The 57,671-nt window shown below is 39.1% G+C and carries 52 protein-coding genes, 2 tRNA genes and 2 pseudogenes; 38 read left to right on the top strand and 18 right to left on the bottom strand.

Annotated elements, in window-relative coordinates:
* Positions 1–7: 7 nt before the first annotated feature.
* Together ABD930_RS07515 and ABD930_RS07510 are read left to right on the top strand one after the other, a co-directional pair.
* Positions 8–1,186, top strand: coding sequence for a prolipoprotein diacylglyceryl transferase (locus tag ABD930_RS07515; RefSeq protein ID WP_345231104.1), 1,179 nt, complete (start codon positions 8–10; stop codon positions 1,184–1,186).
* Positions 1,179–1,979 (top strand): inositol monophosphatase family protein, encoded by an 801-nt coding sequence (locus tag ABD930_RS07510; protein ID WP_345231103.1) that lies wholly within the window; start codon positions 1,179–1,181, stop codon positions 1,977–1,979. The genes ABD930_RS07515 and ABD930_RS07510 overlap by 8 nt, the downstream gene beginning before the upstream one ends.
* 70 nt (positions 1,980–2,049) lie before the next feature.
* On the opposite strand, the gene ABD930_RS07505 is transcribed toward ABD930_RS07510, so the two are convergent.
* The 3 genes from ABD930_RS07505 to ABD930_RS07495 form a co-directional block, all read right to left on the bottom strand.
* Positions 2,050–2,604, bottom strand: coding sequence for a NifU family protein (locus ABD930_RS07505; RefSeq protein WP_345231102.1), 555 nt, complete (start codon positions 2,602–2,604; stop codon positions 2,050–2,052).
* A 110-nt stretch (positions 2,605–2,714) separates the two neighbouring features.
* Positions 2,715–4,049 carry an adenylosuccinate lyase gene (purB, locus tag ABD930_RS07500; protein WP_345231101.1) on the bottom strand — a complete coding sequence of 445 codons (1,335 nt, stop codon included), beginning with the start codon at positions 4,047–4,049 and terminating at the stop codon, positions 2,715–2,717.
* A 136-nt stretch (positions 4,050–4,185) separates the two neighbouring features.
* Positions 4,186–4,383: a hypothetical protein gene (locus ABD930_RS07495; protein WP_345231100.1), complete on the bottom strand. Its 198-nt coding sequence runs from the start codon at positions 4,381–4,383 to the stop codon at positions 4,186–4,188.
* A 348-nt stretch (positions 4,384–4,731) separates the two neighbouring features.
* On the opposite strand from ABD930_RS07495, the gene ABD930_RS07490 reads away from it, so the two are divergent.
* The 5 genes from ABD930_RS07490 (at position 4,732) to ABD930_RS07470 (ending at position 12,621) form a co-directional block, all read left to right on the top strand.
* A complete protein-coding gene (locus ABD930_RS07490; RefSeq protein WP_345231099.1) occupies positions 4,732–5,292 on the top strand; it encodes an RNA polymerase sigma factor in 561 nt (186 codons plus the stop codon).
* Between the two features lie 59 nt (positions 5,293–5,351).
* Positions 5,352–6,449, top strand: coding sequence for a trypsin-like peptidase domain-containing protein (locus ABD930_RS07485; protein ID WP_345231098.1), 1,098 nt, complete (start codon positions 5,352–5,354; stop codon positions 6,447–6,449).
* Positions 6,450–6,586: 137 nt separating this feature from the next.
* Positions 6,587–9,853, top strand: a complete 3,267-nt coding sequence (locus ABD930_RS07480) for a S41 family peptidase (RefSeq protein WP_345231097.1) — start codon at positions 6,587–6,589, stop codon at positions 9,851–9,853.
* A gap of 86 nt (positions 9,854–9,939) precedes the next feature.
* A complete protein-coding gene (locus tag ABD930_RS07475) occupies positions 9,940–11,580 on the top strand; it encodes an amidohydrolase (RefSeq protein ID WP_345231096.1) in 1,641 nt (546 codons plus the stop codon).
* 246 nt (positions 11,581–11,826) lie between these two features.
* The gene (locus ABD930_RS07470; protein ID WP_345231095.1) at positions 11,827–12,621 is read left to right on the top strand and encodes an SDR family NAD(P)-dependent oxidoreductase; all 795 of its coding nucleotides are present in this window, start codon (positions 11,827–11,829) and stop codon (positions 12,619–12,621) included.
* Between the two features lie 101 nt (positions 12,622–12,722).
* Here ABD930_RS07470 and ABD930_RS07465 read toward each other — a convergent pair.
* Positions 12,723–12,795, bottom strand: a tRNA-Lys gene (locus ABD930_RS07465).
* A 226-nt stretch (positions 12,796–13,021) separates the two neighbouring features.
* On the opposite strand from ABD930_RS07465, the gene ABD930_RS07460 reads away from it, so the two are divergent.
* The gene (locus tag ABD930_RS07460; RefSeq protein ID WP_345231094.1) at positions 13,022–13,990 is read left to right on the top strand and encodes an NAD(P)H-quinone oxidoreductase; all 969 of its coding nucleotides are present in this window, start codon (positions 13,022–13,024) and stop codon (positions 13,988–13,990) included.
* Positions 13,991–14,001: 11 nt separating this feature from the next.
* On the opposite strand, the gene ABD930_RS07455 is transcribed toward ABD930_RS07460, so the two are convergent.
* Positions 14,002–15,156 carry a serine hydrolase domain-containing protein gene (locus ABD930_RS07455; RefSeq protein ID WP_345231093.1) on the bottom strand — a complete coding sequence of 385 codons (1,155 nt, stop codon included), beginning with the start codon at positions 15,154–15,156 and terminating at the stop codon, positions 14,002–14,004.
* Positions 15,157–15,520: 364 nt separating this feature from the next.
* On the opposite strand from ABD930_RS07455, the gene ABD930_RS07450 reads away from it, so the two are divergent.
* Positions 15,521–15,593: transfer RNA gene (locus ABD930_RS07450), tRNA-Lys, on the top strand.
* A gap of 739 nt (positions 15,594–16,332) precedes the next feature.
* Here the strand turns inward: ABD930_RS07450 and ABD930_RS07445 are convergent.
* Positions 16,333–17,130, bottom strand: a pseudogene (locus tag ABD930_RS07445) (recombinase family protein); the annotation flags it as partial.
* A gap of 26 nt (positions 17,131–17,156) precedes the next feature.
* A complete protein-coding gene (locus ABD930_RS07440) occupies positions 17,157–17,318 on the bottom strand; it encodes a hypothetical protein (protein WP_162835070.1) in 162 nt (53 codons plus the stop codon).
* 559 nt (positions 17,319–17,877) lie between these two features.
* On the opposite strand from ABD930_RS07440, the gene ABD930_RS07435 reads away from it, so the two are divergent.
* Positions 17,878–18,510 (top strand): antirestriction protein ArdA, encoded by a 633-nt coding sequence (locus tag ABD930_RS07435; RefSeq protein WP_345231092.1) that lies wholly within the window; start codon positions 17,878–17,880, stop codon positions 18,508–18,510.
* 310 nt (positions 18,511–18,820) lie between these two features.
* Here ABD930_RS07435 and ABD930_RS07430 read toward each other — a convergent pair whose 3' ends face one another.
* The 6 genes from ABD930_RS07430 to traM form a co-directional block, all read right to left on the bottom strand.
* Entirely contained in the window at positions 18,821–19,258 is a 438-nt protein-coding gene (locus tag ABD930_RS07430; RefSeq protein WP_345231091.1) for a response regulator, read from the bottom strand.
* Between the two features lie 355 nt (positions 19,259–19,613).
* A complete protein-coding gene (locus tag ABD930_RS07425) occupies positions 19,614–19,892 on the bottom strand; it encodes a molybdenum ABC transporter permease (RefSeq protein ID WP_345231090.1) in 279 nt (92 codons plus the stop codon).
* A 103-nt stretch (positions 19,893–19,995) separates the two neighbouring features.
* A complete protein-coding gene (locus tag ABD930_RS07420; protein ID WP_425571116.1) occupies positions 19,996–20,400 on the bottom strand; it encodes a DUF3872 domain-containing protein in 405 nt (134 codons plus the stop codon).
* 54 nt (positions 20,401–20,454) lie between these two features.
* Entirely contained in the window at positions 20,455–21,012 is a 558-nt protein-coding gene (locus tag ABD930_RS07415; protein WP_345231088.1) for a conjugal transfer protein TraO, read from the bottom strand.
* A 17-nt stretch (positions 21,013–21,029) separates the two neighbouring features.
* A complete protein-coding gene (traN, locus tag ABD930_RS07410; protein ID WP_345231087.1) occupies positions 21,030–21,932 on the bottom strand; it encodes a conjugative transposon protein TraN in 903 nt (300 codons plus the stop codon).
* A gap of 103 nt (positions 21,933–22,035) precedes the next feature.
* Complete coding sequence (gene traM / locus ABD930_RS07405) at positions 22,036–22,878, bottom strand: conjugative transposon protein TraM (protein ID WP_425571112.1); 843 nt, start codon at positions 22,876–22,878, stop codon at positions 22,036–22,038.
* A 117-nt stretch (positions 22,879–22,995) separates the two neighbouring features.
* Here traM and mobA point away from each other — a divergent pair, with 117 nt between their 5' ends.
* The 9 genes from mobA to ABD930_RS07360 all read left to right on the top strand — a co-directional run bounded on the left by mobA (position 22,996) and on the right by ABD930_RS07360 (position 29,682).
* Positions 22,996–23,433, top strand: a complete 438-nt coding sequence (gene mobA, locus ABD930_RS07400; protein WP_345231324.1) for a conjugal transfer protein MobA — start codon at positions 22,996–22,998, stop codon at positions 23,431–23,433.
* Between the two features lies 1 nt (position 23,434).
* On the top strand, positions 23,435–24,736 hold the full coding sequence (gene mobB, locus ABD930_RS07395; protein ID WP_345231086.1) for a conjugal transfer protein MobB: 1,302 nt from the start codon (positions 23,435–23,437) through the stop codon (positions 24,734–24,736).
* A 255-nt stretch (positions 24,737–24,991) separates the two neighbouring features.
* Positions 24,992–25,582, top strand: a complete 591-nt coding sequence (locus ABD930_RS07390) for a TetR/AcrR family transcriptional regulator (RefSeq protein ID WP_112373094.1) — start codon at positions 24,992–24,994, stop codon at positions 25,580–25,582.
* 76 nt (positions 25,583–25,658) lie between these two features.
* The gene (gene map, locus ABD930_RS07385) at positions 25,659–26,423 is read left to right on the top strand and encodes a type I methionyl aminopeptidase (protein ID WP_344981129.1); all 765 of its coding nucleotides are present in this window, start codon (positions 25,659–25,661) and stop codon (positions 26,421–26,423) included.
* A 126-nt stretch (positions 26,424–26,549) separates the two neighbouring features.
* Positions 26,550–27,380, top strand: a complete 831-nt coding sequence (locus tag ABD930_RS07380) for a sialate O-acetylesterase (protein ID WP_345231085.1) — start codon at positions 26,550–26,552, stop codon at positions 27,378–27,380.
* Positions 27,381–27,655: 275 nt separating this feature from the next.
* Positions 27,656–28,195, top strand: coding sequence for a Crp/Fnr family transcriptional regulator (locus ABD930_RS07375; protein ID WP_345231084.1), 540 nt, complete (start codon positions 27,656–27,658; stop codon positions 28,193–28,195).
* Positions 28,196–28,272: 77 nt separating this feature from the next.
* Positions 28,273–28,863, top strand: coding sequence for an NAD(P)H-dependent oxidoreductase (locus tag ABD930_RS07370; protein ID WP_112373091.1), 591 nt, complete (start codon positions 28,273–28,275; stop codon positions 28,861–28,863).
* A gap of 14 nt (positions 28,864–28,877) precedes the next feature.
* A complete protein-coding gene (locus tag ABD930_RS07365; protein WP_112373090.1) occupies positions 28,878–29,354 on the top strand; it encodes a DUF4405 domain-containing protein in 477 nt (158 codons plus the stop codon).
* A gap of 166 nt (positions 29,355–29,520) precedes the next feature.
* On the top strand, positions 29,521–29,682 hold the full coding sequence (locus tag ABD930_RS07360; RefSeq protein WP_345231083.1) for a hypothetical protein: 162 nt from the start codon (positions 29,521–29,523) through the stop codon (positions 29,680–29,682).
* Positions 29,683–30,130: 448 nt separating this feature from the next.
* On the opposite strand, the gene ABD930_RS07355 is transcribed toward ABD930_RS07360, so the two are convergent.
* Positions 30,131–30,910 carry a phytanoyl-CoA dioxygenase family protein gene (locus ABD930_RS07355; RefSeq protein WP_112373088.1) on the bottom strand — a complete coding sequence of 260 codons (780 nt, stop codon included), beginning with the start codon at positions 30,908–30,910 and terminating at the stop codon, positions 30,131–30,133.
* Between the two features lie 477 nt (positions 30,911–31,387).
* Between ABD930_RS07355 and ABD930_RS07350 the strand changes: the two genes are divergently transcribed.
* From ABD930_RS07350 to ABD930_RS07290, 13 genes and pseudogenes are all read left to right on the top strand, one after another.
* The gene (locus ABD930_RS07350) at positions 31,388–31,819 is read left to right on the top strand and encodes a DUF6010 family protein (RefSeq protein WP_112373087.1); all 432 of its coding nucleotides are present in this window, start codon (positions 31,388–31,390) and stop codon (positions 31,817–31,819) included.
* Between the two features lie 2 nt (positions 31,820–31,821).
* Positions 31,822–32,286, top strand: coding sequence for a hypothetical protein (locus ABD930_RS07345; protein ID WP_345231082.1), 465 nt, complete (start codon positions 31,822–31,824; stop codon positions 32,284–32,286).
* On the top strand, positions 32,286–32,606 hold the full coding sequence (locus ABD930_RS07340; RefSeq protein WP_345231081.1) for a DUF3817 domain-containing protein: 321 nt from the start codon (positions 32,286–32,288) through the stop codon (positions 32,604–32,606). The genes ABD930_RS07345 and ABD930_RS07340 overlap by 1 nt, the downstream gene beginning before the upstream one ends.
* 261 nt (positions 32,607–32,867) lie before the next feature.
* Positions 32,868–33,254 (top strand): annotated as a pseudogene (locus ABD930_RS07335) (GrpB family protein).
* A 458-nt stretch (positions 33,255–33,712) separates the two neighbouring features.
* A complete protein-coding gene (gene mobC / locus ABD930_RS07330) occupies positions 33,713–35,710 on the top strand; it encodes a conjugal transfer protein MobC (RefSeq protein ID WP_345231080.1) in 1,998 nt (665 codons plus the stop codon).
* Positions 35,711–35,871: 161 nt separating this feature from the next.
* The gene (locus ABD930_RS07325; RefSeq protein WP_345231079.1) at positions 35,872–36,759 is read left to right on the top strand and encodes a DMT family transporter; all 888 of its coding nucleotides are present in this window, start codon (positions 35,872–35,874) and stop codon (positions 36,757–36,759) included.
* Positions 36,760–36,766: 7 nt separating this feature from the next.
* Entirely contained in the window at positions 36,767–37,333 is a 567-nt protein-coding gene (locus ABD930_RS07320; RefSeq protein WP_345231078.1) for a TetR/AcrR family transcriptional regulator, read from the top strand.
* A 1-nt stretch (position 37,334) separates the two neighbouring features.
* A complete protein-coding gene (locus tag ABD930_RS07315; RefSeq protein WP_345231077.1) occupies positions 37,335–37,853 on the top strand; it encodes a GNAT family N-acetyltransferase in 519 nt (172 codons plus the stop codon).
* Positions 37,840–38,775, top strand: coding sequence for an alpha/beta fold hydrolase (locus tag ABD930_RS07310; RefSeq protein ID WP_345231076.1), 936 nt, complete (start codon positions 37,840–37,842; stop codon positions 38,773–38,775). The genes ABD930_RS07315 and ABD930_RS07310 overlap by 14 nt, the downstream gene beginning before the upstream one ends.
* Before the next feature lie 42 nt (positions 38,776–38,817).
* Positions 38,818–40,221 (top strand): MFS transporter, encoded by a 1,404-nt coding sequence (locus ABD930_RS07305; protein ID WP_345231075.1) that lies wholly within the window; start codon positions 38,818–38,820, stop codon positions 40,219–40,221.
* 146 nt (positions 40,222–40,367) lie between these two features.
* Positions 40,368–41,153: a PhzF family phenazine biosynthesis protein gene (locus ABD930_RS07300; RefSeq protein WP_345231074.1), complete on the top strand. Its 786-nt coding sequence runs from the start codon at positions 40,368–40,370 to the stop codon at positions 41,151–41,153.
* Positions 41,154–41,182: 29 nt separating this feature from the next.
* The gene (locus ABD930_RS07295; protein WP_345231073.1) at positions 41,183–41,569 is read left to right on the top strand and encodes a RidA family protein; all 387 of its coding nucleotides are present in this window, start codon (positions 41,183–41,185) and stop codon (positions 41,567–41,569) included.
* A 531-nt stretch (positions 41,570–42,100) separates the two neighbouring features.
* Entirely contained in the window at positions 42,101–42,928 is an 828-nt protein-coding gene (locus ABD930_RS07290) for an RteC domain-containing protein (RefSeq protein WP_345231072.1), read from the top strand.
* A gap of 160 nt (positions 42,929–43,088) precedes the next feature.
* Here ABD930_RS07290 and ABD930_RS07285 read toward each other — a convergent pair whose 3' ends face one another.
* The 4 genes from ABD930_RS07285 to ABD930_RS07270 form a co-directional block, all read right to left on the bottom strand.
* A complete protein-coding gene (locus tag ABD930_RS07285; protein ID WP_345231071.1) occupies positions 43,089–45,173 on the bottom strand; it encodes a type IA DNA topoisomerase in 2,085 nt (694 codons plus the stop codon).
* A 103-nt stretch (positions 45,174–45,276) separates the two neighbouring features.
* Complete coding sequence (locus tag ABD930_RS07280) at positions 45,277–46,716, bottom strand: DUF4099 domain-containing protein (protein WP_098195171.1); 1,440 nt, start codon at positions 46,714–46,716, stop codon at positions 45,277–45,279.
* 87 nt (positions 46,717–46,803) lie between these two features.
* A complete protein-coding gene (locus ABD930_RS07275) occupies positions 46,804–47,112 on the bottom strand; it encodes a helix-turn-helix domain-containing protein (protein ID WP_013632691.1) in 309 nt (102 codons plus the stop codon).
* Between the two features lie 263 nt (positions 47,113–47,375).
* Entirely contained in the window at positions 47,376–48,224 is an 849-nt protein-coding gene (locus ABD930_RS07270; protein WP_345231070.1) for an RteC domain-containing protein, read from the bottom strand.
* Positions 48,225–48,640: 416 nt separating this feature from the next.
* On the opposite strand from ABD930_RS07270, the gene ABD930_RS07265 reads away from it, so the two are divergent.
* From ABD930_RS07265 to ABD930_RS07240, 6 genes are read left to right on the top strand one after another with little or no spacing between them, the layout of a single operon-like run.
* Complete coding sequence (locus ABD930_RS07265) at positions 48,641–50,449, top strand: type I restriction-modification system subunit M (protein ID WP_345231069.1); 1,809 nt, start codon at positions 48,641–48,643, stop codon at positions 50,447–50,449.
* Position 50,450: 1 nt separating this feature from the next.
* On the top strand, positions 50,451–51,872 hold the full coding sequence (locus tag ABD930_RS07260; RefSeq protein WP_345231068.1) for a restriction endonuclease subunit S: 1,422 nt from the start codon (positions 50,451–50,453) through the stop codon (positions 51,870–51,872).
* A complete protein-coding gene (locus tag ABD930_RS07255) occupies positions 51,869–52,222 on the top strand; it encodes a hypothetical protein (protein WP_345231067.1) in 354 nt (117 codons plus the stop codon). The genes ABD930_RS07260 and ABD930_RS07255 overlap by 4 nt, the downstream gene beginning before the upstream one ends.
* Complete coding sequence (locus ABD930_RS07250) at positions 52,223–55,222, top strand: type I restriction endonuclease subunit R (protein WP_345231066.1); 3,000 nt, start codon at positions 52,223–52,225, stop codon at positions 55,220–55,222. It abuts the gene before it with no gap.
* Positions 55,223–55,256: 34 nt separating this feature from the next.
* Positions 55,257–56,438, top strand: a complete 1,182-nt coding sequence (locus ABD930_RS07245) for a hypothetical protein (protein WP_345231065.1) — start codon at positions 55,257–55,259, stop codon at positions 56,436–56,438.
* Positions 56,438–57,574, top strand: a complete 1,137-nt coding sequence (locus ABD930_RS07240; RefSeq protein WP_345231064.1) for a hypothetical protein — start codon at positions 56,438–56,440, stop codon at positions 57,572–57,574. Before ABD930_RS07245 ends, ABD930_RS07240 begins: the two co-directional genes overlap by 1 nt.
* Positions 57,575–57,671: the final 97 nt, after the last annotated feature.

Raw genomic sequence — 57,671 nt, 5'->3', positions numbered from 1 at the left:
TTAAACCATGTTTCCAACATTATCCCATCTTATTGAGTATTTAACGGGTATCTTTATTCCTCTTCCCGTACAAACATTTGGATTATTTGTAGCTTTTGCTTTTTTAGCAGCTTATTGGGCATTTAAAAGAGAATTGATCCGAAAAGAAAATAACGGACAATTAAGACCAATAAAGGAACAAGTCGTCATAGGTGAAGCCCCACATCCCTTAGAGATTCTAATGAATGCGATTATAGGATTCATGATTGGCTTCAAGCTTCTCTATGCACTTTTTCATTATCAATTATTTACTGATGACCCACAGGGATTTTTACTATCAGACAAAGGAACGATAATTGGTGGATTAGGTTTAGGTGTGCTATTTGGGTATTGGCTTTACCGTGATAAGAAAAAAAATCAACTTCCGCAGCCTAAAACAGTAGAGAAGACGGTCCATCCATACGAGTTGATGGGAAAAATTTTGATCTGGGCTGCAATCTGGGGATTAATTGGTGCTAAAATTTTCCATAACCTCGAATATTGGGATGCCTTTGTAAAAGATCCTATCAGCAGCCTATTGTCTTTAAGTGGATTAACGTTTTATGGGGGAATAATTTTGGGCGGTATTGCTGTGATCGTTTACACCAAAAAAAGAGGTATTCACCCTTTATATATGCTCGATATTGGTGCTCCAGGAATGATGCTGGGCTATGCTGTTGGACGATTAGGTTGTCAATTATCAGGAGATGGCGATTGGGGAATTGAAAATTTGCAAAAGAAACCTACCTTTTTACAATGGATTCCAGATTGGGCCTGGGCCTTTAGGTTCCCTCATAATGTAATCAATGAAGGTATTCCAATAGCAAATTGCCAAGGCAAGTTTTGCCACGTGCTTCCCACACCAGTTTACCCAACCTCGTTCTATGAATTTTTGATGGGTCTGATCCTTTTTCTAATTTTATGGATTTTACGCAAGAAAATTCGTATTGCAGGCATGCTTTTTTCTATTTATTTATTATTAAATGGTTTAGAGCGTTTTTTTATTGAACGTATTCGGGTCAATTCCACTTATCATTTTATCGGACTCACTTTTACACAGGCAGAATTCATCGCATCGCTTATGATGACTGCAGGATTGGCTGGTCTGTTTTACACTAGTTTCTATGCAAAAAAACATCCGGAAACCATAGCTCCATTATATGTTTAATTTATCACAACTTACTAATCAAGTATGTACTATCGCCAAAGAGGCTGGTAGTTTTATCCGTGAAGAACGTTTGAATTTCGACAGTAGTAAAATTGAACAGAAGGGGTTGCATGATCTCGTATCTTATGTCGATAAATCGTCTGAAAAGCTAATTGTACAACAATTGCAACAAGTATTACCTGAAGCAGGATTTATTACTGAAGAAAAAACGGTTCAACAGCAAAAGGGAGCGATTTACGAGTGGGTAATAGATCCCTTAGATGGGACAACCAATTTCATTCACGATATTCCCGCCTATTGCGTAAGCATTGCCTTAACGAGGCAACGTATGCCCATCATTGGAGTGGTTTATGAAGTAAATCGTGATGAGTGCTATTATGCGTATGAACAGGGTGGAGCCTTCTTAAATGATGAGGCCATACACGTAACGGAAACAAGTACATTAGCAAATTCCTTATTAGCCACTGGTTTTCCATTTTACAAATTTGAATACCAGGACGAGTATATTAACTTGCTAAAATACCTCATGCAACAGTGTAGGGGAATTAGGCGAATTGGATCAGCTGCATTAGACTTAGCCTACGCAGCTTCAGGTAGATTTGATTGTTTTTTCGAATATAATTTAAATGATTATGACATGGCAGCAGGTCTATTACTAGTAAAAGAAGCCGGTGGAGAACTCTTTGATTTTGAATGCGGAAAGGAAATGTTGGATAAACGTTCTGTAATTGCAGGAAATAAAGTAATTACAAACCTTGTAAAAGAGGCTGTACAACAATATTTCATCAAGTAGCTCTTTCGATATAAAGACTGTTTAGGTACCTAAACAGTCTTTATATCGAAGATAATCCTATCATGCTTACTTACATTGCTTCTGCAATGACCTCTTGTACTTCAGGAACCATTCGTTTAAGCAGGCCCTCTATACCAGCTTTTAGCGTAAAAGTTGATGAAGGGCATCCACTACATGATCCTCTTAGCTCAACGGTTACAATGCCTTCATCAAAAGATTTATAAGCAATCGCTCCGCCATCTTGTTCCACTGCTGGCCGAACATAATCGTAAAGCACTTGCTGAATTTTCTTTTCCGTTTCACTGCCTTCAAAAACAATTTCTTCATCTCTAACCGTTTCCTGAATGAGCAATTCAGATTCAACTGCTCCTTTAACAAAATCCTTAAGAATAGGAAGGATATCTTCCCAATCGCTATCCTCAGATTTTGTTATCGTCACAAAATTACTAGCGAAAAAAACCCCATTTACAAAATTGAATTTAAAAAGTTCCCGAGCGAAAGGAGAACTCTGTGCTTTTTCTTTATCTGGAAAATCTAAACTTCCGTTATATAATAACTTATTAACCAGAAACTTCATGGTTGCTGGATTAGGAGTACTTTCTGTATATACGTTAATGGTAGCCATCTTATTGCTATTTATAATAAAACAAAACTAGTAAAAATAAAACGGGAGCGAAGTCAGTAATTCGTCATACTTAATTTAATAATAACAGCATTTGCTTATTTTACTTGTTTTCAAACACCAGTGTAGGACCAAGGGGTGATCTTTTTCAATTCAGCTTTAATGTCATCCGTTACATCCAACTGATCTATAAAATTTGTAATGGCGATTTGGTTTATTGTCCGGTTGGTTCTTGTTAAATCTTTTAATGCTTCATAGGGTTTAGGATATCCTTCTCTCCTTAGAATAGTCTGAATAGCTTCAGCCACTACAGCCCAATTTTTTTCCAAATCAGCTTTTAGTGCTTCTTCGTTCAAAATTAGCTTTTTAAGTCCGCGCATAATAGACGTAAAAGCAATGAGTGTGTGTGCAAACGGAACACCTATATTTCTAAGCACTGTTGAATCTGTTAAATCACGTTGTAATCGAGATATGGGTAGTTTAGCTGCCAAGTACTCAAATAATGCATTTGCCAATCCCAAATTGCCTTCTGCATTTTCAAAGTCTATAGGATTAACTTTATGAGGCATCGCTGAAGAACCTATTTGGCCAGCAATAATTTGTTGTTTAAAATAATCCATCGAGATATAGGCCCAAATATCCCTACATAAATCGATCAAAATGGTATTCACTCGTTTTAGTCCATCACAATGTGCAGCAAAATTGTCGTAATGTTCAATTTGAGTTGTAGTCTGCGATCGCGAAAGCTGCAATTGTTTATTTACGAAATCATTTCCGAAACTAATCCAATCATGTTCAGGATAGGCTACATGGTGCGCATTAAAATTACCGGTCGCTCCGCCAAATTTAGCCGAAAACGGAATTTGCTGAATTTGTTGTAGCTGTACTTTCAAACGTTCAACAAATACACCGAATTCTTTGCCTAAACGGGTGGGAGATGCGGGTTGTCCATGAGTTTTAGCCAGCATAGGAATAGTTTGCCACTGACTTACCAAACTTTCAAGTTCATTCAGTAATTCTTCAACATGTGGATAATAGACCTTATGCATAGCCTCTTTCCATGAATACGGAATAGCTGTGTTATTGATATCCTGCGAGGTAAGGCCGAAGTGTATAAACTCCTTAAAACCCTGTAGACCGAGCGCGTCAAATTTTTCTTTAATAAAATATTCAACCGCTTTGACGTCATGATTCGTTGTCTTCTCCAATTCTTTAATGCGTTGAGTATCAACTTCAGAAAAGTCTCGATAAATATTTCGCAAATCTTCTGGAGATGTAAAGCCCTCGAGTTGGGGGATCTCGGTAGCTAAGGCTATGAAGTATTCAATTTCTACAAATACCCTATAGCGAATCAAAGCCGCTTCGGAAAAAAAAGATGAAAGTTCTTTTGTCGCATGATGATAGCGACCATCTACAGGTGAAATTGCTGTTAGGGGAGAAAATACCATGATAATCTAAATATCGTATTAAAAGCGCAAAGTTAAAAAAAATATGCTTACGAAATAACGCTGAGCACAACCGCTGAACAGCATAAAAAAAGGCCACCTTATAACAAGGTGGCCTTTTTTTATTTCAATTTTTGAATTACTGAGCTTCTTTAACTGTAGTGTCAGCATTCACAGTAGTATCAGTAGTGATTACTGTAGTATCGGGCTCGTTAGGAGTAACAATAGTAGTTGTATCAGTTGTTTCTTCAGAGCTTTCACCTGAGTTTGAATTACAAGCCGCAACAGTTAAAGCTAAAGCTAAACCTAAAAAACCGAATTTGAATAAATTTTTCATCGTTAATTTTCTTTTCTGATTAAATAAAAATTGTTTATTTATCCCTTTATACCGTGTAAAAGGAAAGGTAACCCAACAATTTAAAAAAAAAATATTTTTCTCTTGTATATGCACTCCGTGACAGTCCATATACAGCACATAAACAGATAAAATAATATTGTATTTTTGGCCAATTTATGGATGATCGCTCAGTAAAGAAACGATGACCACATACTAATCATACTATGAATACAGTTATAGTATTTGGTTTAGGTTAGCCTTGTTAAGACCAACATGAGCGTCCTATGAAATATAGACAAAAAAGGGACAATCGAGTGGGTTACTATTTGCGTTTTAATGTATTAACTAGTGAGTAAAGAAAAAAAGTATACGCTATCTGAAGATGAGGAGTTAATCTTTGGCATCCAAAACGGGGATGCCAAAATAATGGAAAGTTTATATAGAATACACTTTCCAGTGATTATGCGACTGATAGTAAATAATGGGGGAGATGTTGATGATGCAAAAGACATTTTTCAAGAAGCTGTTATCATTTTGTACGACAAGATTAAGGAAGGATCTTTTGAGCTCAACAGCAAGTTAAAAACATATCTCTACTCGGTAAGTAGAAATCTTTGGTTAAAGCGATTGACAAAAAAGGGTATTTATACCAACATTGAAGATTTTGAAGATAGGCTGCCAGTAGAAGAAGATATTGAATCACATAAAGAACGTGATAGACAGTTTATGTTGATGGAAGATGCGTTAATGAGGTTGGGAGAACCCTGTCAAACCATCATTAAGGATTTTTATCTCCGTAATTTATCTATGCATGATATCTGTGAAAAATTTGGGTATACCAATACAGATAACGCGAAGAACCAAAAATATAAATGTTTGCAACGATTAAAAAAGTTGTTTTTTGGTTAGCTTAAGTGGTTCAGAAACATTTGTGTTTCGTATGTTAATGCTTAAAAATACGTATAGAGATGAAAAGTGAACGAGATTTTTTAGATCAAGCAGAGGCCTATATAAAGGGTGAACTGAATGAGCAGGAGGCAAGTCTATTTAAGGATTATCTTGCTAGTGATCGTCATGCGCGAGAAGATTTTATAGCGCATCAGCAATTTATCGAGAATATTAAACGCTACGGGGAAAGGGTGGCGTTAAAAGAAGAATTAAATAACATTCACGCTAATCTCGATGTAGAAGAAGTACTGGCATATGCTATGCCTAAAAAGCCACTCATTATGCGTCTATGGGATAAATATAAAATCAATTCTTTAGTTGCTGCATCTGTTGCTTTACTTGCGGTCTTCTCTACGTTATGGTTAACCGGCTTTTATTCAAAAGATGATACTTCTCGCTATATCGCTCTTCGACGAGATATGAACAATATTCGTCAGAATGTTAAAGCACAAAATGCTTTAATTAAAGATATTAACAAAAATAAAGCGGGCATAACAACCCCAAGCCATTATGGTGCTACTGGCTTTGCACTCTCATCTAATGGTTATATCATGACTACTTATCATGTCATAAAAGATGCAGATTCTGTTTACCTTCAAAATAATGCTGGCATCTCTTATAAAGGAAAAGTGATTTATACTGACCCAACGTATGATATTGCTGTTTTAAGCATAGTAGATGAGAATTTTAAGGATTTTGGAAACTTACCATACACCTTTAAGCAAAATGCAGCTGATATTGGAGAAGACGTTTATACCATTGGCTTTCCTCGTGAAGAAGCGGTATATGGTCGAGGCTATTTAAGTAGCAATACGGGTTATAGTGGCGATACAGTAGCTTACCAAGTATCCATTCCAGTAAATCCTGGAAACAGCGGAGGACCTGTATTAGATAATAGGGGCAACATTATTGGGGTAATCAATAGTAAACAAACGGAGACTGATGGTGCAGCTTTTGCAATTAAATCAAATTATGTGTTGAAAGCACTAGCTGATATTCCGGAAGACAGCTTAGATAAGAAAATAGTCATTAATAAGAAAAATACATTAGCTAACTTAAGTCGTACTGAGCAAATCAAACGGGTTCAGGATTATATTTATATGGTTAAGGTATATTAAATTCCCTCTATATAAAATTTACTTAGGGTCTCTGTTAAAAAACAGAGGCCCTATTGTTTTTTAGGAACAATTTTACCTAAGTTTGCGAAATTCACGAAGTAAAAACCTCGATTTATCATTTCTAAAAATTATCACACATGAAACAACTATTAACTAACCTAAAAACATCCATTTTAATCTTCTTGTTTATGCCATGTACATGGATATATGCACAATCAGAAGCTTTGTGGCTAAGATATCCCGCAATATCACCAGACGGAACCACCATTGTTTTTGGCTATCAGGGAAATCTTTATAAAGTTGACGCTAATGGAGGTGCAGCAACCGCGCTCACTGTGGGCAGCTCGCATAGTATGATGCCTGTATGGAGTAGGGATGGAAAATCTATAGCCTATGCCAATAATCGAAATGGGAACTTTGATGTTTATGTCATTCCTGCAGAAGGGGGATCGGCCACACGACTTACTTACAATAGTGCCAACGATTATCCATATGATTTTACGATAGATAATAATGAAGTTATTTTCGGAAGTTCAAGGGAAGCACCAGCAGAAAGCGTTCGCTTTCCGAGCATACGTTTATTTCAAAATCTTTATCGCGTAAAAAAAGATGGAGGACGACCATTATTAATTAGCGCTGCAGGAGTAGAAAATGCACATTTCAGTCCAGATGGTACCTATATTGTCTTTCAAGACAGAAAAGGTTATGAAGATCCTTGGCGTAAGCATCATACCTCAGCAGTTGTACGTGATATCTGGCTGTATAATTTGAAAAACAAGACTTATGAAGCGCTAACCAATGAAGAAATTGAACATCGTGAACCTGTTTTCAGTCATGATGGGCAATTTGTCTATTACCTTAATGAAAAAGATGGTACATTAAATATTTATAAAAAGGGCGTCCGACTGCGGATTGCGGATCAACAATTAACGCATTTTACAAAGAATCCGGTTCGTCATTTAAGTGTTTCGAATGACAATACCTTGGCATTTACGCAAGATGGAGCTATCTATACCTTAAAAGAAGGGACCCAAGCGAAACGATTAACCATTACCATTAATGTTGATGCTGGCCAGGCTCAGGCATCAAATCTACCGTTAAATGGACAGGTCAGTGGATTTGAGCTTAGTCCGGATGGTAAACAAATTGCCTATGTAAGCAGAGGGGAAATATTTGTAACAAGTGTAGAAGGTGATTTTACCAAGCGCATTACTAATACCGCTGGACAGGAACGTATGGTGAAGTGGTCGCCAGACGGAAAAAAACTGATTTACGCGGCTGAAAGGGGAAAGAACGGGTGGGGTATTTACCAAAGCAGTTTAGTAGATACCGATGAACCTTATTTCTTCAATAGCACTTTATTAAAGGAAGAACCATTACTTGTAGGACAAACGGATAATTTTTTACCAAAATTTTCTCCCGATGGTAAGGCCATCGCTTATGTAGAAGAAAGGAATATGCTTAAGGTTTATACGTTAGCGAATAAAAAAACGATAACTATTTTACCAAAAGGCCACAATCATTCTTATGCAGATGGCGATTGGGGCTTTGAATGGAGTCCAGATAGTAAATGGCTATTAGTTGATGATGAATGCGGTTATTTTGGGACTTCCCATACGGCTTTAATAAAAGCTGACGGAACGGGTGAAATTAAATACCCTATCATTAGCGGTTTTGGTGAGAATGGAGCCCGTTGGCAGATGGAAGGTAAAATGATTACTTGGCTTAGCAGTCGTTATGGCAGGAAATCCTTAGCCTTTCAAGGCAGTCGCGAGCTGGATGTATTTGGCGTGTTTTTGGATCAAAAAACCTATGATAAATACCAATTAAATAAAGATGAGTTTAATTTATTAAAAGAGAAGGAAGAAAAGCAAGAGAAAAAAGAAAAAGAGAATAAGGATGCCGATAAGGGAAAGAAAAAAAAGGATGATAAAGAGGAGGACATGGCTCCAAAGGCATTACAATTTAATCTCGAAAATTTAAAAGATAGAGAGGTACGGTTAACCATTAATAGTTCTTCCATAAGCGATTATGTGTTAACAAAAGCGGGAGACAAGTTATTTTATTTAGCTGCCTTTGAAAAGGGATATGATCTGTGGGTAACCGAACCTCGAACAAAGGAAACAAAAATTTTAGCTAAGCTGAGCGGCTCACCTAGTGGTATTGAAATGAGCAAAGATGAAAAAAGTCTTTTTGTCGTCAACAGAGGGAATTTAGTTAAAGTAGAAGCTTCCAGTGGAAAGATTACACCAATTAGCAGTAAAGGAGAACTATCCTTAGATGCTGCGGCTGAACGGGAATACATTTTTAATCATGCTTGGTTACAAGTAAAGAAGAAATTTTATGACCCCACTATTCATGGTATAGATTGGGATGGTTATGAGCAGACCTATGCACGTTTCTTGCCTCATATCAACAATAATTTTGATTTTCAAGAATTATTGAGTGAAATGTTAGGCGAATTGAATGCTTCACACACCGGAGGTCGTTTTTCACCATCCTACAGCAATCCAGATATTACAGCAGCCTTAGGCCTGCTTTATGATGAAACGTATACAGGAAAAGGGCTTAAGATTAGTGATATTATTCAAGGAGGACCAGTAGCCAATGCTGATTCAAAAATAGATAAGGGGAGTATCATTTATACTATCGACGGTAATGTTATAGATGATACCGTAGATTGGGCAAAATTCCTAAACCGAAAAGTAGGCCAATATGTCAGTCTGAGTGGAAAAAATGCTAAGGGTGTTGATTTTACTGAAACCATCAAGCCTATAAGCATGGGAGAAGAAGCATCCTTAATGTATAAACGGTGGGTGAATAGTCGTAAAGCCTACGTGGATAAAATCAGTAATGGTAAAATTGGATATGTCCACATTGAAGGGATGAGTGATGCCAGTTTTAGAGAAGTATACGATCAGGTCATGGGTGAAAATATGGAAAAAGAGGCCCTTATTGTGGATACACGTTTTAACGGAGGCGGATGGTTGCATGACGACTTAAATACTTTCTTAAGCGGTAAAGAATACCTGAAATTTGCACCTCAAGGGGATATTGTAAAGGGAGGGGAACCGATGTCGAGGTGGAACAAACCTAGTGCGGTTGTCATGAGTGAAAGTAATTACAGTGATGCTTTTATTTTTCCCTACATATACAAGCAAAATGGATTAGGTAAGCTCATCGGAATGCCTGTTGCTGGTACTGGAACTGCTGTTTGGTGGGAAACCCAAATTGATCCTACACTCGTATTTGGAATACCCATGGTAGCTACCATTGGAAAGGAACAACGTCCTACAGAGAATTTGCAAGTAGAACCAGACATTAGGATACCACTGCCTTATGAAGATTTTTTAACGGGTAAAGATCCACAGCTTGACGCAGCTGTCAAAGAATTACTTCAATAAAGAAACTACTGTAATTATTAATAAATGTAAATAGGCTCCTTAGTTAACCCTAAGGAGCCTTATCTTTATAACAAAATATAATGTTTATGAATAGGTTTTCTTTTTTGCTGTTCGGTATGTCATGCTTAATGGTTTTCCAAGGATGTAATAAAAAAGAGCGTGTTGATCTTGTCGTTCATCACGCGCGGATTTATACGGTTGATTCCCTTTTTCGTATTCAAGAAGCTGTGGCAATAAAAGACGGTAAATTTATTGCTGTCGGAAAAAACGATGAAATTACCAATATGTATGAAGGGAAAGAAGCGCTTGATGCCCATGGAAAACCAATATATCCAGGTTTCTATGATGCACATTGTCATTTTTTTGCTTATGCTCAGGGAAAACATGAGGTAGATCTTACGCAGGTATCATCCGAAACCATGTTGGTAGAACGTGTAAAAGCCTTTCGTCAAAAATATCCCAACGATGCCTGGATTATCGGGCATGGATGGGATCAAAATCTTTGGAAGAATAAACAGTTTCCAACGAATGATGCGCTTAATAAAGCATTTCCAGACGTACCTGTTTATCTAAGTAGGGTAGACGGACACGCCGCTCTAGTTAACCAAAAAGCGTTGGAATTGGCTAAAATATCGGCAGATGTAAAATTACAAGGTGGATTAGCCGTGCGTCAGCAAGGTAAATTTACGGGTATCTTAATAGACAATGCTATGGATATGGTACAAGCAATAATACCAGATCCCAGCGAAGAAAGTCTGTCAAACATGCTCTTAACAGCTGAAAAGGATTGTCTCGCCGTGGGGCTTACTACGCTAGCTGATGCAGGCTTGCCGATGAAAAGTATTGAACTGTTAAAAAAATTATATCAAGAAAATAAACTTAAAATCAATACGTATGCCATGGTTATGTTAAATCCAGATCAACTTGACGAGGTATTGAAAAAAGGAGTTTATACAAGTAAGAAACTGGATGTTCGTTCATTCAAAATTGTGGCTGATGGAGCCTTAGGATCCCGTGGCGCATGTTTATTAGCCCCTTATGCTGATGCACCAACATCTGGTTTTCTGCTGCAATCGCCACAGCTTTTTGATGCGATGGTTGCCAAAGTAGCTAAAAGCAACTTTCAATTAAATGTTCATGCGATTGGAGATTCAACTAATCGTTTTGTACTGCATACCTTTAGAAAATATCTTCCAAAAGAGAGCGATAGAAGATGGCGTATTGAGCACGCGCAAATCATTGCCCCACCAGATTTTGATTTATTTGTCGATGCTGGTATTATTCCTTCTATTCAACCGTCGCATGCTACCTCTGATATGTATTGGGCAGTTGACCGTTTAGGCAAAGAAAGAATGGCTGGAGCTTATGCTTATAAGCAGCTGCTTCAAAAAGCTGGCTTAGTGGCATTTGGAAGTGATTTTCCGGTTGAAGCAATTAACCCTCTATACCAATTTCATGCTGCTGTAGCGCGTAGGGATCAACATAACCTTCCTGAAGAAGGTTTTCAAATGCAAGGAGCACTTAGTAGGGAAGAAGCCCTTAAAGGATTAACAATTTGGGCCGCATACGCTTGTTTTAAAGAAAGGGAAAGCGGTAGTATTGAAACAGGCAAAACTGCTGATTTTGTTTTATTAGATCAGGATATCATACAAATTCCATTGAACAAGATACGACAAACTAAAGTGATGTCTACGTGGATAGATGGTAAAGTGGCATGGTACAGATAGTTTGTTATACCATTAGTCTGCTGGTCGAATGTATTGTTCCATTCAGCCGTACCCTCTTTCTGAAAGATCCAAACAATTAAAAACAAACAAAGGTACGTTTATAACGTATAAGGTATATTATCATAATGAGAATGGTAAAAACGTGAATTTATTGTGAATTCATTGTTTTCACACAGTATTTGCCAATTTCTCTTACTTACTTTGGTACGCATTATCGTTATTATTCACGATTAAAATTAATATGCTATGAATTTAAAGTTAGAAGAAAAAACTGCTTTGATAAGCGGTTCCACTGCAGGAATCGGATATGCTATCGCGAAAAAGCTTGCAGCGGAAGGAGCGCACGTTATTATCAATGGAAGGAAAGCCGAAGAAGTGACGAATCGTGTAAACGATCTCAAAAAAGAAACCGGAAACAAATCGATTACAGGAGTAGTAGCAGATTTTTCGAAAAAAGAAGATATTGACAAGTTAATAAAAGAAATTGGGGATGTAGACATTCTGATCAATAATGTTGGCATCTTTAATCAGGTAGATTTTGAAGATATTTCAGACGAAGAGTGGTTTGAAATGTTCGAAGTAAATGTGATGAGTGGCGTACGGCTTTCCAGGCATTACTTTCCCAAAATGTTGAAGAAAAATGAAGGTAGAATCATTTTTATTTCAAGTGAATCTGCCTTAAATATTCCAACGGAAATGATACATTATGGATTTAGTAAAACAGCACAATTAGCTATTTCCAGAGGATTAGCTAGATTGACAAAAGGTACCCATGTCACTGTGAATTGCGTGTTGCCGGGTCCTACGATGAGTCGCGCCAATGAACAGGATTTGAAAGCTCAAGCGGAAAAGGAAAATACGACAGTAGAAGCAGTTCAAAAAGAATTCTTTGAGAAAAGAAGACCTACGTCTTTAATACAACGCTTTGCCGATACAGAAGAAGTGGCCAATATGGTTGCTTATATTGCTAGTCCTGTATCGTCTGCCACCAATGGTGCTGCCCTTAGAGTGGATGGTGGTGTTGCAAATTATATCATTTAGTCTTAATGTTTAATCCATTGTGAAAAGAACCGTTATGCTTCTAATGGTGTTTAAAACGAAAAAAAGTTGTTTTTCTATATGAAAAACAACTTTTTTGAAAGTGACCCCGGAGAGGCTCGAACTCTCGACCCACTGATTAAGAGTCAGTTGCTCTACCAACTGAGCTACGAAGTCATGCGCCCTTTTACGGAAGAGCACAAATTTAGCTTTTTTTTAGAAAAAACGAATAATTATTTTCCTCTAACGGGTATTTCTCATTTTTTGTAACCTTATTCAATCGAATTCCTTTTCGATTTTATGGAGAAATCCTATCTTAGGGAAAGGAAACAATACCAACACAATTGACAGGATCTCGTATGTTGATGCGTTGAAGAAACAGCTATAAAGAATAAGCAAAAGAATGAAAGCAATCGTAATTAGTGAATATGGAGCACCCGATGTTCTGACTTTTCAAGATAGACCTATACCAGAAATAGCTGTTGATGAAGTATTAATTGAAGTTAAGGCCGCTGGAGTAAATCGACCTGATATCCTTCAACGAAAGGGAAACTACCCCGCTCCAAAAGATGCTCCAACCGACATACCAGGTTTGGAAGTCGCAGGTCTTGTTAAGGAAGTTGGAAAACAGGTGCACAACTGGCAAGTTGGCGATTCAGTATGTGCCTTAGTCGCAGGCGGTGGATATGCAACACACGTTGTAGCAAAGGCGGATCATTGTTTACCAATACCCGAAAAATTCACTTTTATTCAGGCTGCTAGTTTACCAGAAACTATTTTTACAGTGTGGAGCAATGTATTCAGGCGGGGGAATTTGCAAGCAAATGAAAAATTACTTATTCATGGCGGTAGTAGCGGCATAGGCATAACGGCCATACAGCTAGCAAAAAAAATGGGAGCAACAGTATATGCAACAGCAGGTTCAGATGAAAAATGTGAAGCTTGTATGAAACTAGGTGCCGATATATGTATTAATTACAAACGTTTTGACTTCGAAAAGGTTTTTGCAAAAGAAGGCTTAGACGTTATTTTAGATATGGTTGGCGGCATCTATTTTGAAAAAAATATACAAATACTAAAAGAAGAAGGACGTTTAATATATATTAACGCTATGCAAGGCGCTTTGGTACAGTTAAATCTCCTAAAAATGATGCGTAAAAGGATCACTATAACTGGGAGTACGTTACGTGATCGAGATAAAAACTTTAAAGCAGCGCTAACGCGTAACATTCTTCAACATGTTTGGCCGATATTGGAATCTGGAGAATTTAAACCTATAATCTATAAAACTTTTCCGTTAAGGAAAGCTGCTTTAGCGCATGAGTTGATGGAAAGTAACCAACACGTCGGAAAAATAATCCTAAAGGTATAATGGTGTTAAGACTAGTTTGCGATAAGGTTGTCATATAAACTACGAATACTTTCCTTTAAAAAGTCATTAAAATCGTTAGTGTATGACGTTTTGCAACCGTTGGTAATAACAACTATACCAAATTTTTCCTTCGGCTGGAAAAACATAGAGCTATATAGCCCATAAGCATCTCCATTGTGGCCTATGAGCGTTTTGCCCGGAATTAAGTCGGTTATTTGACGAAGGGCGAGACCATAACCTTCATCATCTGATAACTTCGTTTGCATGGTTTGAGCACTTTTTTTAGAGATGATTTTTATTCTATTGGATGTCCCATAATTCATATGCATCATCATGTATTTGGCAAGATCAGTAGCAGAAATTTTCATACCGCCAGTTGGAGAAAAGACTGGTGTGCTATAGCCCATGATATAGTGACTGATTTGCTCGCTTTTGGGTGCATATGCTTCAGGTGACGGCTCAAATATATTTTTTTCATTATTGTACGTATACAAGGTAACAAAACGCTTATTATCCAGAGAATCTACACAGTAACCACCATACAAGCCCAAAGGATCTAACAAATGATGTTTTACATATTGATCAAAACGTTCTCCCGATGCTTTTTCCAATAATGTGCCAGCCAAATTAAAATTAAGATTGCAATATTCGTAACCCTTACCTGGCTCATAATCATTGTAGCTTGCCGCCCAATTGGGATTTTTATTAGGATTGATAACATCCAAATCAAAGTATCCATTTTTATCACTGAGACTAGACGTATGTGATAAAATCATGCGTAATGTGATTTTTGTATTAGGAAATTTGGGGTTATTTATTTTGAAGCCGATCAGCTCACTGAATTCGTCGTCTAATGAAAATTTACCCGCCTCTATTAATTGCATAAGCGATGTGGCAGTGAAAGACTTGGAAATAGATGCGATTCTGAATATATCCTCATTAGCTAAAGGTGTATGTTCTGCTATATCTTTTAAGCCCAAAGATTTAGTATAAATGATTTTATTATTTTTAACAACAGCCACCGACATACCTACGGTTTGGTATTTAGCCATAATAGCTAAGAGATCTTGTTCCGTTTTTTGGGATTGACCGAAAGCAATTGTACTTATGGATAAGTAGCAAAAAAAACTTAAAAAACATTTGGGAAAGTTAATATAAGCAAACATAATGTATTTAATTTAATGAATATGGTAGACGAATAGATGATGCTTTCAGTATTAAAAGACTTAACTGGCCAAATTTTAACAATGGGTTTAAAAAAGATAGATAGGGCAATCGATCTAAATGGATCGAAGATGGTTTTCTGTCTATTCTTGATATAAATGGGTAATGTAGCTATAATCGCCATTTAAGAATTTATAAAGATCTCCTGATGCTATAAAAATACAATTTTTCTTCTTGTTACCGAATTAGTTAACTCAAACGATAAAATAAATTTATGCTTGTGTTTGGAAGATACCTGTTAGAATTCTATCTTTGCAGCTCTTTAAAAGAAACAACAATAGTTGATTTTCTTTAAAAAGGCAAGATGATTCCGTAGCTCAGCTGGTAGAGCAATACACTTTTAATGTATGGGTCCTGGGTTCGAATCCCAGCGGGATCACCTCTTGGGACAAGTCTAAAAAAGAAAGACTTGTCCCATTTTTTTTGCCTTGTAACTTGTTGTTATTCTGATAGATAAGAGCAATCGCAGAATTTAGCCTCGGAGTTCGATGTTGTGTTCCGTCAAATTCCAAAAAATCGGGGAACATCGAACTCACTATAAGCCTTTTTTCCTCAATATCGCCGTTTTCATACCGTCTATCAATGTTTGCGACCTTTTTTAAGGTGGATGCTACTAAGTCTTTTATCTCCGTTCCCACTACTGCCAAGTCGTTTAATCTACGTTCCAAAACCTCAATCTTTCCTTTGGTCAATTTCTTTACTTCTTGGAAGTCGTCATCTGCCATTTCTCCATCGGCATTTTTTAAAAGCGCATTTTGATAGCGTTTGTTCAACGCATCAATCTCACCTATGATATTTGCCCGTTCGGTATTTTGGGCTTTGGTTTTGTTATTGAAGTCTTTTATAAAGGCTTCGATAAATACATCAACCATGCCCTCTTTTGGCGACATATACCGTAATTGCTTTAGGAAAGCCTCATTGGCGGTTTCGGCTTTGAACCGTACTCCGCAGGAGGAAGTGCAATGATAGTAGTAATAGTAATTGCCCATCTTGCCCTTTGAGGCACTCCCTGTGAGCATCCTATTACAATTAGGGTTAGGGCATTTGATAAACCCTCTAAGCGGTAGATTGTCCATAGCCACGATTTTAGGCTTTACAACCCTCTTTCTCCCATCGAGTATATCCTGTACATCCGCAAAGGTCTTTTCGCTGATTAATGGCTCATGCTGTCCTTTGACAAAATATCCCTTTTCCTCTTTGTACGGAGGAATGAATATTTTGCCACAGTACAAGGGGTTTCGGACGGCTACCCAAAAGTTATTTTTGCTGAACCGACCTTTTCCATCAGCTTTCTCTCGAACCATCTTCCATATCTGTTCCGTATTGAAGTTATTGGAAACGATTTGCTCAAACGCCCATTTTAATATGGGTGCTTCAAAATCATGGGGTGCAATGAACTTCTTTTTGCCCTCTGTTATCTTATTGACATATCCCAAAGGAGCAGTACCCATATACCGCCCCTCTTTTTTCGCCCTGCGCATTCCGTGAAAGACATTTAATGCACGCCTGTCGTTCTCAACTTCCGGTGAAGCGAGATAGAACGCAAGCATGATTTTATTTTCGGGAATGGTAAGGTCTAAGGGCTGTTCTATCGCAACAGGCTCAACGCCATGTGTCCGTAACTGGTTAATCATTTGGTATGCATCCCCTGCGTTCCTACTGAACCTATCCCATTTGGTAAATAATATTATTGACCCCGCTTTATTGTTCTTTGTTTTACGCAGGTTGGATAAATATTTCTGCCACTCTGGACGTTTGAAAGATTTTGCCGAATGGTCTTCTATGTAAACATCCCTTACCGGAATGCCTTTTATTTCACAATACTTTCTTAATCGGTCTTCTTGGTCACGTTGCGAATATCCCTTGTCCGCTTGCTCGTCTGTCGATACACGTATGTATAAATCTGCCTTTCTCATCACAACAGTTTTCCTTGTTCATTGGGTTAAAGTTTTCCTCTTAGATACTGGTTAACTGCAATGTGAGCTATCTTTTTGACGAACTCCAAGATGGTTTTTGCTTCCTCTATATCGACCTCTGTTCCTTTCTTTTTCAAGATTTGTACCACTCTTTCGGGTGTTAAATCGTTCGCTTTTTCTTTCTCCATCTTCAATTGATTTTTGCCTGTTAACCACACGGATTAATCCGTACAGACAAACTTATTACACTGATGGAGTGGATATTGAATTGTGTCTTTGGGTTGAATTACTTGGCTTAGATTGGCTCAAAGTGTTACAATAACCTAAGCACATTTACGGCGTTCGCTCCGCTACTGACCGTAAAAGAGCTTATGTCTATGATTGTTAACAGGAGATTGAAGATGTCGTTCCACAGGTTGGGCTGTTCCACTCCAGACTTCAATCACCTGTTACTGTACGGGCGAACATTAAATTCTTGATAAACCATTTCGGCAATGCTATCCTCATTACTTCCACGTTTGGTTACGCCTAAAAGCGAGTATGCCTGTTGTTCACGTTTCATGGAGCAAAGGTATGTCCGTGTTCTTAACGTAGGCAAAAGGTCATGCAAGTTTGGAAAAAAATCTCCAGCCCGTTGGGTGTATTTTTTGTCCAAAACCTTGTGCCTACTAAACACTAACCTTTCATGCTCCCGAAACGAAACACAGCATACTCCGACTCTTTACACGAATAAAAAAAATGTCAGGCATGAGGAAGACAAGCATTGAAAATGGTATTGAAACAAAACAACAGCACCACCTCTCATTGCCGAATAAATCAAAAAATTTAATCCAAAACAGTAAAGAAATGACACATCAAATAAACACATCGGAAGCAAGGGTATATGTCGGCACATACGCAAAATATAATGACGGTTCAATCTTCGGAGAATGGCTAAAGCTATCCGATTATGCGAACAAGGAAGAGTTTTACACCGCTTGCAGGGAGCTACACGATGACGAGGAAGACCCCGAATTTATGTTCCAAGACTACGAAAATATCCCAAATGGATTAATCGGCGAATGTTGGATAAGCGATAGCATATTTGAGATTTTGGAGGCTTTGGAAGATATGGACGACGCCCGAAAAGAGGCATTCCTAATATGGTGCGACAACGGACACCGTAAGCTGTCCGAGGAGGATATAAACGACCTAATAAGCAACTTTGACGATGACTATATCGGCGAATACAAGGACGAGGAAGATTTTGCCTATGGACAGGTAGAGCAAATGAACTTGCCCGAATTTGCAAAAACGTACTTTGATTATGAGGCTTTTGCCCGTGACCTGTTTTGCGGTGATTATTGGAGCAATAGCGGTCACGTATTTTATAATTGCTAACCCACAGGCGACCGCCTGCAAAGGTGGTCGCCTATCAAAAATCAAAACCACGATAATAGAAACTTATCGAGCGAACCTAAAACATGATACGGGCATGATACGTAAAAACACCCTACACTAAAAATCCGGTCGGGCAAAAAGACAGATCCTCCCCAGGTCGGAACAGTCTTTTTGCAGAAAGTGGGACAACCACTTTGTAAATGCGGTCGCTCCGCAACTCCCTATACCCGCATTTCCCAAAAAGGCTGTGAGTTTGTTCTACTTTCTTTCATGAGTGAGACGGAAAAGAAAGTAGCAAAGAAACCTAAGTTTATGACTGATTTTTAAAATATTCCGTTGCTATCCCACTAATCCCAACACTGAAATATTTTTTGTTTTCGCTCAACACCTTAACGGCTGTTAGCATTTCATTGGGGTCAGCGTATTTCAATATATAGCCCGAAACACCAGTTTTCAGCATATCTGTTACGCTTTTCCTGTCATCCGCTGTACTGGAAATTAGGACTTTCAAATCGGGATGCTTTTCGAGTAAAAGTTTAGCCGTGGCAAAATCTTCCTCAATGAGACAGACATCGGGTAATCTGTTATTCTCTTTTAGTTTTTGTAGGGCATCCTGCCCGTTACCTGTTTGGAACAATACCGTATAGCCCGAATTTTCAAGTTGCTTTACGGGCATCTCCCGAAGCTGTGCATGGCTATCTATGACCGCTACACAGACTTTTTTTTTATTTTCTTTTCCAGTAACCATAATATCTGTTTTTAAAAGTAGCGACCTGCAATAAAAAAGCGTAGGCAACTACACTTATCGACATTAAGGCACTGGTACGCCTCTCTCCGAATAAGCGAGCGCCCACGCCATAGCATGAGCGTTCTTACTTATTTGTCTCGGAGAATTGTTTAAAATTACCAGTTTTAAATGTCGAGATTTAAAGCAAAAACACTTTAAGATTTTTATATTTTCTAATAGCAAAGATAACAATGTGGATTTTCTTATACAACAGCCATCCGCCTTTTCAATTTGGGTTTAACATGGGAAGATTGTAAAACAAAAACGGTACAGACCGTAAAGACCTGTACCGTTCCCTAAAACTAAATATCGTTACTTATCGTGGATTCTGTATCTCCGTGTTTTGGGATGCTTTTTCTTTTGCCTTTTTCTGTCTCGAATAACTCCACAAGAACAGCACACCGAATATAATCAAAGCATAAGCTATCCATTTGCCCAAACGTTCAGAAGTTTTAATAATAACCGACTTTTCATAGGATGAAAAGCCTTCCGCTCCGGTCGGGCTACGCCTGTAAAACTTCCTGCGGTTAATCCAGTAACGGAAACCTAATCCCAAAACCAGTGCTATTATGCCTAAAACCAGTGATGCACCCATAACGATAGCTATTATAATTCGACACTTTGAATTTACGAAAAAGCACCGAATGGCAGGCTTAAAAATGAAAAAAACCTGCCCAACGTGCAGGTTTTTTCTGTCTTTAATCACGGCTGTTAAACTGGAAACTTATTTGCTTTTCGTTCCCGAAGTTGTCCGAAATCCAAATATCAAACGCCTGTGATACGGTGGATTGCGAGGTGTAATACAGCCTAAATTGTGTCTGTGGCAATAGGTACAGGTCATTGGGCATATACGGCGGTTCGCTGTAATACCGCAATGCTCCCTGTCCGTCAAGCTGGAAATAGCGGATGTAGTAATTTGCATCACTGAAATTTCCGCTTCGCTGTATCGTTACCCTTATTTCTACGGTCTGCCCGTTTGACACATCCTTTGGAACAGGCATTACCTGTACCTCAAACGGGTAATTCTGCCTGATGTCGAGGTCGTCTTTTTCGCAGGAGGTCAGTACCAACGAACAGACTAACATCGCCATGAGCATGAACATTGCCTGCAAATGTAGCCCGTACTTTCTGATTAATATTTTCATCGTAAATCAATTTTAAAAGTTAAACCTTAGTCCAATCCCTGCCGATGGACGGAACTGTTTCAAATCCGTACCCCATAATACTTTTGTCCGCCCTTGCAGGAGCAGGACAAAGCGGTCGGACAGGTACGTTTCGAGCGTGAGCCGTCCGCCTGTGCCGTAAACGAAATTGTCTTTGTCGAGGATGGTCGAGCCATCCGGTAGCATGGCTTCGCTCCGGTTGATGGTTTCATAACCTGCCACGGCTGTAAGCCCTGCATTCAGCGTGACGGTCTTTCTTGCATCGCCCAATAGCTGAAGACTGTAACCCACCTCGCCCGTATAGGTTTCGAGCGGTATCTGTACATCCCTGTAACCGGAAAACTGATGGGTGTACTCCGCACCCCATATCCAGTAATTGCCGTTCTTTCCGTTCACGGTCAATGTCAAATTCAGATAGTAATTGTCGCTTATTTCTTTGGACAGCATACCTGCGTTTATTTCCAATCCCTTTTGCTTGGGGAGCATCCGTTGTGCCTGTACCGCCGTCATGCTTAGCATGGCAAGCACCACGGCAAAAATGTATCTTATCATTGTTCGTTCTTTTTAGGTTAATTAATCTTTAGGTGCATATCGCTTATCAGCTTGGCGTGTACGAGGTCTAAATTTTCCACCTGCAATACCTGTTGTCTGCCCCCGTTCTTTTCAAAGATTTCGATAATCAAAACCTTGTCATCCGTGATGGTAAACTGGTCGAGCAGGAACACGTTTTGGTCGGTCGTATTGCCCGTGATTTCTCCGAGCGTTTTGTACATCCTTAGTGGGTGCATTGCCTTTTCCTGCACCACGGTACGCTTGGCGACTTTCTTGTCCACCACCTTGAAATTCACAAAGTCAATATTGAACGGCACATTGCTTTTGTTGCGCAGTTCCGTATGGAAATAGAATTTTCCGTTATGGACGTAGATACCTTTCAGCAGGAATTGTATGCCGTAGCTTTTCGCCCCGATATGCTTTACAATTCTTTTGTTCCTTTTATAAATCGTTTCCATGAGCAACCCTGCCAGTGACGGCGAATTGCCCCCCAATTCCTCAAACAGAACATCGTTGCCGTTTTCCCTGTCCGATGCCTTTTGCATGGTCAGCAAATCATAATTCAGTGTTGCAGGATAAGGGCTGTAAAAGACGTTGAAATTGTAGAACCGACCATCGTCCGTGATGACCGAAAAATTGGTTTCCTCGTCAAAATCCCTAACGCTTGCCTTAATACGCAGTACGTTTTCCGCATCTTCGGCTTTGCCTGCAATAAGGTATTCACTGCCCAAATCCACGTAGCGGATAGCGGACGGGAATATGAGGTGAGAAGTCTTGCTGTACGTCACCTGCATTTCGTAAGGCTCAACCTTGCCCATGCTTAATTTTGTTGTTTTGGATGCCACTTGCTGTGCATTCGCTCCCGTAATGCAGAGGGGCAAACAGACCATTGCCATAAGGCTTTTAAATATTGCGTTCATATCGTTATTATTTGATTTTTAATGGAGATATGGAATGTTCATGTGTGTTTGTTTTTTTGGAAACATGAACATTTCATTTTCTTTTTGATTTTAGTGTTGAACATTAGTTTTTTGAAACGACGAAAATCTGATGACCGGCTTTGACGGTTACTTTCGGTGTCCTTACTTTCTTGGAGAAGTAACCCGATACGCCCTGCACCACGCCACGGGAAAGGTCGCCTGCCATCTGTTGCCCTGCCGAGCGTGTCATCATAATGGATGTGCCGGAGGTTTGGCTCATGTTGGAGGCAATCTCTGTAAGGGCATTCATTTCGGGGGAAAACGGCACATATAGCCCTTGCTGTCCGTCCACGTCATACACGGTTATATCGACCGGAATAATATTGCCCTCAAATTCGATGGATGTTACCTTTAACTGCAACCTGCCACTTTGAAACTTGGCATTTGCTGTCAGTACCGTTCCTGCCTGAATGGAGCGGACAGGCGTTTGTGCCGTTTCCAACAGGCGCAACCGTACACCACTTTCGCCCGTCACGACCTGTGTTTCCTGTACTACCGCCCTAATGCTGTTTTTCGGCTGTATGACCTGTTCCGAAACGCCTGCCGTATAAAAGCCACGGTTTCGGGTTTCGTTCCAGTTTGCCAAAAAAGCACTGTCGGTCGGTTCACGGTACAATGCGGAAACCGTATTTTTCCTTACAGGGGTGAATGCCACAAAATGTTCCTTTTGTGAGGTACTCTTTGCCAAAGCTGTTGTGTCCGCATTACCTGTCTGTGTTGGAGTTGAGGGCAGGTAACGGGATGCCATTTCGTATGACTTTTCCATCAAAGCCAGTTGGTCATCCACGGTCGTTACAGGCGGTACGTCTTTTTCTGCCAACTGTTCTTTCAGTTCCTCAACTTGTTTGCGGAGTTCCTGTGTTTCGTAATCGCTGTTGTGGAGCAAGTTATGTTTTGAGGCACTCGAAACCCGTTTCGTGCCTCAAAACCACTTGCCCTTGCAGGGAGCTTTAGAACACCCTCCGAAGTCGGGGTTTTGTTGGATATTAAAATGGATTTTATAATGAATGGAAAAGAGAAAAAGGAACAGAACAAAGGTGGGCGCAAGCCTAAAGCAAACCCAAGCATCCACCGTTATGTATTTCGTCTTACGGACGAAGAAAATGCCAAATTCCTTACATTTTTCGAGCAATCGGGAATGAAAGTAATGGCACATTTTATTACAGCCTGCATCTTTCAGAAGCCAGTCAAAACCGTAAAAATTGATATGGATGCAGTCGATTTTCATACGAGGCTAACCAATTTTTACAGCCAGTTCAGAGCGGTTGGCGTGAATTACAACCAAATCGTGAAGATACTTTACCGCAATTTCTCGGAGAAAAAGGCATCGGCTTACCTCTTTAAACTGGAAAAGCAGACGGCAGAAATGGCGGACTTGTGCCGGAAAGTGATTGAGCTAACACAGGAATTTGAAAAAGAACACCTGCAAAAACACGGATAAGATGATAGCAAAGATTGGCAAGGGCGAAAATTTGTACGGTGCAATTTCCTATAACCAAAAGAAAATTGACAGTGAAAATGGGCAGGTTTTGTTACTAAATAGAATACCCGAAACGTTGGATAACACCTATTCGACAAGCTACCTGCACCAGTGTTTTGAGCCGTATCTGTCCACAAATATCAGAACGGAAAAGCCTGTGCGCCACATATCGCTGAACCCTGATCCCGCGGATAGGGTCAGCGATGGGCAGTTCGTGGAAATGGCGCAGGAGTATATGGAGCGCATGGGGTACGGCAACCAACCGTATATCGTTTTTAAGCATACCGATATTGAACGCACCCATATCCACATCGTAACGGTCTGTGTGGGTTTGGATGGCAAGAAGCTACCGGACAGTTACGACCATCCACGTTCGATGGCAATCTGTCGGGATTTGGAACAAACGTACAATCTTATACCTGCAACGGAAAAACAGCGAACGGGAAACGAGCAGGTATTCCGTCCGGTGGATTACAGAGCCGGAGACGTTAAGAGCCAAATCGCTTCGGTGGTACGACACCTGCCGAAGTATTACGGGTACGCAAGCCTCGGTGCATACAATGCCTTGCTTTCGCTCTTCAATATCACCGCCGAGGAAGTCAAAGGAGAATTGCACGGACAGCCTAAAAACGGTCTTGTCTATTTTGCATTGAACGAACAGGGAGAAAAAGCGAGCAATCCTTTTAAGGCATCCCTTTTCGGCAAACAGGCAGGACTGGACGAACTGCAAAACCAATTCGCACAGGCTAAGGAGAAAATGAAAGCCGACCCTGTAAGAGCCGTACTCAAAAGCACCATTGAAGTAGCGATGCACACCGCCACTAATGAAGCCGATTTTAAGAAGCAACTGTTGGAGCAGGGCATCAATGCTGTGGTACGGCGCAACGATGAGGGGCGTATCTACGGTATGACTTTTATCGACCACGAAAGCCGTACCGTTTGGAACGGTTCAGCTTTGGGCAAAAACCTATCGGCTAATGTCTTTAATGATTGGTGGAACGGGCAGGCGGTCGGGCAACGCCAAGAAACTGAAAAAGCAACCGCACAAAATCAGTCATCGACCACAGGCAACACCGTAGAGAAAGAGGAAGCCCATGCACTTTTTAACTTCCTAAATAAAGAACAGCAGACCGATGATTTGTTGATAGACGGATTGGGTGGGCTACTACCGGAGGCACAGGGCGAAGACTACGAGGAACAGGAATTTGCCAACCGTATGAAGAAAAAGAAGAAACGTAACAGCCGTCATCCCAGAGCGAATTGATTTACAATTCATCTATCGAACAATCATAAATTTGTCCATAGTCGTAACCATTACTCCCTTTTGAAGAGTAAACCTAATTTTCTAACGATAACACTTGCTAACCCTAAATCGAGCGCTTGTACATTTCTTGTCGCAAGCTGCTTTCTGATTACGGACAACTATCCGAAGTTTTTTCGTTTCTTTGTAAAGTACTAAATGGTATTTTTATGAAATTTGAACAATTCCATCTGACCATAAATAAATAGAAGATAACAGATGAAAAAGGCGGAAGCAACACGGTTGATGATTTTACAGAAAGCGTTTGAGCTGATCTACGTTAAGGGGTACCAAACGACAAGCATTGACGATATTATCGCCACGACAAAAGTAACGAAAGGAGCCTTTTACTACCATTTCAAAACCAAAGACGAAATGGGGCTCGCCATCATAAACGAAATTCTAAAACCCACACTTACAAATAGTTTTATTGAGCCGCTTCAAACCGAAGAAAATCCACTGGAAGCCATTTACAACCTAATGGATAATCTATTGATGAAAAATGAATTTTTGAAGGTGGAATACGGTTGCCCGGCATCCAATTTTACGCAAGAAATGACCCCGTGGAATTCGGAATTTAATAAGGCTTTGAATGAATTAACCCAGGAATGGACAAAGGCAATAACCACCACCATTGAAAGAGGCAAGAAAAACGGCACCATCCGCAAGGACGTAAATGCGAAACAGGTAACCATCTTCGTCATGTCGGGCTATTGGGGCATTCGGAATTTGGGAAAATTAGAGAATAGTAAAAAAGTGTACGTTTCTTATTTAAAGCAACTTAAAATCTATTTAGATAGTTTGAAATAATTTCCACCAACCAACAACATACTACATAGTATTTTTAGTAATTTTGCTCATTACTAAGAAAATAATTGAAAGAAAGATGTCCATAACCAAACACGAAGAATTAATCGGGATGCAAAAAGTAAGCGAAGCGGTTGCTTACACCTTGAAAGAAATGCGCAATTATGCAAAACCCGGTATGACAACCAAAGAATTAGACGACTTCGGCGCAAAAATACTTTCGGACTTCGGGGCAAAATCCGCACCGTATCTGACGTACGGTTTTCCGGGTTGGACTTGTATCAGTGTGAACAATGAGTTTTGTCACGGCATTCCGTCCGAGAAAAAAATACTAAAAGAGGGCGATTTGGTGAACATTGACGTTTCTGCCGAACTTGACGGCTTTTGGTCGGACAACGGAAGCTCATTTGTGCTTGGAGAAGACATCAACCAACATCAAAAATTAGTGGATGCCTCCAAAGAAATCCTGCAAAAAGCCATCCGTAATATCAAAGGAGGGGTTAAGATTTCAGAAGTCGGACACATCATGGAAACCGAAGCCAAAAAAAGAGGTTTCAAGGTTATTAAAAATTTGGCCGGACACGGTATTGGAAGGAGTTTACACGAACAACCCGATGAAATAATGAACTACAAAAACCGATTTGACCAAAGACGGTTTAGAAAAAATGCAGTCGTTGCCATTGAAACCTTTATCACCACAACTTCAACCTATGCAACAGAGTTAAATGATGGTTGGACCATGGTGGGAAACAAAGGTGGTTTTATGGCGCAACACGAACATACAATCGTTGTCACCGACGGAAAACCCATCATACTGACCGAAATGAATGGGATTTGGAATTAAAAAATCGAAACAACGTTTTGGATAAAACTCGGTTGTAAATTTTTGACCAAGTAAGTCGGTGGTATATTTTGAATCTTAGGTAGTACCAGTTATTTTATTATTCTGAAATGTAGAAAGAAAAGGGCAATGAAATCATTTTTATTGATTGGACAATCGAATATGGCAGGTCGCGGGTTTGCTCATGAAGTGAAACCGATATACAATAAAAGGATTATGATGCTGCGAAACGGCAGATGGCAAATGATGGTCGAACCTGTTCATTATGACAGACCTGTTGCGGGTATCGGGCTTGCTGCGTCATTTGCAGAAGCTTGGTGTTGGGACAATGAGGAAGAAGAAATCGGCCTTATTCCCTGCGCAGAAGGTGGTAGTTCCATTGATGATTGGTCAACAGATGGAATTTTATTTCGTCATGCAATAAGCGAAGCTCAATTTGCAACCGAAAACAGCGAACTATCTGGTGTGCTTTGGCATCAAGGGGAAAGTGATAGCCAAGGCGGAAAATTCAAACAATACTACGAGAAATTATCAAAAATATTTAATCAAATTAGGGAGACATTATCATTACCCGAAATTCCATTTATTGTAGGCGGTTTAGGTGAATATTTAGGTAAAGTAGCATTCGGAGCCGGGTGCACAGAACATCAGCTAGTGGATAAAGAACTTCAAAAATATGCCCAAGAGCAAGAAAATTGTTACTATGTTACGGCCAAGGGACTTACAGCCAACCCGGACGGCATTCACATCAATGCTGCGTCTCAGAGAATATTCGGCATCCGATATTATGAGGCATTTCTCAAAAGAAAACATATACATAAGCCGTTAGTAAATGAACTAGAATTAGTTGACAGGTGCAATAATAGAGAGAACACAACAGAGGAAAAACAGTACATGGCCTTAGAAAAATTCACTCAGGGGAAAATTGCTTATAAGGAATTTATGAAGGCATTTTCTTAGTTTTAAAAATCCCCGCCCAAAGATGGATATGGATTTAAAGGTACTACATACTATTATTCCACTTAAGAACTCGGGATTTGATGGATTGTACTTCATACAGTTGAGTTGTCTGTAATTTTATCACCGCACAAGTCGTAATAATTTCCTTTTTTTAATTTAGGAAATGGGAAATGGCTTATGATACTGTTGTATGGAATTGAAAGTTCACCCTTCTTTTTCTGTTACTCTGCAAACAGCCAAATAGCTATCCGCAAATCCAAAAACGATACCGCACAGTGAAGCAAAAAACAAAAAATAGAATCCCTTGGAACATCTTCTCCCCTTTTTTCAAACAGGTGGAAGCTCCGGCGAGAACCATCCTGTTGCAGGAAGGGAAAATTTCCAAAACAATGTACTTCATTGAAAAAGGTTGCCTGCGTACCTGGGTGAACAACGACGGCAAAGAAATCACGACGCAATTTTTCTTTGAGGGCGACAGCGTTTCTTCCATCGAAAGTTTCCGAACCAACCAGCCGAGCCTGTACAGCATCGAAACCATTGAACCTTGCGTTTTGCAAACCATCACGCAAAAGGAATTTCAAATGATTGTAGAGCAATTGCCCGACATCAAAAAGCAGTTTGAAGAGCATTTGTTTAAACGCCTTTTCCAGGCTCAGCAACTGTTTTTTTCCTACCTCAAAAATTCACCGCAACAACGTTACGAAGAGCTGTTGGCGCAATATCCGCACATCGTGCAGCGCGTACCGCAACATTACATTGCCTCGTATCTGGGCATTACTTCCGTTTCCCTGAGCCGAATCCGAAACAGACGATAAAACGGATTTATTAACAATTGTTATCGTCCCACACCTGCTTTGCTGCTCAATTTTGCATTGTAATTAAACAGTCAAAAATGAGAACCATCATTGTATTCAACCATCCTTATGAAGGAAGTTATTGCAACGCCATTTTAGAATCGGTCAGCAAGGGACTTCAAAAATCCGGTCACAAAGTGGATTTGATGCACCTGGACAAAGACCAATTTCATCCCCGAATGACATCGGACGATTTAAAAGCCTTTGTTGAACATCGTGCGGTTGACCCCCAGGTTATTGGCTACCACGAACGATTGAAAAAAGCCGACCACCTGATTTTTATTTTCCCGATTTGGTGGGACATTATGCCTGCCGCCACCAAAGGATTTATCGACCGTGTATTGTCGCCCGGATTGGCGTATGACCATCATCCGAGAGGTTTCGGGTTGGTGCCGCTATTACATAATCTGAAAAGCATTACCGTCATCACCACGATGAACAAACCCAAAATTATGTACTCACTGCTTATCGGAAACTTGATTCGAAAAGTGATGATACGAAGTGTATTCAAAACAATGGGCTACAAAAACGTCAAATGGCTCAGCTTTACATCGGTAAAAAGAGTGAGCCACGAAAAACGGGTCAAATGGCTGCATGAACTTGAGAAAAGATTTTCAAAACTCAATTAATCAAATATGGTATTATGAAACTCAATAGAAATTATGTTACCCCATTTATATCATTGGTGTTCCTTGTCGTAGGCATTTCGGGACTGCTGATGTTTTTCCATCTGTTTGACGGCTACACCGAAGTAGTTCACGAAATACTCGGATTGTTATTTGTTATTTGTGCCATTTTCCACATCATTTTGAATTGGAAAGCTTTGAAAATTCATTTTAAGAAAAGTGTTTTTTTGCCTGCATTACTTGCGGTACTGACATTAGCTGTTGTTCTTATTATATCTGAAAGAATGTATCCGCCGGTCGATTTGCAAATCATGGACAGAATTGTAAAAGCACCTGTGGAGGATGCATTCAGGGTGTTAAATATCAATGAGGAACAAGCAGCCGCTAAACTGACAGAGAAAGGAATTTCGGTAGAAAATGTCCAAACTTTTGAAGAACTGTGGAAGCATAACGATGCCAATGCAGAAGAAGTCATTGACCTGCTTCTGGAATAAACTCAAAAATTTGGTTAGTCTGCGTTTTGAAATATGTTTCGGGAAACTTAAGAACTTGTTTTAAAGTTCACCTAATTGTTTTGTTGTCCATATACGATTTTATAATTTTGAAGAAAACCTCCACAAAAATCAGTTGGTAGTACACAAACAAGGTAACGACGCACGAATGATGACACAGATAATTATTCCTTCCGATTGCGGTAATGCCCCGAAAAAGAACTTTCCCAAAGACTTTTATACGGCTTGGGCAAAGGATGATTTAGATTTTTGTAAAAAGCATCTTGATGACCATATCATTTGGGAAATCGTCGGACAAAACACCCTTTAGGGAATAGAGAATTTTGAAAAGCAACTTCAGCATTACCCCATACGAAATGCATCCAAAATGGTAATCGAAACCATAATTACCCACGGAACAGATGCCTCGGTTGACGGACAAATATGGACAAACGAAGGAGCCGTTTTTGCTTTCTGCGATGTTTATAAGTTTAAAGGATTTAAGGGTTTTAGCTTAAAATCGATTAAAAGCTTTTGGGTGGAGTTACCGACCGGTTCGGGGTGTCGTGGCAACTGAGTTGGGAATAATGCAAAGTGTTGGCAATAAGCGAGCAGAATCAACATTATTTATTTTCATTCATTTATTGAGCTTCGTGCTACTATGCGGCTTTGGTGCGTGCAATTCCGTCTATCGCCAACAATCGGCTCGTTATAAGCAACCCTAAAAAGAAAGAGACTGCTAAAAAAAGCAATCTCTTTCGATATGAGCATTTTTATGATTAACCTATTCCTAAACGAATAGCTCTTTCAACGGGAGAATAGCCGACATCAGAATCTGAAATAGACAATTCGCCTCTTAACAACAAAGGGGGCTGTGCCATAAATTTAGGCGTACTTCCCCTGTGGGATTGAGCTGAATGAACCAAAAACGGATGACATAGGTAAACTGTACCTGCCTTACCAGTTGCAAATATTTCTCCCCTTTTTGGCAACTCGTCCAACTTGCTTGCAAGTTCCATAAATGAAAGACCTGGATCTCCCTCTTTGGATAATAAGCTTGCAACATCAATGTGAGAACTTTCATAAATGACTGTTGGGGCATCGTTTTCGCTGACATCCGAATACAAAATCAACATCAACAATGCTCGTCCTCTCGATTTGACATTGGCACGCCATTCGAAATAATTATTGGGGTCTTTTCCCGGGAAGCTCGTATCTACGTGTTTACCGGTATCATTAGGCTGTTTAGCAGATGGAAATCTAACAGGAAATGTTCCTACGCTCCGACAAGGAATCCATTTGTCCTTGCCAACTAACTGATTGAAAGCATTGTGCAGCTTAGGAGTGTTTACTGAATTGACAAAAGGTTCATTCGTGTACATTCCCAAACGAATTACAGGCTCAGTCCAGGTTGAAGGATTTGACCTGTCACAAGGAAGGTCGTTCCATAGAATTTCTAAAGCAGCATCCGCTATTTCTTTGGAAAATGAATTATCAAGACGAACAAACCCGCTATGGATAAAATGCTCTATTTCCTTTATACTTAGTATATCTGACATAATTTTTTTGTTAAAAAAACCAACCACGGCAATAAATAGCGTCGACCAGTGGACTTTGTTTTAAGATTATAATAAAATGAATGAATAATAGAAAAGTACGCTTTGTATATATAAAGCGCATTGCTTAAAGAACTAAGCTTAAAAAGGGATATTATAGCATTACGGTCATTCTCATAGCCACAAAATTAAACAATATCTCTAAACCGACAAAGCGAAAAAGGACTGCATATAACCTACTAAGATTTAAACGCCAGATAACGAAGCATGACTGAAGCTTCAATCTTTGTTGACAAGTGTGCAGCGGGTGTTTTGCGCCTTACCTATAGAGTTTCGATCACTTCTGATATAAAAAAACACATCCATCTCATTAAAAGCAATTTACAATTTACCCAAATGGCTAAAATATTTTTTACCTAAAAACATACTAATTAGTATGTTTTTTGTTTAACTTTGCAAGCAGACAAAAAATAGAAAAATATGCATACGCACATCATTCCTGAATTTACAATCACCAATGCATTGGCTGCTGTGCTGATTGGTTTCGTATTTATCATCATCATGTCGTTTGTGAGGGAGCCATCTCGACAAAAAATCAACACCGTCATCATTGCCGGTGCAGGCGGTGTTTACTGGAGCGGCGGATTGGGCGTCTGGGAATATGTTTTTGGTGCTGTTATGTTGTTTGTGGCTTTCAAAGCCCTCAAGCATTATTATTTCATCGGTATCGGTTGGCTGTTGCACACGGGCTGGGACGTAATGCATCATCTATACGGTGAACCCATCATTCACTTTGCACCACTTTCGTCTGCCGGATGTGCCGTTTGTGATGCGGTGCTGGCAATCTGGTTTTTCTTCGGGGCTCCTACGATTTGGAATGTATTCAGAAAACAAAGCACCGTTACAACGTAATTATGTATTCCACTTTATTAGTTCTCCATTCTTTGATTCGTTGGCTTGTTTTAGCTTTTTTACTGTATGCCATTTACAGGGCATTTGTCGGTTTGGCCAACGACAGGACTTTTTCAAAATCGGACAACGCGTTCCGACACTGGACGGCTACGGTTGCACATATTCAACTAATGATCGGCATCATCCTATATACGCAGAGTCCGCTGGTCAAATATTTTTGGAAAGAAAAGGAAAGTAGTTTTCAAAACGTAGAGCTGACTTTCTACGGTTTAATTCATATTATTTTAATGCTAACTGCTATTGTGGTGATAACAATCGGCTCGGCAAAGGCAAAGCGACAGCAAACGGACAAGAAGAAATTTAAAACAATGTTCGTTTGGTTTACCATTGGATTAATCCTCATTTTCGTAGCCATTCCCTGGCCGTTTTCACCCTTATCAGGCAGACCTTATTTCAGAATATTTTAATGATGAAGAAACTTTTCACCACCTCTATCGGGCGTTTACGACTCCTGGCTATCTTAGAAGGCATATCATTACTTGTCTTGGTTTTTATTGCCGCACCCCTGAAGCATTTTTGGGATGTTCCCGGCTTGTCCAAGTCGCTTGGCCCCATTCACGGTGCACTTTTCCTGCTGTTTGTGTTTAATGCGTTGCGTGTAGGCGTAGAACAACAATGGAAATTCAAAGAAACCACCTGGAAGGTTCTTATTGCGTGTTTTATTCCGTTCGGTACGTTTTATATTGACTATAAAATTCTTCGAAACATACCGACAGACGAAGATTAACCGACTGAAAAAAGGGCAGCAGATAATATCGATTTTGCAAAAGGTCGGGTTAAGTGCTAAATTTAACGACAGTAATTCTATTACCGCATAAGCCATTTTCATTTCCTTTTTCTAATTCAGCAAATAGAACATGGCTTATGTAACGTTTGGGAATAACTGAAACTTCGTGTTTCTATTCACGTTCCTTTGCAAAGCCCAAAACCGATATGACGAAATTTGTCCGACGTTGACTAAAATGTAAAAATATTGAAAGTAGAAGTTATGGATAATAAAATAGAAATTATTCCTTACGATAAAAACTGGGAAAGTGAGTTTCTTACTGTGCGTAAAGAGATATTGAAAGTTTTAAATGACTCCTCAATACGAATTGAACATAACGGTTCAACTTCTGTTCCCCGACTTTCAGCTAAACCGATTATAGACATCCAAATATCTGTAACTAACTTTGATAAATTAAAATCCTACGTCCAAAACCTAAAAAAGATAGGATACACCTATATTCCACATCAAGACGATGTTTTTTCTGCTTTTCTGCATAAGCCGAAAGAATAACCTCATAAATACCACATTCACATTGTAGAACAAGGAGGGGAAGAGGAAAAGAAAACATTGGCATTTAGAGATTATCTACGGGAACACTCAAAATAGCGAAAGAATATGAAGATTTGAAGAAATGCATTGCGGCGAAAATTCAGGGAACCGATTTTCAATCTCAGGAAGCATATGCAAAGGCGAAAACAGAGTTTGTAACTCGAATAACTACTTTAGCATTAAAGGAAGGTTATCCACGTGTAGAAATCCGACAAATAACTCAACAGAGGTCTTAGCATCCTGTCGTTCCAACGTTCAGGCGTGGAAGTTCGCAATGAATTTCCGAACGAACGTCAATCCATAACGGTTATGGGCAAGTAAACTGTCATAACGGCGCCCGTCTAAAAAGGGAAAGCACTGCTCAGAAAAGAATAAATCAAAGACCAGGATTAACATCTTGGTCTTTGTGGTTTTAAAATACTGTCAAACAAAGCCACCAAAAGCCATCGGACACCGCTTTAGATAAGCCCTTTTAAATAGCCTCTAAATTTCCTGCATCACTAAAAATTTTTGTTATGCAGGGAGAAGATGATTTGAGAGGATTAGCCAAAATCATGGCTTTTATGCGTGCTGTAAGTATTCTTTTGGTACTGATGCACTTTTATTGGTTCTGTTACGGGTTCTTTGCCGAACGTGGATGGACACTGGAAATTATCGGCAAGATACTGACCAATTTCAACCGTACCGCAGGGCTGTTTGCCCACACACTTTACACCAAGATTTTTGCATTGCTATTGTTGGCGTTAAGCTGTCTCGGCACTAAGGGCGTAAAGAATGAAAAGATAACATGGGCTAAGATTTACACCGCCTTAGTTATCGGCTTTGTGCTGTTCTTTCTGAACACGCCATTGTTAAAGCTGTCGGCAGGTGTTGCCACATCGCTTTACATCCTTACAATGAGTTTGGGTTATATAGCCTTGCTCATGGCAGGGGTATGGATGGGCCGACTACTCCGCAATAATCTGATGGACGATGTTTTCAATAATGAAAACGAGAGCTTCCAACAGGAAACCCGTCTGATAGAAAATGAATACTCGGTCAATCTTCCCACAAGGTTTTTTTACAAAGGCAAGTGGAACAATGGATGGATTAATATCGTCAATCCTTTTCGAGCCTCGATTGTATTGGGTACTCCCGGCTCCGGAAAATCCTACGCCATCGTAAACAACTACATCAAGCAACATATCGAAAAGGGGTTTGCGATGTATATCTACGATTTCAAATTTGACGACCTATCCACCATTGCGTACAACCATTTGCTGAAACACTCCGATAAGTATAAGGTAAAGCCCAAGTTTTATGTTATCAATTTTGACGACCCACGCCGAAGCCACCGATGCAATCCGCTAAGCCCTGCCTTTATGACGGACATTTCCGATGCCTACGAAGCCTCTTATACCATCATGCTTAATCTCAACAGAACGTGGATAAGTAAACAGGGCGATTTTTTTGTCGATAGCCCAATTATATTGCTTGCTTCCATCATTTGGTTTCTGAAAATCTATGAAAACGGGAAGTATTGCACGTTTCCCCATGCTATTGAATTGCTGAATAAAAAATATGCAGACGTTTTTACGATACTTACCTCATATCCCGAACTTGAAAATTATCTTTCGGCTTTCATGGATGCGTGGCAGGGCGGAGCGCAAGACCAGTTGCAGGGGCAGATAGCATCGGCAAAAATTCCTTTGTCACGGATGATTTCGCCACAGCTTTATTGGGTGATGACGGGGGATGATTTTTCACTGGACATCAACAACCCCCAAGAGCCGAAAATCTTGTGCGTAGGTAATAACCCCGACCGTCAAAATATCTATTCGTCCGCTTTGGGATTGTACAATTCGAGGATTGTAAAACTCATCAATAAGAAAGGTCAGCTTCAAAGCTCCATTATCATAGATGAGTTGCCCACCATTTATTTTAGGGGTCTGGATTTTATCAGTACAGCACGTTCAAATCGGATTTCGTCACTTTTTGGCATCCAAGACTATTCGCAGTTAACGAGGGATTACGGCGATAAAGAAAGTAAGGTTATACAGAATCTGGTCGGTAATATCTTTAGCGGACAGGTCGTTGGTGAAACAGCAAAAACACTTTCTGAACGGTTTGGAAAGGTATTGCAGAAACGTCAGAGCATCACCATTAACCGCAATGATAAATCCACTTCCATATCTACCCAATTGGACACCCTTATACCTGCATCCAAAATATCTACCTTGACACAGGGAATGTTCGTGGGGTCTGTTTCTGACAACTTCGATGAACGCATCGAACAGAAAATATTTCATGCTGAAATAGTGGTCGATAACGAAAAGGTTTCGGCAGAAACCAAAGCGTACAAAAAGATACCGCAGATATTATCCTTTACCGATGAACACGGCAACGACAATATGAAGCAGGTGATTGAAGCCAATTACAGACAGGTCAAAACGGATGTTTTGCAGATTGTGGAAAGCGAAATGGAGCGGATTAAGAACGACCCCGATTTACAGCATTTGATACAGCAGGAGTAATCGCTGATGGACACACTGAACAAGAAATTTTTCTTACTGTAAACAGGAATTGGCGCTATGTCTTGATGAGAAAGTTGAGATAAGACGTAAAAAACAATAGATAGACTTGTCTATCTAATATAATATTACTACTTTTACGACACAGTTAAACGCTAAATCGAATGAGAGTACCATTTATTAAAAATAATATTGCAGCTGTCGCATTTATAGGGCTTGGCATTATATGGGGAACCAACTTTCTTTATATGCGTCTAGCGACTCAGTATATCAGCCCTCTACAGATAGTTTTTCTTCGGGTAGTCATTTCTGTACTACCGCTCTTGGTATTAGGATTAGTTACACGCGCTTTCAAAAAATGGCATTTAAAGCATTGGCATCATTTCCTTTTTATGTCAGTCCTTGCTACCGTTATTTATTATTTCTGTTTCGTTAAAGGTGCTCAGATACTATATTCGGGTATAGCGGGAGCGATGAGTGGTGCTACCCCCATATTCTCTTTCGTTTTGGGCACTATTTTTATTAAAGAAGAGAAATTAACAGCGTCTAAAGTCTTAGGATTAATTATTGGTACAATAGGAATTATATTATTGGCAAATCCGGCTGGTCTAAGTAGTTCTGAAGATTTTTTTAAAGGTTTTTTATACATGATTATTGGATCTCTGAGCTTTGGGGCATCGTTTATTTATGCAAAAAAATATCTAAGTCCTCTCAATATATCAGCAACTGCTTCCACTTCCTATCAATTGGTCTTGGCAACATTGATATTGCTAGTTACCACCGACCTAAATGACATTGGGAATATCTTGGTCAATACAGAAGCTTTTATTGGATTAGTAATCGGACTGAGTTTATTGGGTACAGGAATCGCTTATTTAATTTATTATTACTTGATCAATAGAATGGGAGCCGTAAAAGCGTCCTCTGTAACCTACATACCTCCTGTAGTAGCATTAGCAGTCGGTATAATTATCGGGAATGAACCAATCTCAATATTAGATTGTATGGGAGCATTTATTGTTTTGTGTGGCGTTTATTTATTAAAAAAATAGCAGAAAAATGAAATCAACAGAAGAGGTTAAAAAAAATATTTTAAATACAGCCGCTAATCTTTTTTATAAACAAGGTTACAATAGCACTGGAATAAATCAGATAATTGAAGAATCTGAGATTGCGAGAGCTTCTCTTTATAATCATTTTAAGTCAAAGTCAGATCTTTTGCACGCTTATTTAGAAGACGCCAGTAAGAAGTGGTTCGACGAACTTTACAAATATATCGCAGACACAGAGGATCCCAAAGAAAAGATTTTAAAAATGTTTGATTTTAGAATGGAGCGTCAAATCGTCAACCAATATAGAGGATGTCCTTTTATAAAGGCGGGAGCAGAAATCGCACAAAATGATTCATTATCTTTTGAAATCGTAGATAGAAACAAGATGACATTTAGAGATTTTATTTTGGCAATAATAACTGACATGAAAACCGATAATAACAATCTGTCCAAAATAGAAATAGCAGATACTCTGTATATGTTGTTAGAAGGAGCAACAGTAACAGCAAGTTTTCAAAAAAATGGAGAGATGATGCAAAGGGCTAAACAAATCGCTAAAAAATTATTGTATTGATATGATGTTTATTATAGAAGAGTTCAAAGAATCAGATCAATCAAATACCAAAGCGTTTGTATTGTCTATACAGAACGAAGAATTTGGATTGGGATTTTCCGACAATGAACAACCTGATTTGTTGGATATAGGAAAATTTTATCGAAACGGAAAGTTTTGGCTAGCAAAGTATGATGACGAGATAGTAGGGACTATCGGTTTGCAAATCTTAGATTCGACTAATGCCGTGTTAAGGAAGATGTTTGTGAAACAGAATTATAGAGGAAAGCAAAAAGGAATCGCACATTCTCTTTTTGACACATTAAAGACATTTGCGATGTCCAAAGATATCAATTTAATCTGGCTGGATACCCCTGGATGTGCTAAGGCCTCTCACAGATTTTATGAAAAGATAGGCTTCATAAAAACTGAAAGAATGTATTTACCGAAGTCTTATACATTTCCAGACAGGGAATCGCTCATATACAGGTTGTCAATTGATTACGAATTTAAAAAGGATATTACGAATGAAAAAGTTTAAAATTCAGGTTATTATAGCAGTATTTACTCTGTCAATCTTCTCGCAGTCCGGATTATTGGCACAAACAAAAAATCTATCCGGTATGGAGACATTTGAAACAAAGAAAATTGAAGTTCAAGGTGAAATATTTACCTATCGACAATACTATAACAATAAAGGCAAAAATCCGCCTTTAATATTATTTAATCATACCCGAGGAAATCTTGATAGTTGGGATCCACTGTTTCTTAATACATTGTCAACGGATAGAGATGTTATTGTGTTTAACAATAAAGGCGTTGCCTCTTCCGGTGGAATAACACCTGACAACTTTAAACAAATGGCGGATGATGCCTACAGCTTTATCTCTGCTCTTGGTTTTGAAAAAGTTGATATTCTCGGATTTTCAATTGGAGGTTGTGTAGCTCAGGAAATGCTAATGGAACATCCCGAAATAGTGCGAAAGGCAATTTTAGCAGGTACTGCTCCAAAAGGAGCTAGAAGTATCAACGAAAGAAACCCTAAAATCATTGAGGTTGTTACGGCACCTATCTTAGATGAAAATAGTTTCTTGCTATTATTTTTCTCTCCGACAAAAAACAGTCAACAACTGGGAAAATTATTTTGGAAAAGAAAACAATCAAATCCATATCCAAAGGATCGTGATGTGAATAAGGAATCAGCCAAAGCTCAAGCTATTGCCAGGGCAAATTGGGGAAAGGATTTTTTAGAAGAGGATACTTATGCTCAAATTTCCATCCCAGTCTTAGTTGCAAACGGGAAAGATGATATTATGATGCCCACTGAAAATTCGGTTCATCTGTTTAAACTATTCCCCAATGCACAGCTTAATTTATACCCGGACTCTGGTCATGGCTTCTTATTCCAGTATCCAGAACAAGTAGCTACAGATTTCAATCATTTTTTGAACGCCAAGAATTGAAGAAGAATCAATTGATTCTAAGAAATTTACCAATAGATTTATATGGATACAATTGCAAACAGGTGGATACAACATGCCATTTTACTTACCGCTCCGTTGCTAACGGTCATTGACGTGTTTATTGTGAACATTGCAATACCATCAATTAAAGATAGTTTACAAGCAACTGACAGTCAAATACAATTGGTAATTACATCATACTTATTAGGTTATGCTTCATTTCAGATTACAGGCGGGAGAGCAGGTGATATTTATAGCAGAAAAAAAGTTTTTTTATGGGGTATGTTTTTCTTCATACTTACTTCCTGCATCTGCGGTTTGGCAACAAACGCCGCAACGTTGATAGCCGCAAGATTTTTTCAGGGAGTAAGCGGTGCATTTATGCAATCACAGTCTTTGGCGTATGTACAAGTCCTGTTTCCCGAGCCAAAGCAACGAACCAAAGCAATTGGTTATGTAGGGATTACATTAGGTATAGCTTCTGTAACAGGACAGTTTTTGGGAGGCTATCTGTCGGGCTTAAATACATTTATAGAGGGGTGGCGGCTTATCTTTTTCATCAATTTACCTATTGGGCTTTTTGCGTTTATGGCCGCAAAAAAATACTTGCAAAACACACACCTAAATTCCAGTGAAAAACTCGATTATTCGGGTGTAATATTATTCGCATTTGCATTAGGTTCTTTCATATATCCGCTCACAGAAGGCAGAGAAAAAGGTTATCCGTTGTGGAGTTTTCTGATGCTCGTTTTGTCTTTGGTGCTGTTTTATATTTTCGTTCGCAACCAAAAGAAAAAATTACAGAAAGACCTGCACCCTTTAATAGACATACGGCTGTTCAAAATAAGAGATTACAACATAGGATTGATATTACTCACATTTTATTTTATGATGCACACGTCCTACCTGTTGGTGTCCACAATCTACCTGCAAAACGGATTAAATTTCACACCATATAAAGCAGGTTTATATTTCGTTGTATCGGGAGTACTTTTTATGCTTTCGTCTTTTCTATCCATTCGGTTAGTAAACGCTTTCGGTAAAAAGCCAATTCAGGCAGGTGTGGTATTGATGATAGTTGTTTACATTCTTCAGCTTGCTTTCTTTGACAAGAAAGTAAGCCCATCCGTACTATTAGCAATTTTACCATTACAGGGCTTATTTGGCGGTTTAGTTATACCGTCCTTAATAAACATCACATTAAAGAACATACCGAAACAATTTGTAGGTATCGCTTCGGGAATGTACAACACCATACAGCAAACAGCTGCCGTAATGGGAATATGCTTTATCGGTGGTTTGTTTTTCAGTGTAGCAAAAGCAAACAATGATTTTGTTACAGCATTTCATTACAGTTTATATGCCAAGATAGTTTGCTTGTTCATCGTATTTGTGTTGCTGTATTATATTGATGATTTTAAAACACATAAGCCCCGTTTACAATGAGAAGTATCAGTAAATACTCCCAATAGAAGATTTCCTTATTTTCAAACGCATCAAACCTGTTTTTGAAATCATAGAAGCGGGAGAAGTAGTAGATGTATTCAGCCCTATATGAGAGGATTATTTATAACAACAAATAAAATAAGAAAATGAAATTAACACTTTATCAAGTAGATGCCTTTGCGGACAAAGTGTTTAAAGGCAATCCCGCCGCAGTTTGCCCATTAACAGAATGGTTGGCAGATGATGAGCTATTGAGTATAGCAAAAGAAAACAATCTTTCAGAAACCGCATACTATGTAATCAAAGAAAACGTGGTAGAAATACGTTGGTTCACACCAGTCGTTGAAATAGAACTGTGCGGACACGCTACACTTGCGACAGCTTACGTACTACACCATTTCGAAAATTTTCAGCAGGATACCATCAACTTCTTTTCCCCACTAAGTGGTAATTTATCCGTAGCCGTTCAGCAGGGCAAATTTATACTCGACTTTCCGGCAAATCAAATTACTCAAACAGCATTGACCGATGAACTTTTAGCGACAACCAACAAAAAGCCGATGCTTGCATTTAAAGGAACTACAAAATATATGTTGGTATTTCCACGGCAGGAAGATATTGAAACAATAGAACCCAATTTGCCATTGATAGCAGGTTTAGACACAGGTGGAATTATTGTAACAGCAAAAGGAAAAAACCACGATTTTGTCTCCCGATTTTTTGCTCCCGCACTTGGTGTAAATGAAGACCCTGTTACGGGTTCAGCACATACTGTCCTTACACCATTTTGGGCAAATGAACTCAATAAAACCGAATTAAAAGCTTTTCAACTTTCCGAACGAGGCGGGGAATTGGATTGCCGCTTATTGGGCGACAGAGTAGAATTAGGGGGCAAAGCAGTACTCTATATGAAAGGGGAAATATTTATCTAATTAAACGAACTTTAATAACAACCATAATTATGGCAACATTTATTTCTTCCCAAGCACAAGACAGTGCAGGAAACAAAATCCCATACAGCCCAACAGTAAAAGCGGGCAATCTTGTTTTCATTTCGGGGCAAGTGGGTATCAATCCCCAAACGGCAAAACTCGTTGATACTTCATTTGAAGCAGAACTTCGGCAGGTTATGCAAAATCTCAGAACACGGTTAGACGAAAATGGACTTGAATTTGACGATTTGGTTAGTACCATTATCTATCTAAAGGATATAGATAACTATGGATTGGTAAATAAAATCTACGGCGAATACTTCAAAGAAAAATACCCAAGCAGAACCTGTATCGGAGTAAATGATCTGCCTGCAAAAGCATCTGTGGAAATATCGGGTATAGCGGAAAGACGTTAGCTGTAAGTAGTGCTTGTGGTTATTCAGCGTTACCGACTATGCCCAAGAATGCGAATGTTCTAACGGTAGAGTTTAAATCAATTATTAAGCCTGCAAGTACAGACAAACTAATTGCTATCGATAAAGTATTGCAGGTGGGCAATTAACCATTTGTGAGGGCTATGTCTACGGCAGTAACGAAGAAAAATTAATAGCAAAAATGACTGCAACAATGATAACGGTACAACATTAATACAGTTTAATGGCTATACAGTATTATCGCTTAACCTTATTTCAATGTCAAAAGTACTCTATATAAAGAGTATTAGTATTGGTGGCAAATGCTATTTATGTAGCCTATGGAGTTATGCTTGATGTACCGCCGATTTACATCGGTTGTGCAATTGCTGTAATTCTACATTCATACGGGATATACATGGCAATGAATGAAAAACAAAAGGATGACATCCAGTACCAAAGAAGTCACTAACGTTTACTGTATAACCTAAATTTAACAAGTATAGGCTTTGCATTTTTCAATCCGAGTAAATAATGAATAGATTTTACAATGAGACATTATCTAAACTGGAAACAGCAATCAATGAATTAGAAATTGAAGCCGATTGCTCCATACAACGTATGGAAGCGGTTATACATCTCATTCTCGAATGCCTGTCCGAAGTAAAAGAACATGTTCTGAAAAGAGGATTTAAGAACATCGAAGAAGAAATCAGATTTTTTAAATATCAGAAACCCGTAATCCTGTCAAAACTCATTTACTACAACGCCATTTACAAAATCGAGACAAAGAAACCCTATGGTGCAAAGCCCATAAGGAAATACCTCAACAAAGAACTGAAAAAGCTAAAGAGGTTCTTTGACAACAACCTTGATTTTTACAAGTATTACCGTAGCAATAACTCGCTCCTTGACGAGAAATATTTTGTTCGTGGCAGGCATGATATAAAGCTGTGGTTGGATACCTATTATTTCCAGTCCGACCAGTCCTTTTCAACCTCTCACGACTACAAGGTCGCCAAGATAATAGCCAACGATTTGATACAGGTCTACATCGAAGACCAGTTGTATCACAAATTCAAAAAAAATAAATCGAAAGCCCAAAAGAAGCTGAAATGGACAGGTAGCAAAGTGGCGTTGATAGAACTGATTTATGCCCTGCATTCCCAAAATTTGTTTGACAACGGGAACAATGATATAAGGGAAGTAGCCCAATATTTTGAAAGTGCCTTTGGCATTGACTTGGGCAATTTCTATCAGACCTATTTGGAGCTGAGAAACCGGAAGATGAACCGTACTAAATTCCTTGATGCGCTTCGGGAGGAACTTATACGGAGAATGGACGAGCAGGATGAAAAGTAGGCTTTGGGCGTGCCACCGTCTGCATTTTATCCCCATGCCCAGGCTATCGAAAAAATGCAGACGGGTCGGGCTATCCGCTATATCTTTTGCGGATCTGCGAGGACCGCAAAAGGATGTCGCTTCTATCCCTCACGCTGTATGCCGTCCAAAAAAAAAACATTTATTTCCTTTTTGGTTTCCTGTTGTCAAACTCAAAGGAGGTTTCGGCTTTATCGTTCATGACGATATAGGCATTGAATTTATTGCCCGAATTGCTTTTCATGCCTTTGATAAGGCTGGTCTTTCCTTTGGTCACAAGGCTTTCTATGTCGGCAACGCTCAACGGCACTCCGCACACGGTACGGAATTGAAGCCAGTTGCAAGCCTCATCGGGGCATTTTACAACCTTGTTCCAAACCAATAGCTGACGGGTCTTGCATTTGGGGCAGGTCAGTTCGGGTTGCTTTTCATGGACAATGCCCGTGTCCAAAAGTTCCCGTGTAATGGAAGTGGCATAGGTTTCCATTTCACGCTGAAAAGCGCCTGCATCCGCCTCGTTGTTTTCGATTTTCTGCAATGCCATTTCCCATTCGGCGGTCATGGCTACATCAGCAATCTTTTTGCCCTGTACTGCCCCGTAAACCTGCAATCCCTTATGGGTAGGGATTAGGGATTTCTTTTCACGCCGAATGTAATCCCTCTTAAAAAGTGTTTCTATAATAGAGGCTCTTGTGGCAGGTGTACCGATACCGATGTCTTTTAGGGCTTTCCGTTCGTCCTCGTTATGGGTTTCCTTTCCGGCATTCTCCATTGCGGACAACAGACCTGCCTCGGTGTAAAGCACGGGCGGTTTGGTTTTCTTTTCCAGTACGGATGCCTCTTTGATTTTCAGCTCATCGCCGACCTTTAATTCCGGCAGTTCCTGCAAAGGCTCGCTGTCCTCATCTGTAAATTTTTCTTTGATGCCACGCCAGCCGGCTTCGAGGATTTTACACCCTTTCAATGTGAAGTCATAGTGCAGAGCCTGCAACCCGATGTCGGTTATTTCTTTGGTACAGGCAGGCGAAAGGGCTTCCAGTAGGCGGTGCGCAATCATATCATAGATAACGTTTTCGTGTGCCGTTAATTCGGACGGGATTTTTTCGGTAATCAGCAGACCGTGGTGGTCTGTGACCTTTACGTCATTCACGATGCGTTTATTGAAACGCCCCCATTTCACTTTTCCGACCGCTTTTTTGCAGGAAGCCCGTGCTTCCAAATTCCTTACAAGTGCAGGGATTTCCGACCACATATCTTCGGGGATGTACTTGCTCCCTGTACGGGGGTAGGTGATAAACTTCTTTTCATACAGGCTTTGGGCAATGTTCAATGTTTCCTCGGCAGTATAGGATGCTCTTTTATTGGCTTCTTTCTGTAATCCCGTAAGGTCGAACAGCAAAGGCGGTTGCTCCGTAGCTGTTTTGGTTTCCACTGCCGTAACGGTTGCTGTTCCGTTACGCTGAATGGCTTTCAGCGTATCGTCAGCAAGTTTCCTGTCATCCCATTTGGTCTTTGAAAGGCTCTTAAAGTCTGTAAATTCTTTACGGTGTTCCAACTGGATTTGAAAGTATTTTTTGACGGCAAAATCCCTGTTTTCCAAATACCGCTTGCAGATAAGGGCAAGCGTTGGCGTTTGTACTCTACCAAGCGAGTAAACGCCACGCCCTGCCGAAATGCTCAACGCCTGCGAGGCATTGATACCGACAAGCCAGTCGGCTTTGCTCCGCCCTTGTCCGGCACGGTACAGCCCGTCAAATTCGTTTCCGGCTTTTAGGTTGTCAAAACCCTGTTTAATTGCCTTTTCCGTGAGTGAGCTTATCCATAGACGTTCAAAGGGTTTCCGGCACTTTAGGTATTCATAGATGTACCTAAAGATGAGTTCCCCCTCACGTCCGGCATCGGTGGCCACGATAATGCTATCGCATCTACCGATGACCTGTTCGATAATCTTCAACTGTTTTAACGCTCCACTATCGGGAACATAGCTTTTGTCCTTTTTTATCTTGCGTACCGTAAGTATAAAAGGGTCGGGCAATATGGGCAGGGCTTCACGTTGGAAGCCCGACACCCCGTAATCTTCGGGCATCGCCAGTCCGACCAAATGACCTAATGCCCACGTAACTTCATAGCCGTTCCCTGCGAGGTAGCCATCCCGTTTTTCGGTCGCTCCCAACAGGGTAGCTATTTCCCTCGCCACACTTGGCTTTTCTGCAATGATTGCTTTCATGATGCTATCTATATTTATGGATTATTTATTGGACATTTCTCTTTGAGAAACCCCTCGTATTCTGTGAAAGGGGATTTCCAAAGAAAAATGTTTTTTGATGGTGTTATCTTCTTACCCCTCTGGATTTAGCCGGACGGTTGGGGTCATTCTGCCGTTGCTGTTGTGCGTTATTTTTCGGCTTTTGTTGCTCCGGTTTCAGAGGCTCGTTGATGTGCTTGGTTGCTTCGTTGGTTTTCCCCTTGGAGTTCACGGCAACCTGTGTTTTGTGCGTTTCGGCAGGCTGTGCCTTATTTTTCAGCGCATTGGGATTTTTAAAGCTGAAATCATACCCCCCTGTTTCTTTGTTCAGCGTAACGTAGCCTTTATAGGCGTTTCCCTGCCCATCTTTGAAATCCGAAATATAAAGGGTCTTGCCCTCGGTGAGTTGTTTGTACTGTTCATCGGAGAACGTTTTGCCACGATAGTATTTCGGGTCGTTTTCCTGTGCCTGTTTGGGGGCTTTATCACCAAAGAGAAACTCCGTATATTTTTTGTCGGCGTTGAACTGCACATGGGCATTTTTGTTCGTACTGTTCTTAAAATCCAACCCCTCTAAATAAATGGCTTTCCCATCTTTCAAATCCAGTTTTTGGTCTTCGGTCAACTTTACGCCCTTAATCTCATCGGGTACTTTTATCCTGTCCTGCCGGAATGCGATAACCTCGTTCGTTAGGTGGTCGATACTGATAATGGACGGTATCTTTTCGCCTGTTTTGCGGTTGGTCAGTTCCACCACACGCCCCATGTTTCCGGTTTTGAGCAGGTTTTCCCTGTCCTCTTTGGTAAATTCGTGACCAAAGAAAGGGGCTTTGAGGTTGGGTTCATGGCGTACACCGTACATCATAAGTACAGGCTTTCCGTCTTCACCGTCTTGGAAACCGAGCCTTGCATCCGAGCGCATGATAACCGCACCGAAATTGACACTTGTGGGATATACCTTATTGGTCTTATAGCCCTTTAACAGCAAATCCAACTGTCCGTCTTTTTCGAGCCTCTCTTTGTTTATTCCGAATTGTGCTAAATAATTCCAGTCCACATCTTCCGCCTTATAGCGGTATTCGCTTTTTTCTTGTGCTTGTGTTTCCTGTGTCGCTTTTGGTGCTTCCACATCCTTTTTGGTTTCCTGTTGTTGCTCTTTTGGCTCTTTGACCTCATGCTTTGCCATAACAGCCTCGCCCTCTTTGGTTGGGGCATCGACCTGTTTCTGCATTTCTTTGGCGGTTTCGACCGCTTCCTTTGCAGGTACTTTAAAGAATGAAAAGTGGGTCGGGTCTTTTAGCTGTCGCCAAAAGTTGGAGAAGAAATTTGTAAACAAATCTCCTGCTCTGTCAACACGCATAAATTGGCTTTGGTTTTTCTTGTTGGCATCAACGGTTTTCAGATTGCCGTTTTCGTCAACACCCGTGACGGCTTGGATTTTCTTTTTTTCCTTGTCCATCACCAACAGCACATCCGAAAGCTGTTCGGGATATTGCTGTGGATTTTCATTTGTCTGTTCGCTCATGATATTGATTTTTTAAAGTTTACAATTTCCGAAAGTAGGCGAAGCAGGTACGGCTATGCCGTACCCGTCTTTTCGTGGTAGGGTTTGTCATCGGTTTTCTTTTGTACGCCGTATGGGGGCTTTGAAACTTTCCCTAATGAATTGGTGTACGTCCGATAGTTTGTAATACAGCTTTCCGCTGATGGTATAATATGGTAGCTTGCCCGTGGAGCGGTATCGTTGCAGGGAGCGGTGGCTGATTTTCAGCATAAGGAGCAGGTCTTGGTTGTCCAGTAATTCCTCACCGTCTATACTGTGGCGTTCTTTCTTGATGTTTAGGACGTACTCTTTCAAAATATCGAAACGCTCCATTATACGTTCCATCCATGCGATAAATTCCATTCTGTCGATGTTCATAACAAATACTTTTAATGATTTCTAACACCACAAAATTGGAGCGATTGGCGCAGGCTGTCTTCCGATACGTGTCTATCAAAAAGGCACTTTTTTATTTTTTTTACAATTCATGTAAAGTGCCGTTTTTAGGGTCTTTCCGAACTTTTGGTCATTCGGTCGGCATCCAAATCAATGGATTTGCCGATAGACACATATAGGCAAACGGGCAAAAAAAGACAGCAACGATTGATGCTGTCCTTTTTGAAGGAAATAGAAGACGAAAATTATAGGTTGTCTTCCCTGTCCATATATTCCTCTAAGCTGTATTTGAGTTGGTCTAAAAACAACGTCCGTGAGCCTGCACGGGTCTTCATCCGGTGGAAGCTGTTATGTATGTCGTTCAGCGAGATACGAAAAAGGATTTGGAATACCATGCTAATTTTTCGGATGCCTATTTTCCCGTGCGAAATGGCATCGCAGGCATAGAGCGCATAAATCAATTCGATAAGGGCATTTTTGGTCTGTGTCCAAAAGAAGTCTTTTGTTTCCTCGTGTTGTAGCAGTACATCGGGATTTTGTTCGGGGTTTAGCTTTGTCGTCAGATAGTTATAGATTAATTCGTTGGCTATCATTTTCGCTACTTTATAATCAAAGTAGGTAGAAAATTTGGTGTCGATTTCAAAAACGAAGCTGTTTAATCCATCATAGCAGTTGATGTTGCCAAGTGTAAAATATTGCTCGTCACGGTCAGTTCTGCCGGAACGGTAGTAGCGGTAAAAATCGGAATTGCAGACATGCTCTGTGTATTCCTGTTTGAGCTCACGCAGGTGCATAGCAAAATAGCCTTCGTAGATACTTCCACTACTTGCAGGGCATGCACTTTCAATCCTGAACACCTTGTTGTAATAGATGAGTTTGCCCAGAACTGTGGGCTTTATCTGTTTAAAGAAAAGAATTTCGTCTTCCTTTGTAGTAAATCCCTCGTTTATTATATCTTCTTTCACGTCTCCGAGAAGTTCTTTAAGGTATACCGTCATCTTGTAAGCTTCGTCTATAAAGCTTGAAGCCTCCACAGAAAACTTACGTTCCTGTTTCTGTATGTCGGAGACGATTTTGTGTAATAGGTGTCTCATAATAATGGTTTAAAATGAAGCCAATATGCCTTTCCAAATTTTACGATTAGTATTGAGCTTTTTTCATGAGACAGGACGAAGTTGGGAAAGATTTTTTGTATTTACATACACATTGTAAAGAATAAGTAATCTGCAACTAAAGGATTTCCTATTAATACATTCCATATAAAAGGTTCTCAATCTTTTATATAAAATGTTAGGACTCCAATGTTTGGATTACTGTCTTTTCCACATCAGCAATCAAAGAAAAACGCAACAAAACGTCGTTTGGGTGAAAAAGCTAGTGTTTTGCACCAAATGAGTATCTTTTGAATACTTTTATTCATTAAATTTGGCAGAAAGGTTTTATTAATTATAAATAATACCTATTAGTGTGCCAAATAGTGGTACAGACCTTAAATAATAAAAAAAATAATATGAGCTTAGATACGCAGAGGTTGCAACCCATTATCAATTTTATTTGGACAGTTGCAGATGATGTATTGATTAATAAATACTTGGAAAATCAGTATCAAGATGTGATACTGCCAATGACTGTTCTACGAAGATTAGATTTGGCGTTAGAGCCAACCAAAGAAACAGTTCTAAAAACTTATAATGAGTTTAGAGGAAAACTAGACAATCTATCAGGACTGTTGACCTCCGCTCAACATGGTTCTGGGCTGGCGTTTTATAATACGTCACCATATACCATGAAAAAGTTATTAGACGATCCTCGGAACATTGATGCCAATTTCTTGGATTATCTCAATGGCTTTTCAGAAAATGTACAGGACATTATTTCAAAGTTTAAGTTTCGCCACCAATTAGAAACATTTGAGCGAACAAATATCACCTTCTCCTTAATAGAGAAGTTTTGCAACCCTAAAGTAGAGTTAAGCCCCGACAAGATTTCGCCTATGGCAATGGGATACATGTTTGAGGACTTGATACGTAGGTTCAATGAAAAAACAAATGCTGCTGCTGGGCGACATTTTACACCAAGAGAAATTATCGAACTCATGACGCACTTGGTGTATCTTCCAGTTAAAGATAAAATTCAGCAAGGAACATTCTTGGTTTACGATCCGTGTGCGGGTTCAGGTGCCATGCTTACACAATCTAAGCACTTTGCAACAAATCCCGAAGGCGAAATAAAATCCAAAGCCTCCTTCCACTTGTACGGGCAGGAAAATACCGGCGAGATGTATGCTACCTGTAAATCGGATATGTTGCTTAAAAACGAAGACCCCGATAAAATAAAGTTTGGTTCTACCCTGAGTGAATATGGTTTTGATCCTGAATTGAAGTTCAACTTTATGTTGACCAATCCGCCGTATGGAACATCGTGGAAACAAGATATTGATAATCTAAACGTAGGAACTGGTAAAAAAATCGAGATAAAGGATCGCCGCTTTAACCTAAAAATCAAAAATTTTAAAGGTGAGTTGGAAGAAAAATGTTTGACATCCCGCAGCAACGACGGGCAATTGATGTTTATGCTCCATATGCTTTCTAAAATGAAAGACCCGAAAGACGGTGGTAGCCGTATTGCTTCCGTTCACAATGGTTCGGCTTTGTTTACAGGAGATGCTGGAAGCAGCGAAAGCGGTGTTCGACAATACATACTGGAAAATGATTTGTTGGAATGCATCATTCAGTTGCCCAATGATATGTTTTACAATACGGGCATCACCACCTACATCTGGTTGCTGACTAATGTGAAAGAAGAGCGTAGAAAAGGCAAAGTGCAATTGATCAATGCTTCTTCAGAAGAATTTTATCAGAAAATGCGAAAGAACTTGGGTGATAAACGTGTAGAGTTTAAACCTGAGCATATTCAATTGATACAAGATATGTACTTTGCTTTTGAGGAAAACGAGTACAGTAAAATTTTTGATAATGAGGATTTTGGCTTCTACCAAATCACGGTACACCAACCCGAAAAAGACGAAAACAGTAAAATAATAACTGACAGCAAAGGCAAGCCTAAAAGTGATAATAGCTTAAAAGACACAGAAAATGTGCCCATGAAAGAAAGCATTGCCGATTATTTCAAAAGAGAAGTTCTTCCCTTTGCTCCCGATGCTTGGTATGACAAGACGAAAATGAAAGTGGGTTATGAAATTCCCTTTTCAAAGCATTTTTATCAATATATACCGCTAAGAAACTTAGAAACAATCGCTCAAGAAATTTTCGATATAGAAAAAGAAACAGACGGCTTACTTAAAGAAATTGTAGAATAATATGGCCAAGAAAAATTACCCTGCATATCGAGATTCTGGCATTGATTGGTTAGCTCATATTCCTGAACTGTGGCAAATTAAAAGGGCAAAATGGGTTTTTCGTGAAGTAGATTTTCGCTCTGAAACTGGCAATGAAGAATTACTCTCTGTTTCTGAACATTTTGGTGTAATAAAAAGAAAGAATGCCAATGTAAATATGTTTAAAGCGGCTTCCTACATTGGTTATAAGCTATGCAATCCAGGAGACCTTGTGATTAACTCCCTATGGGCTTGGAGTAGAGGCCTTGGGTTTTCAAAATATCACGGAATAGTAAGTACGGCTTACGGAGTTTATAGACCTAATCAAAATGAGGTTGGCGACTATCAATATTTCCATTATCTGCTTAGAACAAAAATGTATGTTGGTCAATATGCGATTCGGTCAAAGGGAATTTGGATTTCTAGACTTCAATTGTCTGATAAAAATTTTCTTGATATTCCAATTTTAATTCCTCCAAAACAAGAACAAACCGCCATTGCCCGCTTTTTAGATTACAAACTGGCTAAAATCAACCGCTTTATTCACAAAAAAAAGCAACTTATAAAACTACTCAACGAGCAAAAAACCGCCATCACCAACCAAGCCGTTACTAAGGGCTTAAACCCTGATGTGAAAATGAAAGACAACGGTATTGAGTGGTTGGGAGAAATTCCGGAGCATTGGGAAGTGAGGAAGTTGAAGTATGTTGCAAACTGTTTTCCGAGTAATATAGATAAGCATTCAAATGAAGATGAAAAGCAAGTAAGGTTATGTAATTATACGGACGTTTATAAAAACGACTACATAACCGATTCAATGGACTTAATGTTGGCTACAGCAACAGATGAGCAAATTGCAAAATTCACATTATTACAGGGTGATGTCATTATTACTAAAGATTCTGAAACAGCAAATGACATTGCCGTTCCTGCTTATGTAAAAGAGCCATTAACAGATGTGGTATGTGGTTATCATTTGAGTGTTCTTCGACCCTATGAAACGCTTTATGGTGAGTTCCTTTTTAGAGCTTTGCAGTGCAAAGAAATCAATATTCAATTTGAAGTTCGATCTAATGGAGTTACAAGAGTTGGATTGGGTGTTTACGATTTAAAAAATGCCAAAATTCCCGTGCCACCAATTAATGAACAAACCAAAATAGTGGAATTTATATCGAAGGAGACATCTACTATTTACAGCACCATTTCCAAAATAGAAAAAGAAATCGCTTTGGTCGAAGAGTACAAAACAGCCTTAATAACCGAGGCTGTAACGGGTAAAATTGATGTACGTGCCTACGAATTTCCAGAGACTGAAACCGAAGACGAGGGATACGAAGAATTGGAAGAAGAACTAGCGCTGGCGGCAGAAGAAAGTGAAGATTATCAAACGGAAGAAATGCAATGAGTGCTCTCGCAGATATAAAATTTTTAGGATGGATAATAGAAAAGCTCTCATTGTATAAAGAAAAAGAGCGTGAGAAAACTAATGAAGCAATTAGTGCTATTCATTTCGCTTGGTCAAGAACTTATGACTATTTAAGAAATAATGATGGAGACTATATACCAAATCAAGAGTTGTCAGATTGTTGGAATGATGCTGCGCGATGCACTCGATTAATCGACCCTGATTTAGCTACCCAACTTCAAGATAAGTCAAGGTTTTGGATCCACCCAAATTTACCACGACAAAGACGTATCATTATGCTCAATGAGATCACAGATGAACTTGAGCGTTTAAACAAAAAGTTTGAATAAATGGGGAAACAAACAGATACTACAGAAAAAGGTTTAGAAGCTCATATTTCACAGTTTTTAGTAAGTGAAAATGGCTATCTACTTCGTAGCAATACGCTCTACGATAATGTAGCCTGCTTGGATAAAGAATTGCTGTTTCAGTTTTTGGAAACTACGCAACCAAAGGCTGTTGCTAAACTTAAAGCCTATCACAAAGAGCTATACGAACAAAAAATCGTAAAACGCCTCAACGACCAAATTCAGGCAAAAGGCGTGATTGAAGTGCTTCGTAAAGGAATTACCGATGGATTTACCGATACCAAACTGCATTTATTTTACGACAGACCGGTGTCGGGTTACAATAATAAAACAGAAATATTATATCGAGCCAATCAATTTTCTGTGATGCGGCAAGTCTATTTTTCGCCCAACAACACGAAGTCTTTGGATATGGTAGTTTTTATCAATGGTATTCCCGTGATTTCTTTTGAGCTGAAAAATGAGCTTACCAAACAAAATGTGCAACACGCCATTCGGCAGTACAAACAAGACCGCGATCCTAAAGAAGAATTATTCCGTTTGGGTAGGCTCATTGTAAACTTTGCAGCCGATACCGAAGAAGTGTGGATGTGTACGCAGTTGAAAAAAGAAAAATCATATTTTCTACCGTTCAATAAAGGTTATAACAATGGTGCGGGAAATCCACCTAATGGTGCCATAAAAACAGATTATCTCTGGAAAGAAGTTTTGACCAAAAATGGTTTGACCGATATTATCCAAAATTTTTGCCAGCTCATTACCGAAGAAAAGGAATACCTAGACGACAAAGGGAAAATCCGTACACGTAAAGAGAAGAAACTAATTTTTCCTCGTTATCACCAGTTAGCAGCGGTACGTATGCTTCTGGCAGATGCCAAAAATGTGGGCGCAGGGCATAAATATTTAATACAGCATTCAGCAGGTTCGGGCAAATCCAATTCTATTGCGTGGTTGGCACATCAGTTGGTGGGTTTGCACGATAAATCTGGTGAAAATATCATTTTCGATACGGTCATCGTGGTTACCGACCGTCGGGTTTTGGATGCACAGATACGAAGCAATATCAAGCAATTTCAACAAGTGGCCGGCGTGGTCGAGGCCATCACCGAAGGCAGTAAGCAGTTGAAACAGGCATTGGAAGAAGGTAAAAAGATCATTATTACCACCATCCAGAAATTCCCACATATTGTCGAAGAAATTGGCGAGCTTCCGGGACATCATTTTGCTATTATCATTGACGAAGCTCATAGTAGTTTGAGCGGGCAAATGGCACGGAAATTAAATCAAGCTATTGCCAAAACAGAGGATATGGAAAGTGATCCTGAAACCGAAGATGGTGAAACCATTACGTCAGAGGATTTAATTACAGACCTGATCAAATCAAGGAAGCTGTTGCCTAATGCCAGTTATTTCGCTTTTACGGCTACGCCTAAAAATAAAACACTGGAGTTATTTGGTGTTTCTTATGTCGAGGGAGATAAAACCAAATTCAGGGCGTTTCATTTGTATTCCATGAAACAAGCTATTGAAGAAGGTTTTATTATGGATGTATTGCAAAACTACACCACCTACCAAAGTTATTACGCCCTGTTGAAACGTATCGAAGACGATCCGGAATACGACAAGTTAAAGGCGCAGAAAAAGCTGAAACACTATGTAGAAAGTCATGAGCATGCGGTGAAGAAAAAGACAGTTTTAATTGTAGATCATTTTCTTGATGAAGTCATTAAAAAAAGAAAAATTGGTGGATTGGCTAAGGCAATGCTTGTAACCAGTTCCAGAGCAAATGCGGTAAAGTTTAAAAAGGCTTTTGATGATTATTTACTGAAAATCAACAGTCCTTATAAAGCAATTGTTGCTTTTTCGGGAGAAATCGACGGAGAAACCGAAGCTAGCTTAAACGGATTTTCAAGTGCCAATATTCCTAGTGAATTTGAAAAGAGCGATTATCGCTTTTTGATTGTGGCTAATAAATACCAGACAGGTTTTGACCAGCCACTGTTACACACCATGTATGTAGATAAGAAATTAGGTGGAGTGAATGCGGTACAAACCCTATCCCGATTAAACAGAAGTCATCCATTGAAGAAGGATACGTTTGTTTTGGATTTTGCCAATAAAGCAGAAGATATAGAAAAGGCATTTATGCCGTATTTTGAAAGTACAATATTAGGCGATGCAACCGACCCGAACAAACTTTTCGACCTACGTGATGCTTTGGATAATTTCCAAGTTTATAGTCAGGAACAAGTTTATGAGTTTTCGGAAAATATATTGGCTAATGTACCGGTAGACCAGCTTCATGCAATTTTAGATAATAGCACAGAGGTATTCCGCAATGTATTAGCAGAAGATGAACAAGCGGATTTCAGAGCAAAAGTCAAGACCTATGTGCGTCTTTATATTTTCCTATCGCAGATTGTTCCGTTTGAAAATCCGTATTTAGAACGTTTGTACATCTATCTCAATCATTTGCAGAATAAATTAGGAGGTGATACGCCTATTGATTTAGCGCAAGGTATTCTTGATAATATTGACATGGATAGTTACCGTTTGCAGCTAGAAGCTACAACGAATATCGTTATGGAGCAAGGCGATGATTTAAAGCCTATTCCAACAGATATGCGTGGTGGAAATTCCGAGCCAGAGATCGATCGCTTATCGAATATCCTGCAAACTTTTAACGACCGATACGGAACCCAGTTCGAAGACGCCGATAAGGTGCGCCAAATGGCAGAAAACATTGCCAATGACGTAGCGAAAAATCAAGAATTGATAACCTCTATCCAATACTCCGACGAGCAAAATGCCAGGATTACAAGCGATAAGATTGTTGGTGAAGAGTTATTAAAACACATCACTACCAATTTTGATTTATACAAACTCTATTCTGATAGCAAGGAGTTCAAAGAGGATTTTTCTGCGATGATGTTCGGCGTTGTTAAAGAATTGATTAATAAAGGAATCAATGTGCAGAAGTAATGCTACAATGTTGATTGCAATGAAATAATTTTTTATGATTGAAATATCAATACCCAAGAACGTTACCATAAGTAAGATCGCTGAGTTATATAATCAATATATAAATACAGGTGACAACTTTTTGGACTTAAATTTAAAACTACCTAGCTCATTTGATAAATATACTTATGGGTTGTTGGGAGATCTATTAAAGTTTGTCATAACATTAAATACGAAGTCCAACATTGAAACAGTAATTTTCGATGATGATGTTGCGAATATAGATAGTTTCTACGACCAAGAATACGCCTATCCTATTGTTTCGTTATTATGGAATACATCGGCATTCATTGACAAGAATAATGTTAACATTAAAAGTAAGTTAAGGGAAAAGCAAAATGAATTCTTTATTAAAATGAATTCATTGTCACGATTGAAAGGTAATAAATACATTTTTACAAATACTGACCATTTGCCACAAAGTAAAGGTTTAATTAGGTTGTTCGAAAATCAAAACGGTTTTAATGATGATGAAAATCAGATTAAACAAAATATACGGAAAATCTTTGATGAGTATATTTTGACTTTCAACAAAAAAAATAAGTATGAGTTTGAGGGAATCCTTGACGATATAGGAGCAATAGTTTATGAATTAACAAAAAACACCTATGAATGGGGAAGAACTGACGAGAATATGATTGAAATTCCTGCGAGTATACGTGGAGTTTACTTTAGATTTCATAAAAACAAAATTGATACTGTTTTAAATGAGTATGTAGATACTCCCATTTATTCTTTTTTTAAGCATCCTTTTGTTAATCAAAATTGCCTAAATGAACTTAATCAGATTTATTATTTGGAGATTTTAGTATTTGATTCTGGAGTAGGTTTTATTGATAAATTTTTTCAGAAAGGAAACAGTACAAATTTAGATATAATTAAAAAGTGTCTTGTTAAAAATCAGACCTCATCGGTTTCAAATCTGAAGTCTAAAAAAGGGATGGGACTCGATAGAATTTTGAATATACTCAATAAAAAAGGTTTTGTGAAAATACAAACTGATAAATATTCTGTTTATAGAGATCTTATAAAAGATATCTACAAACCAATTGATATACAGAAGCTAGATGATTTAAAGCTTGAAGATTGGAACAACAACAATTTTAGCACAAATAATATTGCTAAATCACAAGGGTCTTTCATAAGCATTCTATATCCATTCAAAAGCAATAACTAATGGGGAAATTTTACATATTTAATTCCAATATCGAAGACAAAAAATATAAAAATATAACCGTTGTTTTCAACCCTTCTTCTGAATTGGATTTTGGAATGCTAAAAAGAGAGTTAACAGAACATTTTAGATATTTTCATCAGACGTCAGCATTACTTTTTTTGCACTGTTCGACGACAAGCTCTATTCAACAAGAAGTAGAGAACAAACTTGACGATATTTTCAGAAGTATTCCTAAAGCAGAAGAAAGTTCCCTTCGGGATAGTATTTTTTATGGGTCTTATAATAGACAAGGATTTCGTTTCCCTGGGAGAGAGCTGTTCTTGAAAAACAATATCAAAGAAATTATCAATCAAGGTTTAGCAAACATTTTTGTGCTAAATGGCGGGCTGGTCGAAAGTAGCGGAATCTCCCATCATTATGTATTTCCTTCTGGGAAGCATTCGTCAAAGTTCCTAAGAACAGCAAATGTATTAGTTCAAAAGAGTGAAATCGATTTTATTGGATTGAATATCCTTCATCAATTTAAAAATCAAACGATTAAAAGCATTTATTGTGACACCTTATCGATAAATGTTATTGGGTACTCTGTTAGCCAATATTTAAAACGTTTTGAAAAATCAGCAGATATAAATATTCAGTCTTTTAAGTCTTACGACGGTATATATAATAAGCAGACAGTATTTGATAATGATTCAATTTTTTTAATATCAGCTTCTACCTCAGGTGGACTAGTCCATTATTTAAAAGAGAATCATCCAGAGATAGATTCAAAGAGTATCAGTGTTCTATTTTACCTACCTATTGAAAAAGCTTCAAAATTAGCATTGGAGAATGTTATTTGCAATCTAGAACGTAATGAAAAGCTTAAATATGGTATTGAAACCTTTGACCAATTCAAAAAAGATGAAACATGCTTGTTTTGTAAGAACCAATCTACGGCAATTAAAATTATAGGCGATTCCTTCAGTTTGGAAGAGCCCATAATAAAAGCAAAAAATATTACTACAAAATATATTTCCAAGGATCTTAAGGATTTTGTTGAAATTTTCAAATACAATAAAGAGATAGGTACCTCACTAAAGGTATCGTTTAGTGAGAGGACAATTGACCGAAAGAAGTATAATCTTTATCACTAGTGTCCGGAAAAAAATAAAAAGGAGCAGTAGAAATTAATCAGACTGCTCCGTGATTTATACTTTTGAGTTGCGACAAAAAAGTATGAACAAAAGTAAT

The organism is Olivibacter ginsenosidimutans (assembly GCF_039542865.1).
In the GTDB taxonomy this organism is placed as follows: Bacteria; Bacteroidota; Bacteroidia; order Sphingobacteriales; family Sphingobacteriaceae; genus Olivibacter; species Olivibacter ginsenosidimutans.
The sequence above is the reverse complement of the archived record's forward strand: the minus strand, read 5'-3'. Positions and strand labels throughout refer to the sequence as shown.

What these genes read in the sequence shown, in the direction of transcription:
- ABD930_RS07515 (WP_345231104.1), top strand. Translation starts at nt 8, where the DNA reads ATGTTTCCAACATTATCCCATCTTATTGAGTATTTAACGGGTATCTTT.
- ABD930_RS07510 (WP_345231103.1), top strand. Translation starts at nt 1,179, where the DNA reads ATGTTTAATTTATCACAACTTACTAATCAAGTATGTACTATCGCCAAA.
- ABD930_RS07505 (WP_345231102.1), bottom strand. Translation starts at nt 2,604, where the DNA reads ATGGCTACCATTAACGTATATACAGAAAGTACTCCTAATCCAGCAACC.
- purB (WP_345231101.1), bottom strand. Translation starts at nt 4,049, where the DNA reads ATGGTATTTTCTCCCCTAACAGCAATTTCACCTGTAGATGGTCGCTAT.
- ABD930_RS07495 (WP_345231100.1), bottom strand. Translation starts at nt 4,383, where the DNA reads ATGAAAAATTTATTCAAATTCGGTTTTTTAGGTTTAGCTTTAGCTTTA.
- ABD930_RS07485 (WP_345231098.1), top strand. Translation starts at nt 5,352, where the DNA reads ATGAAAAGTGAACGAGATTTTTTAGATCAAGCAGAGGCCTATATAAAG.
- ABD930_RS07480 (WP_345231097.1), top strand. Translation starts at nt 6,587, where the DNA reads ATGAAACAACTATTAACTAACCTAAAAACATCCATTTTAATCTTCTTG.
- ABD930_RS07475 (WP_345231096.1), top strand. Translation starts at nt 9,940, where the DNA reads ATGAATAGGTTTTCTTTTTTGCTGTTCGGTATGTCATGCTTAATGGTT.
- ABD930_RS07470 (WP_345231095.1), top strand. Translation starts at nt 11,827, where the DNA reads ATGAATTTAAAGTTAGAAGAAAAAACTGCTTTGATAAGCGGTTCCACT.
- ABD930_RS07460 (WP_345231094.1), top strand. Translation starts at nt 13,022, where the DNA reads ATGAAAGCAATCGTAATTAGTGAATATGGAGCACCCGATGTTCTGACT.
- ABD930_RS07455 (WP_345231093.1), bottom strand. Translation starts at nt 15,156, where the DNA reads ATGTTTGCTTATATTAACTTTCCCAAATGTTTTTTAAGTTTTTTTTGC.
- ABD930_RS07440 (WP_162835070.1), bottom strand. Translation starts at nt 17,318, where the DNA reads ATGGAGAAAGAAAAAGCGAACGATTTAACACCCGAAAGAGTGGTACAA.
- ABD930_RS07435 (WP_345231092.1), top strand. Translation starts at nt 17,878, where the DNA reads ATGAGGAAGACAAGCATTGAAAATGGTATTGAAACAAAACAACAGCAC.
- ABD930_RS07430 (WP_345231091.1), bottom strand. Translation starts at nt 19,258, where the DNA reads ATGGTTACTGGAAAAGAAAATAAAAAAAAAGTCTGTGTAGCGGTCATA.
- ABD930_RS07425 (WP_345231090.1), bottom strand. Translation starts at nt 19,892, where the DNA reads ATGGGTGCATCACTGGTTTTAGGCATAATAGCACTGGTTTTGGGATTA.
- ABD930_RS07420 (WP_425571116.1), bottom strand. Translation starts at nt 20,400, where the DNA reads ATGTTCATGCTCATGGCGATGTTAGTCTGTTCGTTGGTACTGACCTCC.
- ABD930_RS07415 (WP_345231088.1), bottom strand. Translation starts at nt 21,012, where the DNA reads ATGATAAGATACATTTTTGCCGTGGTGCTTGCCATGCTAAGCATGACG.
- traN (WP_345231087.1), bottom strand. Translation starts at nt 21,932, where the DNA reads ATGAACGCAATATTTAAAAGCCTTATGGCAATGGTCTGTTTGCCCCTC.
- mobA (WP_345231324.1), top strand. Translation starts at nt 22,996, where the DNA reads ATGAATGGAAAAGAGAAAAAGGAACAGAACAAAGGTGGGCGCAAGCCT.
- mobB (WP_345231086.1), top strand. Translation starts at nt 23,435, where the DNA reads ATGATAGCAAAGATTGGCAAGGGCGAAAATTTGTACGGTGCAATTTCC.
- ABD930_RS07390 (WP_112373094.1), top strand. Translation starts at nt 24,992, where the DNA reads ATGAAAAAGGCGGAAGCAACACGGTTGATGATTTTACAGAAAGCGTTT.
- map (WP_344981129.1), top strand. Translation starts at nt 25,659, where the DNA reads ATGTCCATAACCAAACACGAAGAATTAATCGGGATGCAAAAAGTAAGC.
- ABD930_RS07380 (WP_345231085.1), top strand. Translation starts at nt 26,550, where the DNA reads ATGAAATCATTTTTATTGATTGGACAATCGAATATGGCAGGTCGCGGG.
- ABD930_RS07370 (WP_112373091.1), top strand. Translation starts at nt 28,273, where the DNA reads ATGAGAACCATCATTGTATTCAACCATCCTTATGAAGGAAGTTATTGC.
- ABD930_RS07365 (WP_112373090.1), top strand. Translation starts at nt 28,878, where the DNA reads ATGAAACTCAATAGAAATTATGTTACCCCATTTATATCATTGGTGTTC.
- ABD930_RS07360 (WP_345231083.1), top strand. Translation starts at nt 29,521, where the DNA reads ATGATGACACAGATAATTATTCCTTCCGATTGCGGTAATGCCCCGAAA.
- ABD930_RS07355 (WP_112373088.1), bottom strand. Translation starts at nt 30,910, where the DNA reads ATGTCAGATATACTAAGTATAAAGGAAATAGAGCATTTTATCCATAGC.
- ABD930_RS07350 (WP_112373087.1), top strand. Translation starts at nt 31,388, where the DNA reads ATGCATACGCACATCATTCCTGAATTTACAATCACCAATGCATTGGCT.
- ABD930_RS07345 (WP_345231082.1), top strand. Translation starts at nt 31,822, where the DNA reads ATGTATTCCACTTTATTAGTTCTCCATTCTTTGATTCGTTGGCTTGTT.
- ABD930_RS07340 (WP_345231081.1), top strand. Translation starts at nt 32,286, where the DNA reads ATGATGAAGAAACTTTTCACCACCTCTATCGGGCGTTTACGACTCCTG.
- mobC (WP_345231080.1), top strand. Translation starts at nt 33,713, where the DNA reads ATGCAGGGAGAAGATGATTTGAGAGGATTAGCCAAAATCATGGCTTTT.
- ABD930_RS07325 (WP_345231079.1), top strand. Translation starts at nt 35,872, where the DNA reads ATGAGAGTACCATTTATTAAAAATAATATTGCAGCTGTCGCATTTATA.
- ABD930_RS07320 (WP_345231078.1), top strand. Translation starts at nt 36,767, where the DNA reads ATGAAATCAACAGAAGAGGTTAAAAAAAATATTTTAAATACAGCCGCT.
- ABD930_RS07315 (WP_345231077.1), top strand. Translation starts at nt 37,335, where the DNA reads ATGATGTTTATTATAGAAGAGTTCAAAGAATCAGATCAATCAAATACC.
- ABD930_RS07310 (WP_345231076.1), top strand. Translation starts at nt 37,840, where the DNA reads ATGAAAAAGTTTAAAATTCAGGTTATTATAGCAGTATTTACTCTGTCA.
- ABD930_RS07305 (WP_345231075.1), top strand. Translation starts at nt 38,818, where the DNA reads ATGGATACAATTGCAAACAGGTGGATACAACATGCCATTTTACTTACC.
- ABD930_RS07300 (WP_345231074.1), top strand. Translation starts at nt 40,368, where the DNA reads ATGAAATTAACACTTTATCAAGTAGATGCCTTTGCGGACAAAGTGTTT.
- ABD930_RS07295 (WP_345231073.1), top strand. Translation starts at nt 41,183, where the DNA reads ATGGCAACATTTATTTCTTCCCAAGCACAAGACAGTGCAGGAAACAAA.
- ABD930_RS07290 (WP_345231072.1), top strand. Translation starts at nt 42,101, where the DNA reads ATGAATAGATTTTACAATGAGACATTATCTAAACTGGAAACAGCAATC.
- ABD930_RS07285 (WP_345231071.1), bottom strand. Translation starts at nt 45,173, where the DNA reads ATGAAAGCAATCATTGCAGAAAAGCCAAGTGTGGCGAGGGAAATAGCT.
- ABD930_RS07280 (WP_098195171.1), bottom strand. Translation starts at nt 46,716, where the DNA reads ATGAGCGAACAGACAAATGAAAATCCACAGCAATATCCCGAACAGCTT.
- ABD930_RS07275 (WP_013632691.1), bottom strand. Translation starts at nt 47,112, where the DNA reads ATGAACATCGACAGAATGGAATTTATCGCATGGATGGAACGTATAATG.
- ABD930_RS07270 (WP_345231070.1), bottom strand. Translation starts at nt 48,224, where the DNA reads ATGAGACACCTATTACACAAAATCGTCTCCGACATACAGAAACAGGAA.
- ABD930_RS07265 (WP_345231069.1), top strand. Translation starts at nt 48,641, where the DNA reads ATGAGCTTAGATACGCAGAGGTTGCAACCCATTATCAATTTTATTTGG.
- ABD930_RS07260 (WP_345231068.1), top strand. Translation starts at nt 50,451, where the DNA reads ATGGCCAAGAAAAATTACCCTGCATATCGAGATTCTGGCATTGATTGG.
- ABD930_RS07255 (WP_345231067.1), top strand. Translation starts at nt 51,869, where the DNA reads ATGAGTGCTCTCGCAGATATAAAATTTTTAGGATGGATAATAGAAAAG.
- ABD930_RS07250 (WP_345231066.1), top strand. Translation starts at nt 52,223, where the DNA reads ATGGGGAAACAAACAGATACTACAGAAAAAGGTTTAGAAGCTCATATT.
- ABD930_RS07245 (WP_345231065.1), top strand. Translation starts at nt 55,257, where the DNA reads ATGATTGAAATATCAATACCCAAGAACGTTACCATAAGTAAGATCGCT.
- ABD930_RS07240 (WP_345231064.1), top strand. Translation starts at nt 56,438, where the DNA reads ATGGGGAAATTTTACATATTTAATTCCAATATCGAAGACAAAAAATAT.